Source organism: Pseudomonas sp. SDO5271_S396, from assembly GCF_054071795.1.
In genome coordinates this window covers 1-41,230 of sequence record NZ_JBSVWB010000054.1, presented here as the reverse complement: position 1 = coordinate 41,230, position 41,230 = coordinate 1, and the positions used below count along the sequence as shown (strand labels likewise).

The following is a 41,230-nucleotide window of genomic DNA, read 5'->3' as shown; positions in this document are numbered from 1 at the left end:
CGCCGGAAGTGGGGCGAATTATAGACAGATAAAATTCGCCGTCAACACTTAATTTGAGTTTTCTATCAGCCCGCCTGAATTCTCTAAACACCCCACCTCATATAAAGCCTCAGTGGAATAATTGAGCAGTATATTGCTCACACCTAAACAGTTAAGCATCATAGCGTCCTCTGCTTCTCTACTATGACCCCCGGACAAATACTCAATGACCACCCCACCCCGCAGCCTGGCCACGGTATTCTTTCCTGTAGGCCTGCTGTTGATCGCCATGGCCTCCATCCAGTCCGGCGCATCACTGGCAAAAAGCATGTTTCCTATCGCTGGTGCCCAAGGCACCACTGCACTACGCCTCATCTTCGCCAGTGTCATCATGCTGCTTCTATTGCGTCCATGGCGCGCCAGGCTCACCGCCAAGTCTCTGCGCACCGTGGTGGTCTACGGGTTAGCGCTCGGCGGCATGAACCTTCTCTTCTATATGTCACTGCGCAGCGTTCCGCTGGGTATTGCCGTTGCCTTGGAATTTACCGGCCCGTTGGCCGTAGCGATCTATTCGTCAAGGCGTGCGATAGACTTCCTATGGATCGGCCTCGCAATCATCGGCCTCCTTCTGCTCATCCCAATAGGACAAGCCAGCAATGGGATCGATCTGGTCGGCGCAGCCTACGCACTCGGCGCCGGCGTCTGCTGGGCGCTCTATATTCTGTTCGGCCAGAAGGCCGGGAATGACAACGGCGTACAAACCGCCGCCCTCGGCGTAATGATTGCTGCGCTATTTGTGGCGCCCATCGGCATCATTCATGCCGGTACCGCGCTATTGACCCCCGCCTTGATCCCCCTCGCGATCGGCGTCGCCATCCTGTCTACCGCATTGCCTTACACCCTGGAAATGGTCGCGCTCACCCGCCTCCCCGCCCGCACATTCGGCACACTTATGAGCATCGAGCCGGCATTCGGTGCGTTATCTGGATTGTTATTCCTTCACGAGCACTTGTCCCTCGCTCAATGGCTGGCCATCACCTGCATCATCCTGGCCTCTGTCGGTGCCACGCTGACGATGCGCAAGGACTCAACGCCGCCGGTTGCAGCCGATTGACCGATCTTTGCAGGTAGCTCTGGCATTTACCGCTCATTTAAGCCATGTTTAGGTCGTAAACGAATGCCATTCATGGAGAATTTCGACAAGGACAGCGCGAACGCTACACTCGAGAGCGAGTAGAGCCTGCTTCCAGCATGGTTGCGAAGCGGCTATTAAGGATAGGAATGAAGCGAATTTTGATACTGTTGATGGTCATGGCCATCGCTGGCTGCGCCGCGACCACCAAAACAGAAGTGAAACGGGGTAAAAAAGGGCTGCACATCAACTGTTCCGGCCTGTCTTCTTCCTGGGACCAGTGCTACACCAGTGCAACCAACTCATGCGGCGCCAAGGGTTATCGGGTCATCGCCAAGTCCGGTGACAATTCAGAAGAACCCGGGGACTACCCTTTCGGTCTCAACCCTGCCGGCTATACCAGCCGCAGTATGATCGTCATCTGCAAGTAACAGTCCGAGCAGCCACCAGGCTGCTCCCATTAAATTCCCGCGACAGACCCAACCCTTCACGACGCTGCGGCTAAACTCCTGCTCGACACATGAGCCCGTGGAGTTCCCATGACACCCAACAAGAAGGTCGTATTGGTCGTAGGCGCCGGAGACGCAACCGGCGGTGCCATTGCCAAGCGCTTCGCCCGCGAAGGTTATGTCGCCTGTGTAACCCGTCGCAGCGCCGAAAAACTGCAACCTCTGGTCGACAGTATTCATGCGGCAGGCGGGGAAGCGCATGGCTTTGCCAGCGACGCGCGAAAAGAAGAAGACGTCATCGCCCTGATCGAACAGATTGAAACCGAACTTGGCCCCATTGAAGCCTTCGTTTTCAACATCGGGGCCAACGTGCCTTGCAGCATCCTTGAAGAGACCGCCCGCAAGTATTTCAAGATCTGGGAAATGGCCTGTTTTTCCGGTTTCCTGAATGCGCGCGAAGTGGCCAAGCGCATGGTCACCCGTAATCGCGGCACCATTCTTTTTACCGGTGCGACCGCAGGCTTGCGCGGAGGCGCCGGCTTCGCTGCATTCGCGGGCGCCAAACACGGTATTCGGGCGCTCGCTCAAAGCATGGCCCGTGAGCTCGGCCCCAGAAATATCCATGTCGCCCATATCGTGGTCGACGGGGCAATCGACACCGAATTCATTCGCGACAACTTCCCGCAGAAATATGCCCTCAAAGACCAGGACGGCATTCTCGACCCCATGCATATCGCCGAGAACTACTGGTACCTGCACAGCCAGCCACGGGACGCCTGGACCTTTGAACTGGACCTGCGCCCCTGGAATGAACCCTGGTAAGCCCTCCCATAACAATAAACAGCGAGCAGCGACCATGAGTAAAACCCTGGAGTTCTTCTTCGACCTTGGCAGCCCTGCCACTTATCTGGCCCACACCCAACTACCGTCTCTGTGCGCCGAAACCGGTGCCCGGCTGATATACCAGCCGATGCTGCTGGGCGGGGTCTTCAAAGCCACCGGCAACGCGTCCCCCATCACCATCCCCGCCAAGGGCCGTTACATGTTCGACGACCTGGCGCGCTACGCACAACGCTACAACGTCCCCCTCAAGTTCAGCCCGCACTTCCCCATCAATACGCTGATGCTGATGCGCGCCGTTACCGGCATGCAATTGCACCGGCCCGAACGTTTCCACGAGTTTGTCGACTGCCTGTTCCACGCCCTCTGGGTCGCAGGCCGCGACCTGGGGGACCTGACCGTCGTGGCGGCAGTGCTGACCGCGCATGGTTTTGATCCCGAAGAAATCCTCGCCCTGGCCAACGATGAGGCCGTCAAGACCGCCCTCAAGGACAAGACCGAACAAGCCGTACAACGCGGCGTATTCGGCGCGCCCAGCCTGTTTGTAGGCGATCGGCTGTTCTTTGGTCAGGACCGTCTGGAGTTTGTGCGCGAAGCACTGCGTTAAATCTCGATCGCCAAACGCCCCTGCGCGCCACTTGCCAGTAAGTCGTAGGCGGCATTTACCGTGTGCAGGTCGAAACGGCGGGGGTCCAGGATGGGCTTGAGCTTGCCGGCATCGATCAAACCGGCGGCCTTGGCAAGAATCTCGCCGTGGTGCTCACGCCCCTTGCCCGTCAACAGCGGCAACAACGTAAAGACGCCCGAGTAAGTCGCACCACGGAACGACAACGGTGCCAAGCTGTGCTGGCCCCAACCCAGGCAACTCACGACATGGCCGACATACGTTCTGGCCGCGCGAAAAGACGCATCCAGGCTCTCCCCACCCACCGTGTCATACACGATGTCAAACCCTTCGCCAGCAGTGTATTGCTCCACGTAAGCCTCCACCGTCTGTTGCTGGTAATCGATAAACGTGGCTCCCAGGCCCTCGATAACAGCGCGGTGCCTGGCGGAACCTGTCGCAAAGACCTCTGCACCATGGGCAATCGCCAGTTGCACCGCAACATGTCCCACCCCGCCCGCGCCGCCCTGGATCAAGACCTTGTGCCCTGCGCCTACCCGGGCACGGTCCACCAGCCCTTCCCATGCGGTAATCAGCACCAACGGCAGCACCGCCGCTTCGCGCATGCTCAAGGTCTCCGGCTTTTTGGCCAGCAGACGCGCGTCGACCGCAGCGTATTCAGCCAGCGAGCCCTGTGCACCACCGATCCCTGTTGCCAGCGCGTAGACTTCATCACCCACACGCCATTCACCGACGCCATTCACCGACGCTACCGTGCCCGCCAGGTCCATGCCGATCACGGCCGGCAAGGGCTGTCGGGCATGGGCGGCCTGACCTGCGCGAATTTTCCCATCCAGCGGGTTAAGGCCGCTGGCACGAATCCTCACCAACACCTGCCCTTCGCCCGCCACCGGCTTGGCCATCGTCGTCAATCGGAACGGCGCATCGACCGTGTCCACTACCAGCGCCTGCATTTCAGTTGTATCAGTCATGTCGATGATCTCGGGTGTTTAGGGAATGTGGCCATCATCCCCGCGCTTCTCCATGCCGATAAGGCACTAAAAAGCTATAGTGCCCATGCGCATATGGCATGAATCGGACACCCCATGGACAAACTCAACGCAATGGCGATTTTCGTTCGAGTCATCGAACGCGGCAGTTTTTCCGCCGTCGCCCGGGAACTGCACACCACCCAGCCGACCATCAGCAAAATCCTGCGCGCCCTGGAAACCGAACTGGGTGGCAAGCTGATTTCCCGCAGCACACGCCAACTGTCTCTCACTGATGAGGGGCAGCGGTACTACAACCATTGCCGGAAAATCCTAGCCGCCGTAGACGCTGCCGAGCACAGCTTCCAGACCGGCAAAGAGACCATTGCGGGCCCTTTGCGTATCGGCTCTTCCGTCAGCTTCGGTCGCCTGCACATTGCAGCACGCCTTGCGGGCTTCCTGCAGCGCTACCCCGACGTACAGGTCGACCTTCAACTCAGCGATCAATTGCAAGATCTGGTCAGCGAAGGGCTGGACGTGACCCTGCGCATCGGCGAACTGCGCGACAGCAGCCTGATCGCCCGGCAAATCGGCACCACCCATCGCATCACCGTCGCCAGCCCGGCTTATCTCGCCAGGCACCCTGCCCCGCAAACCCCGCAGGACCTGACGCAGCACAATTGCCTGCTGTTCAGCCTGTTGAGCAGCCAGAACCAATGGATCTACCAGAAAGAAGGGATACAGCAAGCGGTGCGCATCACCGGCAACGCCCAGAGCAATAACTCCGAGGCGGTGCGAGAGATGGTGTTGACCGGGCTCGGCATTGCGCTGTCGCCCCTCTGGCTGTTCTACGATGATTTGAAGGCCGGCCGCGTGGTCGCGCTGCTGCCGGACTACACCCCATCGTCACTGCCGATCCACGCGGTGTTGGCAGCCAATCGGCGCCAGTCGGCCCGGGTCAAGGCGTTTGTCGACTACATGGCCGACGCCCTGGCCCTGGCCCCCGAGCTACAACCGATCAGATAGCTGCGGTACGCACCTGCAGCCACTCCAGCGCAGCACCACTCACCAACGGACTCAGGCGCTCACGCACCTCGGCGTGGTAGGCGTTGAACCACTCACGCTCATCCGCCGTCAGCAGCGACGGCACCAGGCAGCGGGTATCAATCGGGCAGAGCGTCAGGGTTTCGAACTTGAGAAACTCGCCGAACTCGGTCTTGCCCGCCTCACGGTTCAACACCAGGTTTTCGATACGCACGCCCCAGCGGCCCGGACGGTACGTACCGGGTTCAATCGAAGTGATCATGCCCGGCTGCATCGCGGTTTGCGGCGTGGTGGCCGCTTGGTAGGCGATGACCTGCGGCCCCTCATGCACATTGAGGAAATAACCGACACCGTGACCTGTACCGTGGCCGTAGTCCACGCCTTCAGCCCAGATCGGCGCACGCGCAATCGAGTCCAGCAGCGGCGACAGAATGCCCTTGGGAAACTGCGCGCGGGACAAGGCAATCACGCCTTTGAGCACCCGCGTGCAATCACGCTTCTGCTCATCGCTCGGCGTACCGATCGGCACCATGCGCGTGATGTCCGTGGTACCGCCCAGGTACTGACCACCCGAGTCGATCAGCAACAGGCCATCGCCTTCGATCAGCGCATGTTCTTCTTCGGTGGCGCGGTAATGCGGCATTGCTCCATTGGCGTTGAACCCGGCAATGGTATTGAAGCTCAACGACACATACCCCGGGCGACGCATCCGCGCGGCCGTCAGGTGTTCATCGATCGTCAGCTCGGTGATGCGCTCGCGCCCCAGCGCACTGTCCAGCCAGGCGAAAAATTCGCACAGTGCCGCGCCGTCCTGCTCCATGGCCAGACGGATATGCTCCGCATCGGCCAGGCTCTTGCGCGACTTGGCCAAGGTAGTCGGGTTCAACCCTTCGACCAGCTTGACGCCCGCATCGAGGTTTTCCAGCAACCCGGCGGTCACCCGCGCCGGGTCAACCTGCAGGCTGGCGCCCGCGGGTACCGCACGCAGCCCATCGGCCACTTCACTGTAGTCGCGCAGGGTCACGCCATCCTGCGCCAGCACGGCCCGCAATTCGGCGTCGACCTTACTCAGCGCCACGAACAGCGTGGCCTGCTGCTGGCTGATCAGGGCAAACGAGACAAACACCGGGTTGAACGAAACATCCCCGCCACGCAGGTTGAACAGCCAGGCGATGTCATCCAGGGTAGCGATGAAATGCCAGTCGGCACCCTTCTCTTTCAGGCTGGCGCGCAACGCGGCGAGTTTGTCGCCACGACTGAGCGTGGCCTGCGGCGGCAAATGTTGATAGATCGGCTGATCCGGCAGGCTCGGGCGGTCCTTCCAGACTTCATTCAACAGGTCGATGTCGGTACGCAAGCGCGCACCGCGCTCGGCCAGCTTGCTGCCCAAGGTACGCGCCGAGGCCACGGCCATGACCGCACCGTCCACCGCCACCACACCGCCTTCGGGGGTTTGCTCGGCCAGCCACTCCAGGGGCCCGGGTTGACCAGGCTGCAGTTTCACCAGTTCGATGCCACTGCCCTTGAGTTCCTTCGTCGCCTGCTCCCAGTAACGACTGTCGGCCCAGACACCGGCGAAATCCGCAGTGACAATCAACGTGCCGACCGAGCCATGAAAACCCGACAACCATTGACGGCCCTGCCAGTAACCCGGCAGGTATTCAGACAAATGCGGGTCAGCCGACGGCACCAGCAGGGCGTGAATGCCCTCGCGGCTCATCAGCTCACGGGTATGCGCCAGGCGCTGGGGGACCGTTCCATGGGTCAAAGGCTGCGTACTCATTGTTTCTCCTGCTAACCACGAATAATTGTTATGTGTTCGCCCAAAACGCCGGCGCACTGGCGAGAGCGGCCTTGATCAGGCCAACGGCCTGGTCAATATCCTGCTCGGTGGTAAACCGGCCCAGACTCAGCCGAATGGTGCGACCGGCACTGCGCGCATCATGCCCCAGTGCCAGAAGCACGTGGGACGGCGCATTACTGGCCGAGTTGCAGGCCGAGGTGGCCGAAAACGCGATGCCCGCGCTCAGCGCTGCGGCATTGAACTCGCCTTCATCGAAGGTCAGGCTCAGGGTATGGGGAATGCGCTGGGACGGGCTGCCGTTGAGCCGTATCCCCGCGACCGAGGCGAGTTGGTCCAGCAGGCGCTGGCGCAAGGCGACAATCGTGGCCTTCTCTTCGGCAAACGCCTGCGCAGCCAGGGCAAACGCGGTGCCCATGCCGGCAATCTGATGCGTCGCCAGGGTACCGGAACGCAAGCCGCCCTCATGGCCGCCGCCGTGAATCTGCGCCAACACCTTCTGTTGCGCACGCGGGCCGACATACAACGCGCCGATGCCTTTGGGGCCATACAGCTTGTGGGCAGAAAACGACATCAGGTCCACCGGCCACTGGGCCAGATCGATGGCCACCTTGCCCGCGCCCTGTGCCGCATCCACATGCAGCAACGCGCCATGCTCACGCACCCGCGCGCCAATGGCCGGGATGTCATTCAGGGTGCCCAACTCGTTGTTCACCAGCATCAGCGACACCAGAAAAGTGTCATCACGCAACGCTTCGCTAACCGCCTCGGCACTGATCAAACCGTTGGCATCCGGTACCAGGAAGGTCACGGCCACGCCGGCTTCCTGCAATTGCCGGGCGGTGTCCAGCGTGGCCTTGTGTTCGATCTGGCTGGTGATGATATGCCCACCCGCCACGCCCCGCGCCTGGGCCACGCCCTTGATCGCCAGGTTGTTGGATTCCGTGGCGCCGGACGTCCACACGATCTGCCCGGGCTGGGCACCGACCAGTTCCGCCACCTGGCGACGCGCCTGCTCAACCGTTTGCCGGGCCGCCTGACCGAACGCATGGGAACTGGACGCAGGGTTGCCGAAATTGGCGTTGAAGCCCAGGCATTCAACCATCACCTGGATGACCCGCTCATCCACCGGCGTGGTGGCGGCGTAGTCGAAATACAACGGACGTTTATTCATGACAGTCAAGACTCGCAGAGCAGGTTCCCGAGAGCAGGGCCTCAGGGGCATCGACCGGGACAGGGCCGTCAGGTTTAACCGATCGAATGCCGTTGAAGAAAGACCACTTTATTGCAAATGTGCGTAGGAACGCTCCTGATTTCAGCTTAACAGCCTGAATGGCCGGGCCGTTAGAACGATTGGGCCTAAATGCAAAAAGCCGAAAAGTCTCTCCCCGCAGACTTTTCGGCTTTTTTCTTCGTGTGCACCGCCGTTCAAACGTTGGTGAATATCCCCGTCACCGGATCCACATTCCCAGCGTATGGCACACGGGTTCCCGCCGCCATGGCGATAGTGGCCCAGATGCGCTGCATATCGACCAAGGTATTACCAATCACAGGGTTGCCCTCCTGATGCCGGTCACCCTGCGCAGTGATATTGAAATAACGTCCTGCGCCATCACCGCTTCTAAGCAAACCGCCAGCCCCGCCCATCAACACCAGCGGCATATCCTTTGTATGCTCCGGGGCCCCATCGGCCATTTCACTGGTGAGCACCACCAGCGTGTGCTTGAGCAAATTGTCACCGGGCACATCAGGGTCAGCATGACGCGCCAACTCATCCAGAAACAGCTTGGCCCTCTGGGTGTACCACTGTCGGGATTTCTTCCACACTTCCAGCCCGGCGTAACGGTGGGCACAGTCATGGGGGTTGGTCACATCACTCACGTCCAGAATATTGAGCGACTCCGCCGAACGCCCGATCTGCACCGTGGCAACACGCGTGATACCACACGCCAGCGCCGTCGCAACCACCTGATGATGGCTGTTTTGTACCTGGTTACGAAACTGCGCGGATTTGAACGGCACCTCCTCCAGCGCCAACGGCGAACACTCACCTATCGGCGGCAGCGTTTCCTCCATGTCCTTCATGGCTTGCTCCACCGAATCGAGTTGCGTATCGAGCTTCTGTTTTTGCGCTCCGGCGAGCCGGCCCCTGAGTTCATTGATATCGGCCAGCACCGGGTCGAACACATGTTTGTTGCGCGTTTGTTGCTCACGCACCTCTCGACTGACCGAGCCGAAGATCTTTTCGTACATCAACACCGGGTCCTGCTCGGGCCTGCGCATTGCACCGCCATTTTCCGGCCCCTCCCACGATACGTGCCAGGCAGTGCCATCGATCCCCGAGTGCGGCCCGGAAAAAAGACTGCGTTGAGACGGATCCGTACCGGGCATATGCCGCCCCAGCAACACATCGATCGAGGCCATCTTTTTCTCGCGGTCGCGCAGGGCCCAGGTCCAGCCGTTGTGGCCTTCGTTACCCGGTCCCAGAATTGTGCCGCGCAGGTAAAGGGACTGGTTCTTGTACGCGGCAAGCTCCTGGCTGACCTCATTGAGTTGAAAGTCCGACGTATCCAGCGCACTGGCACTCGGATGCCAGAGACCTCGTCCATCGCTGGAGTAAGCCGACGCGGAGTCCACGGCCAAACCATCCGGCACCACAAAAAACACAACCTTGAGCTTGGCTTGCTGGGTTTGACCCGCCAACGCCATGCGAGCAAGGCCGCATTGTGTCAGTGGTGCAAATACGCCCAGTGCGGCCAACCCGGTCAGGAAACGACGACGGCTTTTCAAGATATCCATGATCAATCCCTCTGCGTCTTGAATTGGAACGCGTTGGAGGTACCCAGCGTGCGCAGCATCGCCGGCAATGAACCGGTGTCCCTCAGCCCGTCGGTAATTGCCTTGACCGTCGCGGAAGTGGACTCGTCGGATTTATTACCCGACGCAAAACGGAAGTAGCTGTCCGCCATGCAGAACAACGACGCCGAGTTATGCGCGATCAATTTGGAGATGTCCCGCACATCTTCGATAGGCACCGTGCCGTCGACGCCAATAAAGGGCCCCGACGACTTGATCGGCAACTGCACCGGGAACTGTGCGTAGTTGTAGGCTGGCTCCTGCTGGCGATAGCGCCCGGTAGCGTCGTAGTGTTCCATCGACGCGCCGGTGTCGTTCATATACTGATGGCACTGCCAGCAGCGTCCCCCCGACGCCTGCTCACCGTTGATCAGGTCCCAGCGCTCACGGGTCGTGATTGCACGCGGCGGGTAGGCAGGCTCCGTCGGTTCAGCCTCCACCGGCGCGCCGAACTCTCGGCAGAACAGATTCTCGCGAATCGCGATACCGCGCTTGACCAGCGAAGTGACCTTGTAGTCGGAGGTCGCGGCCTGGAACAGCCCAAGGTGCAGCAAACCACCGCGCTTTTCATCCACCGCCACCTTCTGCATCGCATCGCCGGTCACTCCACCAATACCGTAATGCTCGGCCAACGCCTTATTGAGGAAGGTCACGCCAGGATTGAACAACTCGTCCAGCGTGCCCCTGCCCTCAAGCATCACATGGCGGGTCAGCAGAGATTGCTCCTGGGCCATCAGCTGGATCATCGGCGCGTCCAATCCCGGCTTTTCCTGCACACCGCGCTGGGTCTTGATGTAATAACCGATGAACCGATTGAAGTGCTCCAGGCCACGCTCGGTGCGCATCATCCGATCGATTTCAGCGGTGATTTGCTGCGGGGTCTGCAACTCATTGCGCTCGGCCTTGTCCAGCAAGTGCGCATCCGGGGTAGTCCCCTGGTACGTATAGGACAAGGCCGCCGCCATCTCGTAAGGCGTCAGTTGGTAGACATCAGCCTGCCCCGCCACCGCCTGCCCCAGTTCCGAGCGATACAGGAAATTGGGCGACAGCAGCAATGCCGTCACCAGCGCCGGTTGGCCCTGCGCATCCAGTACCGCCTGATAACGTGCCCGTTCTGCCTCAGTCAGATGACGACGGAACAGAGAGTAACCCAACGCCTCCACCGTCTTTAGACCGCTGGCTGTTTCAAGACGGCTGATTTGCTCGGACGCTACCCGCTCTGCGATGGATACGGCCATGTCGTACAGTTGCTTGATGTCTTCGGCCTGCAAAAAGCCCGTGCTGGCCTCGCCCGGGTACTTGAAGTCTTTTTCCGATTTATCCGCAGGCAGTTTCTCGACATTGACCGCTACCGCCAGGACATCCCAAACGCTGTTTGCGTATTCGTCACGGGTCAACAGGCGAACCTGCCGCAAGCCATGGGCACCCGTCGGATTCAGGTACGGTGCCCAGACCACATCAAGCAAGTGCTTGCTGACCTCGGTGGCGCAGGCGGTATCGCAATGCCCGGCCACCGGCATGCTCTGCACCTGCCGCACCAGTGCATCCTGGCCGGCGGCGCTCCACGCCACCGCCATACGCAGGTTCTTGAAAAACTCGACCGCGTGGCATTTGGTACAGGCTTCAGCCAACACCGCTTCGCCCAGCTTCGGTTCATGGCGATAGGCGATCGGCGACAATTGTTCGTCCTGGCTTTCTTCGTTGATACGCAGGGGCACCCGCTCCGGCTGCGGTTTCTCTTGCGCAAAGAACGGATAGATGAGGTCGTACTCTCCGTAATCGAAGAGCCGGGTAATGCTCTCCCCCCAAGGCACCTCGACCACCTCTGGCGCAGCATCTGCCGGCTCTTTTTTCTGCACCGTGAAGTGCCACTTCGCCGCCGCTACCGACGCTGGCCTGGGAGGGGCCAGCAGCGTGATCTTGATATCCAGCTTGATCGGCCGCTCACGGTATTGCAGGTTTACCGCCTGTTTGCTGTTCTCGGCTGACAACACGACCTGCGTGTTACGGGTTTGGGGGATCCAGTTCTTTACATCATTGAGCCGCACCTGATAGGTACCGTACGGCAACCCCTTGAGAATCAACGCGGCCTCACTGTCTGCAGGGTTGAACGAGGTATGGAACTGGCGTGTATTGCCTCCCGGCGAGACCAGCGTGCCACTGATCATTTCATCTTCCAGCTCCGGAGCCGGTGCCAGCATCGGCCGCAGGCTGAGTTGCGTCTCTGGCAAGCCCGCCGGATCATAGCTGACGCGGTAGATCACCCCCGCGACGTCATCGGATATCAACAGGCTTTTGTCCGCCAGCTCGAGGATATCGGTCGGCCGTCCAATGCAGGAATCGTCCAGGCAATACACATCAAAACGTTGCGGATCCTGAATGAACCCGTTGATCAACGGGATCTGATTAACCACCCGCGTGCCGTTCTGGATCGAGACGACCCGCACGTCCATGCCCGGCCGCTCCGCCGTGCCGGCACCGTGCACGGCCACCAGCAGGTTCTGGATCCCCGCACGTGCCGGAAAGCCCTCCCAGAACTTGAGCCCCAGAGGGGCCGTATTGGTCCCCAGTTCAAAGGCTGCAGGTACATAGTCTTTCGGATCGATCTGTTGCAAGGACTTGTCGGAAACGATCGCACCCTGCACCAGAGGAGGTTGGATGACATCCGGGTTGCTGAACTCTTCTTCGGTAAACCCCGGCGTACCTTTGCCAAACCGGTAAGGCACACCGAAATGCTGATTCGCGCCGCCGATGCGATTGATCTCATCGGGGTTGGGGTAACCCTGGCGATTGTTGTCGGTAAACCAGATTTCACCGGTCCTGGGGTTCCAGTCAAACCCCACGGAATTACGCACGCCTTTTGCGAGTATCTGCGCCTGACCGGTCACCGTGTCGTAACGCAACAACGTGCCATAGCGCGGGTCGGCCGGGATCATGCACAGGTTGCAGGGTATGCCGACTGCGGTGTACAGCCCAATGTCGGTTGGGTCCAGGGGGTTGAAATGCAGAGGGTGCTTCATGTGCCAGAAACGCGTGCTCGAACCGGAGGAGACAGGCGGCAGCGGAAAGACCGAATCATCAGCCGGAAACTTGAATACCAGCTCGGGCGAAGGGTCCTTGTAGTGCGCATCAACGTCGCGCACGCGATAGAGGCCGCCCGTGGTGGAGTAGTACAGATCACCGTCGCGATACACCACGCCGTGGGGCTCCTCCAAACCACTGGCAAGCACATGGATGGTGGTCTGTTTGCCCGCGCTGTCCAGCGGCAAGGCGTAGATCATATCGGCAATTTTTCCGTCATAGACGTACGAGGGAATCGCACTGGAGCCGACGTACAGCACGTTTTTGCCCATGGCCATCTGCCGAGGCTGAATCAGCCCCTGGGCAAACAGCTCGATCTTGATACCGGGCAGGCCACTGAGCTTGCCCACCTGTACCGGTGGCCGATACTTCAGCGTAACCGCCTGCTCCTCCCCCTCATCGCGTACAAACGAAACGATACGCGGCGTATTCAACGGCACAAACCCATCGACCCCGTTCATCACCAATTGGTAATCGCAGGCTTTCAGGTTATCGAGATGGACCGTTTCGCCAGATTTGGCACTGATGGGGATCTCTTCGGTTTTGCAGCGCAACACCCCAGTGACGATTTGGTCGGCGCGCGCCACTCCAGGTACCGGATTGCCAATAGGCCCCCGCCCACTCAAGGTAGCGAAACTCAAGGTGAGACGATTGCCCTGGAAACCGCCACATTCACCCAGGTCTTTCCAGGCGTCCGGCCAGATGATCGCGCCATTGCCCGCAGGCTTTCCAGGGTTGTAGTCAACCTGTTTGCACCATTGCCAACTGCCGATACCCAGCGGCGCCTCTTCATACTTCCAGCATTCGAACTGTCGACCGACGTTTTGCACCCGGTCGCCCTGTGCGTAGACCTTGCCGGGTTCATAAAGCGGCGCCGTACACACCTCATGCGGCCCATCAGGCAACGTCCCCCGAACGGGCATGTATAAGAAATAGAGCAGCACACCCAGTGCGGCCAATGCGATGAAGACACTTGGTATCAGAAGGCGCGCATTCGAAAATAGCTTCATGACTTGCAATCCAATGGCAAGCCAAGTGGTTCTCCCATCCAGGAAGGACTACCCATTTACGATCCGGCTGCGAAACACCTGGCAGGAAACCCATCCGAAACGCTTATGGGCTTCAGAGCTCCAGTTTTGAATGTCTTGCGAAGCTATTCCACTGCGTGACCACGACATGGCGCAAAGCCATAGAGACAGGAACCTACAGACACTCGACCCCACCCTTCACCTGCACCGTGCAGATGAATGGCTTGCTACCGCTAAGTTCTAGTTGGGGGATACCTCGCCGTCAAACCCCGACGCTACCTGCCGTCGGATAGCGCTCAGCTCGCCCGACCGCTGCGCTGGGCCGCACGCTGGGCATTCATCTCGGCCTGCTGATCGAAACCGAACGTTTTCTGCGGCTGCCCCATCAACGCAGCGCGCTGCTGCTGGTATTCATCGAACGACAACCCCCGCCGGCTCAACGCTTCCAGCGCCAATTGTTTCGTCTCATCCGCCGTGTAGGGCCGCAGTTCGGGTGAAGGGTGGGTCGCACATCCAGCCAAGACAGCGGTGACAAGCAATAACGAAACAGCGAGAAATCGGTTCATGGCGAGGGCCCTGCAAAGGAGGTTTCGAGTCAATGAACACAGGCTACTCCCGCCCCCTGACGCTGAAAAATCAACGTCCGTGATAGTCGCTATCAACCGTAGAAGCACCTTCGATAGTTGCACGCACATATATCTTTACGATCTATAAATATGGAAATACGTTCGTTTACGGAATAAAAACACCCCTCTATAAATGACCTCAACACCCGCCACTGTTGGCCACGCAACTGTTGCCCCGGCAACAGCCATTCAACAAAACACCAGTCAGACAACAGCCGCACTTTTCAGCAGGAAGCTTGCAGCCCACGTTCCCCAAGGGTTGCAGCCATTGGTACAGCTCTTGCTCAAGCCGTCCTACTTCTTTTGCTGTGAACCACTGTTGAAAAAGGAACTGTTCATGACCCGTCCCCTGAATGTCGTTGCCCTCTCCGGCGGAACCTGGCGCCCGTCCCGCACCCTCGTACTGACCCAAGCCGTGTTGGCCGAATTGGCCACCCAGCTGCCGATCCAGCCCACCGTGATCGAACTGGGCGACATTGCCCGGCCATTGGGCGGCGCACTGTCCCGCGATGAACTGCCCGCAGAGGTCGAAGCGCAACTGTTGGCCATCGAACAGGCGGACTTGCTGATCGTCGCAGCACCGATCTATCGCGGCTCCTACCCGGGCTTGCTCAAGCATCTGTTCGATCTGGTCGGCCTCAATGCGTTGATCAACACCCCGGTATTGTTGGCCGCCACCGGAGGCAGCGAGCGCCACGCCCTGGTCCTCGACCACCAACTGCGGCCGCTGTTCAGCTTCTTCCAGGCCTTGACCCTGCCGATTGGCGTGTACGCCACCGAGGCGGACTTCACCGACTATCAAATCACCAGCGAGCTGCTCAAGGCGCGCATTCAACTGGCGGCGGAACGTGCAGCCCCTTTGTTTGCGGCGCATGCCCCTTCTCTGCGCAAAATTGCCTAAGGATTTGTCATGGATGTTTTCTGGTTTCTGCCGACTCACGGCGACGGTCATTTCCTGGGCACCACCCAAGGCGCACGCCCCGTCACCCTCAACTACCTGAAACAAGTCGCGCAAGCGGCTGACAGCCTGGGTTACCACGGCGTATTGATTCCCACCGGACGCTCGTGCGAAGACTCCTGGGTCATCGCCTCGGCGCTGGTGCCGCTGACCGAACGCCTGCGCTACCTGGTCGCCATTCGCCCCGGCATCATCTCGCCCACCGTCTCCGCGCGCATGGCAGCAACCCTGGACCGCCTGTCCAACGGCCGCCTGCTGATCAACGTCGTGACCGGCGGCGACCCCGACGAAAATCGCGGTGACGGCAGCTTTCTCGACCACAGTGAACGCTACGAAGTCACCGACGAATTCCTCAGGATCTGGCGCCGCGTGTTGCAGGGCGAATCCGTGGATTTCGAAGGCAAACACCTGCGCGTACAGAATGCCAAGGCCCTTTATCCACCCGTGCAGAAGCCTTATCCACCGCTGTATTTCGGCGGTTCTTCCGACGCGGCCCATGACCTGGCCGCCGAACAGGTGGACGTGTACCTCACCTGGGGCGAGCCGCCCGCCGCCGTCGCGGAAAAACTCGCCGACGTGCGTGAACGCGCTGCCCGCCACGGTCGCACGGTGAAGTTCGGCATTCGTCTGCATGTGATCGTGCGCGAAACCGAAGAAGAGGCCTGGAAGGCCGCCAACAAACTGATCGAACACATCAGCGATGACACCATCGCCGCCGCGCAGAAGTCGTTCTCGCGCTTTGACTCCGAAGGCCAACGCCGCATGGCGGCCCTGCACGATGGGCGCCGCGACAACCTGGAAATCGCCCCCAACCTGTGGGCCGGTGTCGGCCTGGTACGCGGCGGTGCCGGCACCGCGCTGGTGGGCAACCCGCAGCAAGTGGCCGCGCGCATCAAGGAATATGCGGACCTGGGCATCGAAAGCTTCATCTTCTCGGGCTACCCGCACCTGGAAGAAGCCTATCGCTTCGCCGAGCTGGTGTTTCCGCTGCTGCCGGAGCCCTACGCCAGCCTGGCCGGACGCGGCATCACCAACCTCACCGGTCCGTTCGGCGAAATGATTGCCAACGATGTATTGCCAGCCAAAGCCTAGGAACGTTGGGATCTGCTTTGTGTGGGAGCCGGGCTTGCCCGCAATGCAGCCGACTCGGTTTTCCAGTGGTTGCCGGATGACGCCATCGCAGGCAAGCCAGCTCCCACATTTGGCCTCGATTACCCAAACAGACATTGAGGAACCCCCGCGTGACAGCCAAACCCCACAGCGTCCTGCCCTCCCCGTTGCAGACCGCCAAACTGCTGGCCGCCGAATTCGCCCTCACCGCCGTCGAACGTGACGAGCGTGGCGGCACCCCCAAGGCCGAACGTGACGCCCTGCGCCAAAGCGGCTTGCTGGCCCTGAGCATTCCCACTCAATACGGCGGCCTTGGCGCACGCTGGAGCGAGACCCTGGGCATCGTCCGCGAATTCGCCAAGGTCGACAGCTCCATCGCCCATGTCTTCGGCTTTCATCACTTGATGCTGGCCACGGTACGCCTGTTTGCGCGCCCGGACCAATGGCAACCCTGGTTCGAACAGACCGCGCGCAAAAACTGGTTCTGGGGCAACGCCCTCAACCCGCTGGACACACGCACCGTGGTCAAGGACTTCGGCGGCTGGCGCGAGTTCTCCGGCAAGAAGAGCTTCTGCTCCGGCGCCAGTGACTCGGAAATGCTCATTGCCTCGGCGGTGGACGAGACCGCCGGCGGCAAATTGCTGATTGCCGCGATCCCCAGTGGGCGCAGTGGCATTACCCTGCATAACGACTGGAACAATATTGGCCAGCGCCAGACCGACAGCGGCAGCGCCAGCTTCGAGCGCGTGCGCGTCGAAGAGTCGGAACTGCTGCTCGACCCAGGCCCGCTGAGCACACCGTTTGCCTGCCTGCGCCCGCTGATCGCCCAGTTGACCTTCACCCATATGTTCCTCGGCATTGCCGAAGGCGCCTTTGAAGAAGCGCGCAATTACACCCTCACCGAAACCCGCTCGTGGCATAAGTCCGCCGCCGAAGACGTGCGCCAGGACCCTTACGTGCTGCACCACTACGGCGAATTCTGGGTCGCCCTCGAAGGCGTGCGCCTGCTGGTGGAACACGCCGCCGAGCAACTCGATCAGGCCTGGGCCAAGGGGCCCAACCTCAGCGAAAGCGAGCGCGGCCAACTGGCCATCGCCATCGCCACCGCCAAAGTCGCCGCCACACGCCAGGGCCTGGACCTGTGCAGCCGTCTGTTCGACGTCACCGGTGCGCGCTCCACCCACGCCTCGCTGCGCCTGGATCGCCATTGGCGCAACCTGCGCACCCAGACCCTGCACGATCCGGTGGACTACAAACTCCACGAACTCGGCGACTGGGCCTTGAACCAGTCCCTGCCCATTCCCACGTTCTACTCCTGAGAGAGGTGCCCATGCAGCTTTTGACCCTACCGCCCTCGCCCGCCCTCGCGACCTCGATCCGCGCCACGGCCCAGGTCTTCGAAGACCCCAAGTCCCAGGCCTTGCTCGCGCACATCCAACAAGTGGCCCCCAGCGAAGCCAGCGTGCTGATCATCGGCGAAACCGGTACCGGTAAAGAGCTGGTGGCGCGGCATATCCACAACCTCAGCGCGCGGCGCAATCGACCGTTCGTGGCGGTGAACTGCGGCGCGTTCTCCGAATCCCTGGTAGAGGCCGAACTGTTCGGTCATGAAAAAGGCGCCTTCACCGGCGCCCTCAGCGCCAAGGCCGGCTGGTTCGAAGAGGCCAACGGCGGCACGCTGTTCCTGGACGAGATCGGCGATTTGCCGATGGCGATCCAGGTCAAGCTGCTGCGGGTCTTGCAGGAACGCGAAGTGGTGCGCCTGGGTTCACGCAAAAGCATTCCGATTGACGTGCGGGTACTGGCCGCGACCAACGTGCAACTGGAAAAAGCCATCAACGCCGGGCATTTCCGCGAAGACCTTTATTACCGCCTCGATGTGGTCAGCCTGGAACTCAGCCCGCTGCGCGAGCGACCCGGCGATATCCTGCCACTGACCCGGCATTTCATCGAAGCCTACAGCCAACGCCTGGGCTACGGCCCGATCACCATCAGCCGCGACGCCGAACACAAGCTCAAGAGTTACAGCTGGCCGGGCAATATCCGCGAGCTGGAAAACGTGATTCACCACACCCTGTTGATCTGCCGCAACGGCGTGATCGAGCGCGACGACCTGCGCCTGTCGAACATGCGCATCGAACGGCAGGACGACAGCCCACACGGCATCGACAACAGTGCCGAAGCACTGCTGGCCCGGGCGTTTCAAAAGTTGTTCGAGGAACAGGCCGGCGCCCTGCATGAAAAAGTCGAAGATGCCCTGTTGCGCGCCGCCTACCGCTTCAGCCATTACAACCAGGTGCACACCGCCAACCTGCTGGGCCTGAGCCGCAACGTCACGCGCACTCGCCTGATCAAGATCGGCGAGTTGGCGGTGAACAAGCGGCGGCCCGGGGAAAACGTGCAGGGCGAACGCATGCTGCATCTATCCATTTAGGCGGCAATGCAATGCGTCGTCATGGCTGCGCTCGAAACTGCGCAGCACCTGGAAGGAGCCGAACGACACCGCCTTGGCCTGGTGCGCGCGAATCAGGGTCCAGAAGTCTTCCTGGCCCTGCTCGAAACACTCGAACGCCGCCTCACCGTCCGCGCGGGTTTGCCATTGCAGGCTATTAAGCACCCGACGACCGTCTTCACTCACCTGCACGCTCGCACTCAGGAAACCACTGTGGCCCTGAGCCAGACGCTCGCTTTGAGTGGACAGCGCCGCCACCAGGGCATCGTGCTGGCCAGGCTCGATGTGGAATTCGATCAGCTGATAAAAACTACGATTCTTCTCTGATATCTGCATGAACATTCCCCTCTCTACTGTAGGCAGAATCTTGCGATTCGATGCAACGCAGGGTAAAACCTTGAGTTAACTCGAGGTCAAGCATTGTTTCGGAGTTTTTCCATGCTCAACAAGGAACTTACCGTCGGCCAACTGGCGGCCCGCAGCGGCGTGGCCGTGACGGCCCTGCACTTTTACGAAACCAAGGGGTTGATCAAGAGCAACCGCAACGCCGGCAACCAGCGGCGCTATCCACGGGATGTGCTGCGACGGGTGGTGGTGATCAAGATCGCCCAGCGCCTGGGCATTCCGTTGGCGACCATTGGCGAGACCTTGCAGACGCTGCCGAATGGACGCACACCGAATGTCCAGGATTGGGAGCGCTTGTCGGCGCTGTGGCGGGAAGATTTGGATGAGCGCATCAACAAACTGATGTTGCTGCGCGACAAACTCAACGGTTGCATTGGTTGCGGGTGTCTGTCGCTGGAAGCCTGCCCGTTGCGCAATCAGGACGACAAGCTGGGCGAATGCGGCCCGGGTGCCCAATTGCTTGAGCCCACCTCCGAGACCTGAAGGCTGGCCTCATCGCTCCCACGTAGCGTGGGAGCGATCAGTTATCAGAAACCCGGCGCGATCTGGCCCTTGTAGCGCGTCAGGATGAACTGGCGCACGTCATCGGAGTTCAGCGCCTTGGCCAGTTTCTGGATGCGCGGGTCGTTGATGTTGTCCGGGCGTGCCACCAGGAACTCGATATACAGGTCCTTGCCCTTCTCCACGATCAACGCACTGTTGGTGTCGATCCCCGCCTCCAGGGCGTAGTTGGCAAACACGAATGCCAGGTCCACCTGGCTCACCGAACGGGCCAGCAAAGCACCCTCCAGCTCGCGGATTTTCAGGTGCCTGGGGTTTTCGGCGATATCGCGCTGGGTGCTCAAGGTATTGCTCGGATCCTTGAGTTTGATCAGGCCCGCTTCGTGCAAAAGCACCAGGGCGCGGCCGGTATTGACCGGGTCATTGGGGATCGACACCGTGGCGCCGTCCTTCAGCTCGGCGATGCTTTTGATCTTGGTCGAATACGCGCCGAACGGTTCGATGTGCACCCCCACCACCGGCACCAGGTCGGTGTGGCGGGTCTTGTTGTAGTCGTCGAGAAACGGGCGGTACTGATAGTAGTTGGCATCGAGGTTCTTCAACGCCAGTTGCTGGTTGGGCTGGATGAAGTCTGTGAAAACCTTGATCTGCAGGTCGACACCTTCCTTGGCCAGCACCGGTTTGACGAACTCCAGGATTTCCGCGTGGGGCACGGGCGTTGCGCCCACTACCAGCTTTTCATTGGCGAAGGCATTGAATGACAGCACAGCGGCCAGTACGGCCAACGTTTTTTTCATGATTGCTCCAAAGGCAGACGTTATAAAAATCAACGGCGGCTGTATCGCGCCACCAAACGATCACCGGTCATCTGCAGGGCCTGGACCAGCACCAGCAACAGCACCACGGTGACGACCATCACATCGGTCTGGAACCGCTGATAACCGTAGCGAATGGCCAGGTCACCCAAGCCTCCGCCACCGATCACCCCGGCCATGGCGGTGTAATCCACCAACACGATCGCCGTGACAGTCACCGCCGCCAGCAACCCTCCCCGGGCTTCCGGCAACAGGGTGTGGCGGATCACTTGCCACGTACTGGCGCCCATGGACTGGGTCGCCTCCACCACACCGCGATCGACCTCCCGCAGCGCGGTTTCCACCAGCCGCGCAAAGAACGGCGTACACCCCACCACCAGCGGCGGGATAGTGCCGGGCACGCCGAGGGAAGTGCCCACCAGCAAGGTGGTCAGCGGGATCAACACAATCAGCAGGATGATGAACGGCAGCGAACGCAGCACGTTGACCACCACCGACAGCAACCGGTACACCACCAGGGCTTCGTGCAATTGGCGCTTGCCGGTCAGAAACAGCAGCACGCCCAGGGGCAACCCCAGCAGCACGGTAAAACCCAGGGCCGCGGCGAGCATGCTCAGGGTCTCCAGGCACGCCTGGCCGATGTCGGCCCAATAGATGTTCTTGAACAGTTCAGCCATGGCTCACGACCAGTCATGGCGCGGCGGTTTGACGCCGTTGAGCAGCCAGTTGCCCACCACGTGGTACTTCCAGCGCACCGGGTCGTGCAGGGTGTGCACCCGCGCGTTGCGCCAGTGCCGGTCGAAGTTGTGCTTTTTCAAGGTGGAGCGGGTGCCGCCGAGTTCGAACAGTTTGTTGCTGGCCTCGATGGCGATCTCGGTAGTCAGCACCTTGGCCCGGGCCACGGCCAGGGACGCCTGGGCGACGCTGTGTTCATCCGGCGCCGGGCGCGCGGCATCCAGCGCAAGACCGGCGCGTTCCAACAGCGCTTCGGCAGCTTCCAGCCGAATATCCAGGGCGCCGACCTGAATAATAGTGAGTGGGTCTTCACTGGCTTTTTCCACGCCGGCATCGATCCAGGGCCGCGCAAACTGCTGCACGAACTGTACTGTGTCACGCAGCGCCGCGCGGGCAATGCCGGCGTCGATGGCGGCGGTGGTCAGTTGCGCGAACGGTCCGGCGAGGGTGGGCGAATCGTAGGATTTATGGGTAGGGAACAAATTGAATGCCGGTACCCGCAGGTTTTGCGCCAGTACCGTGCCGCTGGACGTGGTGCGCTGGCCCATGCTGTCCCAGTCGTCGACCACCACCAGCCCTTCGGTACCGCGCGGTACGAAGGCCAATTGGGCGTTCTGTTGGTCGTCCAGCGCCAGCACCGCCAGCCAATGGGCATACAGCGAACCGGTGCAATAGCCCTTGCGTCCGTTGATCACATAGCCATCGCCTTCGCGGCGAATCGTCGCCTGGATGTCCTGCACGTTCTTGCCGCCGGTTTCCGACAGCGCATTGGCGAAACGATGGCCTTGCAGCGCCAGACCGAAGAAGTGCGCCTGCTGCTCGGGAGTGCCTTGCAGGCGAATGTCTTCCAGCAGGCAATAGTGGTTCTGCGGGATCTGCCCCAGGGAAGGGTCCGCTGCCGAAATGATCGCGATCACCTGCGCCAGTACCGCGTACGACACCTGGGCCCCGCCGAACTCACGCGGCACGCTGATGCCCCACAGGCCACTGTTGGAATACAGGTCCACCACGTCGGCGGGCACCTGGCGGGTGCGGTCACGTTCGGCGTCCTGCTCCAGCAGCGCAGCGGCCACACGGTGCGCCACGGCAATGGCCTGGGCTTCGTCGCGGATCAGCTCGGCACGAGGGGAATGGATCGGGTAATCGGCAGATACAGGCAGTACAGACATACAACGCTCTCGGGCGAATGGTTTGCCTGGGCTATTGCAGCTTCTGTGCCCGCGGCCCCGGGCCCGTCAATACGGGCATTCATGGGGCTCAGCGGATCCAATCACGCACGTTGCGCAGCAAACTGCCCGTTCACTGTTGCATGGCCGACACCTCGTCGGCTCTCACAACACCGCGGGTTCCTGCATCACACTTCATGAACAACCCTTCCACGCTTTCCCCCTTGCCCCGAACGGCGGGTGATTCCACGATGCAGGCAATCATCACAAGGAGTCATTCCATGTTCGCCGGTTTCCAAAAAGACCAGTGCCACGTCAACGGCGTGGACATCAGCTACCGCAAAGGCGGTACAGGTCCCGGTCTGCTCCTGCTGCACGGGCACCCGCAAACCCATGTCATCTGGCACAAGGTGGCTGAACAACTGGCCGAGCACTTCACCGTGGTCGCCGCTGACTTGCGGGGTTATGGCGACAGCAGCAAGCCACCGGCCGATGAGCGGCACGTCAACTATTCGAAACGGGAAATGGCGCGGGACGGCGTCGAACTGATGGGCGCCCTGGGCTTCGACACGTTCTCGGTGCTGGCCCACGACCGGGGCGCCCGGGTCGCCCACCGGCTGGCCCTGGACCACCCTCAGACCGTGCAACGCATGGTGTTGCTGGACATCGCGCCCACCCTGTCGATGTACGCCCAGACCAACGAAGCCTTTGCCCGCGCCTACTGGCACTGGTTCTTCCTGATCCGCCCGGCGCCGTTGCCCGAAGCCCTGATCGAAAGCAACCCCGAGCAGTACCTGCGCAGCGTGATGGGCAGCCGCAGCGCCGGGCTCAAGCCGTTCACCGACGAAGCCTTCGCCGAATACGCGCGCTGCCTGAAGCTGCCGGGCGCCGCCACCGGTATCTGCGAAGACTACCGCGCGGCCGCCGGCATCGACCTTGAGCACGACCAGGCGGATATCGACGCCGGCCATCACCTCAACCTGCCGTTGCTGGTGATGTGGGGCGCCGAAGGCACCGTGGGCCGCTGTTTCGAGCCGCTCGAGGAGTGGCAGAAAGTCGCCACCGACGTGCGTGGCAAAGCCCTGCCGGCCGGCCATTACATTGCTGAAGAAATCCCTGAAATATTGCTGGGCGAAGTCCTGACCTTCCTTCGCTGAGCCCGATCAACCACTGACCTGATGGCCCCGCCTCGCAGGCTTGAAAAAGCCTGCGACGGGGTTTGCTTGCCCCAAAAAACACCGCGAGATAATAACAATGACAATCAGAAAACTGCTGGGAACCCTGTATGTCCAGGTGCTCATCGCCATCGCGCTGGGTGTGTTGATCGGCCATCAGTGGCCCCAGGTCGGCATCGACCTCAAGCCGCTCGGCGACGGCTTCATCAAATTGATCAAGATGATCATCGGCCCGATCATCTTCTGTACGGTGGTGTCCGGCATCACCAGCATGCACGACGTGAAACAGGTGGGCCGGGTCGGTGGCAAGGCGCTGTTGTACTTCGAAATCGTCTCTACCATCGCCCTGCTGATCGGCATTCTCGCCGCGCACCTGTTGCACCCGGGCGTCGGCTTCAACATCGACGTGAAGACCCTCGACAGCTCAGCCATCGCCGGCTTCGTCGGCCAGGCGCAGCACAGCGAAGGCCTTACCGGCTTCTTGTTGAACGTGATTCCGGGCACCTTTTTCGACGCGTTCGCCAAGGGCGAGATTCTGCCGGTGCTGTTCATTTCCCTGCTGTTCGGCCTGGGCCTGGTGATGGTCGGTGAAAAGGCGCGGCCACTGGTGACGGTGATCAACCAGGCCAGCGAAGTGTTCTTCCGCATCGTCGGCATGATCAGCCGCGTGGCACCGATCGGCGCGTTCGGGGCCATTGCCTTCACCATCGGCAAATACGGCGTGGGCTCGTTGCTGCCACTGCTGAAACTGGTGGGTACGTTCTATCTCACTGCGTTTTTCTTTGTCACGGTGATCCTGGGCAGCGTCGCCCGCTATGCCGGGTTCAGCATTTTCAAACTGCTGGGTTACATCAAGTCGGAACTGCTGATTGTGCTGGGCACCAGCTCGTCGGAATCGGCATTGCCGCAACTGATCCAGAAACTCGAAAGCCTTGGCGCCTCCAAGGGCGTGGTGGGCATCGTGGTGCCGACCGGCTACACCTTCAATCTGGACGGCACCAACATCTATATGACCCTTGCGGTGCTGTTCCTGGCCCAGGCCACCAACATCCACCTGCCGCTGGAACAGCAACTGACCTTGCTGGCGGTGGCCATGCTCACCTCCAAGGGCGCCGGCGCCGTGGTGGGTGCGGGCTTCGTGGCGCTGGCCGCGAGCCTGGCGGTGGTGCCGACGGTGCCGGTGGCAGCGATGGTGCTGATCCTGGGCGTCGACCGCTTCATGGCCGAATGCCGTTCGCTGACCAATATCATCGGCAACGCCGTGGCCGCCCTGGTGGTGGCTGCGTGGGAAGGTGAACTGGACCGTGAAAAAATGGCCCCCATCGCCCTCAAGCGCGGCCGCCATGCCCGCGCTGCCCAGGCGAAGATCGCCACCGATTGAAGAATGACGGCCAGGCGCGCCGGAAGGCGCGCCCATCCGGTGCTATTCTGGCGGCTCATGCCGCCACGCCTGTTTCTGATGACCAACAAGAAAGATACCGTGCCCCTACCCGAAGACCTGCGGGTGTTTTTGACCGTGATCCGCAAGGCTGGCTTCGCCGCGGCCGCCGATGAACTGGGGCTGTCGCCCGCGTACGTCAGCAAGCGCATCCAGATCCTCGAAACCACCCTGGCCACCCGCCTGCTGCACCGCACCAGCCGCCGCATCGCCCTGACCGAAGACGGCGAGCGGGTCCAACGCTGGGCCGTGCGCATCCTCGAAGACTTCCAGCAACTGTCCGATGAACTGTCCGACGCCCACGACAGCCCCCGTGGCCACCTGCACCTGTGCAGCAGCTTCGGTTTCGGGCGCAACCACGTGGCCCCGGCCCTGTCATTGCTGGCCGAACAGTACCCGGACCTGGAAATCCGTCTGGACCTGTTCGACCGCGTGGTGGACATCGTCAGCGAAGGCTTCGACCTGGAGATCCGCGTGGGCGATGACATCCCCGGCCAGCACATCGGCCGCCGTCTGGTGAGCAATCGCCGGGTGCTGTGCGCCGCCCCGGCTTACCTGCAGCGCCGGGGCACGCCACACCAGTTGAGCGACCTGGAGCAGCACGATTGCCTGGTGCTCAAGGAGCGTGACAACGCCTTCGGCATCTGGAACCTGGAACACGAAGGCGCGCCGCACAGCGTGCGAGTGCGCGGACCGCTGTCATCGAACAATGGCGAGATCGTGCTGCAATGGGCATTGGACGGGCGCGGGGTGCTGCTGCGATCGATGTGGGATGTGAAGCCGTTGCTGGAGCAAGGCAAGCTGGTGCAGGTTCTGCACAGCTATACCCAAAGCGCCAACGTGTGGGCGGTGTACCCGACACGCTTGGCGCATTCCGGAAAGCTGAGGGCTTGCGTGGAGTTTCTGCAGGAGCACTTCAAGGGGTTGTCAATATAGAGATATAAACCCGATCAACTGTGGGAGCTGGCTTGCCAGCTCCCACAGTTGATTATTGTTGTGTCAGTTGAGCCAGGGGTTGGCTTGCAGGTGGCGGCGTTCGAAGGCCTTGATCGCGTCGCTGCGCTGCAAGGTGCTGCCGATGGCATCCAGGCCCAGCAGCAGCGCAGTCTTGCGCAAGGTGTCGATCTGGAACGGGATCACCTGGCCATCGGCCAAATGAATGTCCTGGGCTTCCAGGTCCACGCTGATCTGCGCTTGCTCGGGCTGGCTGACGGTCTGGCCGAGCGACTGCAACACCGCCTCGTCCAGGGTGATCAACAACACCCCGTTACGCTGGCAGTTGTCGTAGAAAATCCCGGCAAAGCTGCTGCCGATCAACGCGCGGATACCCATCTGTTTCAGGCCCCACACCGCGTGTTCACGGCTCGAACCGCAACCGAAGTTGGGGCCCACCACCATAAAGCTCGCGCCCTGCCAGGCCGGCTGGTTCAGCACGAACTCCGGGTTGGGTTCGCCGGATGCCAAAAAGCGCAGGTCAAAGAACAACCCGCGGTCCAGACCACTGCGGTCGATGCCCTTGAGGAACTGCTTGGGCATGATCACGTCGGTGTCAATGTTCGCCGCCAGCATCGGCGCGGCCTTGCCGGTCACGCGGGTAAAGGGTTGCAGGCTCATGGACGGTCTCCAAAGTGGCGGATATCGGTGAGGCGGCCGGTAATCGCCGCCGCGGCAACCATCGCCGGGCTCATCAGGTGGGTACGTGCACCCGCGCCCTGGCGGCCTTCGAAGTTGCGGTTGGTGCTGGACGCGCAGCGATCACCCGGGGCCAGCACATCGTCGTTCATCGCCAGGCACATCGAGCAGCCCGACTGGCGCCATTCAAAACCGGCGTCGATAAAGATCGCCGCCAACCCTTCGGCCTCGGCCTGGTCACGCACTTCGGTGGAGCCGGGCACGATCATCGCCCGCACGTGGTCGGCCACACGCTTGCCACGCACCACACTGGCCGCGTCGCGCAGGTCTTCGATGCGCGCGTTGGTGCACGAGCCGATAAAGGCATGGCTGATGACGATTTCGCTCAGCGGCATGCCGGCTTCCAGGCCCATGTAATTGAGGGCGCGGCGCATGTCCTGACGCAGGATCAGGTCGCTGACGTCCTGCGGGTCGGGCACACGAGCACCGATGGGCGCGGCCTGGTCGGGGCTGGTACCCCAGGTGACCATGGGTTCCAGGGCGGAGGCATCCAGCGTCACCTCCTGGTCGAACACCGCATCGGCGTCCGAATGCAGTTGGCGCCAGCCCACCAGCGCCTGCTCCCACAACTCACCCTTCGGCGCCCGAGGCTTGCCCTTGAGGTAGGCGAAGACTTTTTCGTCCGGCGCCATGAAAGCACCACGTGCGCCGGCTTCCACCGCCATGTTGCAGATGGTCATGCGCGCCTCGACGCTCAGGGCATCAATGGTGGAACCGCGAAACTCGATCGCATAGCCGGTGGCACCCGAAGCACCGATCTTGCCGATCAGCGCCATGATCACGTCTTTGGAGGTCAGGCCCTTGGCCAGCGCGCCGTCGACGCTCACGCGCATGGTTTTCAGGCGCTTGTAGACCAGGGTCTGCGACGCCAGCAGGTGTTCGATCTCCGACGTGCCGATGCCGAAACCGAACGCGCCCAGCGCGCCATACGTGGTGGTGTGGCTGTCACCGGCGGCAATCACCATGCCCGGCAGGATAAAACCCTGCTCGGGCGCGATCACGTGTTCGATGCCCTGGCGTTTGTCGAGGATATCCAGCAGCTCGATGCCGAAGTCCCGGCAGTTTTCCGCCAGGTACGACACCTGCCGCGCGCCGCCCGCGTCCGGCATGGCCGCGATGCGCTTGGGCGTGGTGGGGTTCACATGGTCGACCACCGCCAGCGCGGTGCCGGGGCGCCAGACGCCACGGCCAGCTTCGCGCAGGCCACTGAACGCCTGGGGGCTGGTGTATTCGTTGATCACTTGGCGGTCTATATAAAGCAGGACATGGCCCTGGTCATCCAGGGGGCACACCGTGTGGGAATCGATGTGCTTGTCGTAGAGGGTTCTGGCAGTCATTTATTGTGGGGCTCGCTCAACGGTATAGGCCCCATCCTACGCAGCCTCCCGCCCCCATCAATGCCACCTCGGTGATGGCTTGGAACATGTTTCGTGTTCAATCCGGGCTCTGAAACATTTTCTTTCATGTTTCGCTTAGGGATTTCCCATTCTCATCCGTCTTAACTTAGATACAGCCTGTCGCGTCAGCAAAAGCTACGACCGGCCTTTTCCGGGCCTGCATTGCCCCCTCCGATCAAGACCCTCATCCACATGTCGAAGAAGTCACGCTCAAAACTCTGGTTTCTCGTACACAGCTGGCTGGCCCTGCCCATCTGGTTCTTTGTACTGATCGTCTGCGTCACCGGCACCCTGGCGGTGGTCAGCCAGGAAATCGTCTGGCTGGCCAACCCGGATATCCGCGCGAGCAAACCGTCGGACGATGCCGAACCGCTGAGCTACGACCAGGTGATCGCCGCGATCAAGCGCGAAGAACCCCAGGTGTTCGTCCAGTCGATCGACCGCCCCGACGAATCCCATTTCGCGCTCAGCGTCGACCTCAGCTACCCCGACGGGCGCTCCGTGGAGGTCTACGTCAACCCCTACACCGGGGCGATTCAGGGCATCAGCCCGTCGTTCAACTTCAAGGCCTTTACCCGTGCCCTGCACGGCTGGTGGCTGGTGCCATTCACCAACGGCTACAGCTGGGGCTGGTACCTGGTCTCGGCATTGGGTATTCCGCTGCTGGCGTCGCTGGTTACCGGACTGGTGGTGTACAAGCGCTTCTGGAAGGGTTTTCTGCGCCCGACCCTGCGCATCCGCCACGGCGCGCGGATCTTCTGGGGGGACTTCCACCGCCTGAGCGGTATCTGGTCGATCTGGTTCATCGCAGTGATTTCCGTCACCGGCATCTGGTTCCTGATCCGGGCGATCCTGGGAGACAACCAGATCTCGATTTCCACCGAGCCGGTGATCCCGGTGATCGCGCGTGAAAAGGTGCCGATGTCGGCGCCCGGCGTGCCGGCACCGATGATTCCCGTCGACGACGCGATCAAGATCGCCACCCAGCGCATCCCGGGCCTGGAGGCGAGTTTCATCAGCCTGCCGCTCAATGCCTACAGCCACCTGCAGATCGGCGGGCGCGGCTGGTATCCGTTGATGTTCCAGACCGCGCAGATCAACCCCTATGACGGCGAAGTCGCGGCCGCGCACTTGCTGTCCGACCGTTCGAAACTGGAGTTCGTCACCGAATCCATGCGCCCGCTGCACACCGGCGACTTTGGTGGCCTGTGGGTCAAGCTGATCTGGGCATTCTTCGGCCTGATCATGAGCATGATGGTGTTGAGCGGCCTGCTGATCTGGACCAAACGCACCGCCCTGGCCACCCTCAATGCGCTCAAGCGCGAAACCAAGGCACAACGCAAGCCGGCGGCCATCCCCGTCAGGCAGGCTGAAACCTCGGAGGCCCACCCATGAGCAAGGTCGCTGCTGCAACACCTTCGCCGCTGCGGACCTTCTGGCTGAAATGGCGCTTCCACATCAATGTGCTGTTGTTGCTGATCCCGTTGGGTTTCATGCCCAAGTACTTCGCCGACGCGGCGCTGTTTCGCGGCGACACCGGCATCGGCGAGCGAGTGGCCGGCGAAGTGCAGGTCGGGCCGTGGAGCCTGACCCTCGCGGAGTTCCGCAATGAAGGCCCGCGCCCCGACCCGGCGGGCCCGATGAAACTCTTCAATGCCGCCCTGTGCGACACCTGCGCCGAACAGGTCAAGGCCACTTACCTGCGCATCGGCAAACCCCGCAGCCTGCGCGCCGCCGGGGTGATTTTCTTCGGCACGCCCTACCGCATGGGTGCCGCCCTGCCCGTGCCTGAACGCACGCCGGCCGACGCTGAACTGTGGGTCACCATGGAAGGCTGGGACGGCACGATGCATCAGGGTTTCATCCCGCTGAGTCAGGCCTCGCCTGCCACCATTGCCTGGCTGAACAAGCAAGGAGTCAAACCATGATCGTCACGCACCTGACCCGTGCCGGTGTACTGCTGTTGCTGTGCGCCGGTTTCAGCAATACCGCCCTGGCCCACAACCCGATGTGCGAGTGCAAGGAAATCCCCGGCGAGCAGATCAAATGCACTGGCGGATTCTCCGATGGCAGCGGTGCCCCCGGCGTGACCCTGGACGTGATCGGCTACGACGAAACCATCCTGCTGCCCGGCAAGCTTGGCCAGGACTCGACCCTGACCTTCAAGAAACCCTCCGCCGAGTTCTATGTGCTGTTCGACGCGGGCCCCGGCCACGTGGTGGAAATCGACCAAGCGGATATCCAGCCCCAATGAGTACCACCCAGGTTGTACGCCCCGCCGGCGCCGGGCATGAAACCCTCTACGTCCTGCTGCTGTGCCTGATCATCCTCGCGGTGGCCGGTACGGTGGTGGCGCTGCACGGAGAATCCCGGACAGCGGTGGCCGTGCCCAGCCATCAACTGGATGCGCGCCGCGACCTGAGCGCGGCGGAACAAGGTCTCTATGCCGACCTGCGGGTTACCCTGGATGAAATCCAGCTGTTGCAGCAAGAACAGAATGGCCTGCCGACACCCGAGCAATTGGCCGAAGAAGGCTTTGCGCCTTTCGCCCACGACGCCAGTTCGGTCAGCCGTGGCGACCATCGCTGGCAATTGCTGGCGCCGTCGGCCTACCTGGGCCTGAGCCAGACGCCCGCCAGCAGCGGCTCGCTGCTGATGCGCGTGCACGGTGCCGAACCGGACATCTGGCTCAACCGTGAGGCCGATCTCGGCGCCCCTTCCGACCTGACTGACCCGGCATTGATCGCCGCCGGCTGGCAACAGGTGGTCACGCAATTCGATGCCGGCGTGACCCGCCAGCACCGCCACTGAACGAGAAGACCGAGTGCCCATGTCCATTTCATCTCCCCTGCTGCGCCTGTTGCTGGTCAGCCTGTTCAGCCTGCTGCTCGCTCCCCTGGCCAATGCCGAGGCCGCCAAGCGCCTGCGAATCGGTATCACCCTGCACCCTTATTACAGCTATGTAGCGAATATCGTCGGCGACAAGGCCGAGGTGGTGCCGCTGATACCGGCGGGCTTCAATCCCCACGCCTACGAGCCGCGCGCCGAAGACATCAAGCGCATTGGCACCCTCGACGTGATCGTGCTCAACGGCGTCGGCCATGACGACTTCGCCGACCGCATGATCGCCACCAGCGAGCGCCCGGACATCCCGGTGATCGAAGCCAACGCCAACGTGCCGCTGCTGGCCGCCACCGGCAACGCGGCCCGCGGTGCAGGCAAGGTGGTCAACCCGCATACCTTCCTATCGATCAGCGCCTCGATTGCCCAGGTCAACAACATCGCCCGTGAGCTGGGCAAACTCGACCCGGACAACGCCAGGATCTACACCCAGAACGCCCGCGCCTATGGCAAACGCCTGCGCCAGATGCGCGCCGATGCACTGGCCAAGTTGACCAGCGCACCGAACCCGGACCTGCGCGTAGCCACCGTGCATGCAGCCTATGACTACCTGCTGCGTGAGTTCGGCCTGGAAGTGACCGCCGTGGTCGAACCGGCCCACGGCATCGAACCGAGCCCCAGCCAGTTGAAAAAGACCATCGATGAACTGCGTGCACTGGACGTGAAGGTCATCTTCTCGGAGATGGACTTCCCGTCCACCTATGTCGACACCATCCAGCGCGAGTCCGGGGTCAAGCTGTACCCGCTGTCGCATATTTCCTACGGTGAATACAGCGCCGAGAAGTACGAAGTGGAAATGACGGGCAACCTCAATACGGTGGTGCGGGCCATTCAGGAGTCCGGCTCATGACCGCGGCGCAGCGATTGAGTGTGGCCAGCATCGGCCCCACCCTTGAATTCGATCAGGTGTCACTGACTCTGGGCCGTACCGTCATCCTCGACAACGTGACGTTCCAGGTATCCCCCGGCAGCGTCCATGCACTGGTCGGCCCCAACGGTGGTGGCAAAAGCTCGTTGATCAAGACCCTGTTGGGGCAAACCCCGCATCAGGGCCAACTGCGCCTGCAATGGCCGACCACCCCCGGCACCATTGGCTATGTGCCCCAGGCCCTGGAGTTCGACCGGGGTTTGCCGATGACCGTCGACGACTTCATGGCTGCCATGTGCCAGCGACGCCCTGCCTTTCTGGGCCTGTCCAGGCATTGCGCCGGGGCGATTGGCGAAGCGCTTGAACGCGTAGGCATGCAGGACAAACGCAAGCGGCGCATGGGCGCGTTGTCCGGCGGTGAACGTCAGCGCGTGCTGCTGGCTCAAGGGCTGATTCCGGCGCCCCAATTGCTGGTGCTGGATGAACCGATGTCGGCGCTCGACGAGGCCGGGATCCAGGTTTTCGAGCGCCTGCTGAATGACTGGCGCCTGGCTGGAATCACCGTGCTGTGGATCGAGCACGACCTGGAAGCCGTGGGCCGCCTGGCCGATCGTGTCACCGGGCTGAACCGCCGCGTGCTGTTCGATGCCGCACCCCAAGAGGCGCTGACCCCAGATCGCCTGCTGAGCCTGTTTTCCACCCATCCTCGGAGCCCGGCGCAATGAGTTACGAAGCGTTTCGCCTGATGGTCCAGGGCTGGGCCTCTTCCGGGTATCTGCCGGAAGCGCTGGCCTATGGTTTTGTGGTCAACGCGCTGCTCGCCGGCCTGTTGATCGGCCCGGTGCTGGGGGGGCTCGGCACGTTGGTAGTGGTCAAGCGCTTTGCGTTTTTCTCCGAAGCGGTCGGGCATGCCGCACTGACCGGCGTGGCCGTGGGCATCCTGCTGGGCGAACCCTATACCGGCCCCTACGGCAGCCTGTTCGGCTACTGCCTGTTGTTCGGCATCCTGCTCAACTACCTGCGCAACCGCACCGGCCTGGCGCCGGACACCCTGATCGGCGTGTTCCTGTCGGTGTCTCTGGCCCTGGGCGCGAGCCTGCTGCTGATCCTGGCGGGCAAGATCAACGTGCACATCCTGGAGAACGTGCTGTTCGGCTCGGTGCTGACGGTCAACGGCAACGACCTGCTGGTGCTGGCAATTGTCGGTTCACTGGTGATGGCCCTGGCGCTGCCACTGTACAACCGCATCATGCTGGCCAGCTTCAACCCGCAACTGGCCGCGGTGCGTGGTGTGGCCGTGAAGACTTTGGATTACCTGTTCGTGATCCTGGTGACGCTGATCACAGTGGCGGCGGTCAAGGTGATCGGCGCGATTCTGGTGGGCGCGTTGCTGGTGATCCCGGCTGCTGCGGCACGCCTGTTGAGTCAGTCGCTCAAAGGCTTCTTCTGGGTCTCGGTGGCGATTGCCACGATCAGCACCCTGTGCGGGATCCTGCTGCCGATTGTCTTCGACCTGCCGATTCCATCCGGGGCCGCCATCATTCTGGTCGCCGGTATCGCTTTCGCCCTCGCCGCCATCGCCCGCGGCACCGTGCCCAGCCTCAAAGGGAATCTTGGATAATGCGCCCAGTCTTTCGCCCACTGGCCCTGGCCATCGCCTGCCTGATCAGCACCTCGGCGCTGGCCGTCGACGGCTTCGAGCCCAAGGACTTCAAGGTCAACCAGGGTCTTGGTCATGCGGCCCTGACCAAAAGCCACAAGCCGGTCAAAGTGCTGGCCTCGTTGCCGATCACCTACGGCCTGGCCGAGGTGCTGCTCAAGGGCACCGACGTTCAGCTTGAGCGCGCCGCGCCGGCCAACCTGCCGGGGTCGCGTCAAGTGTCCTACTTCACCGGGCGCGGCGCTCCCGCGCTGAACAGCCTGGCCCAGGACGCCGACGCCGCCATCGGCCTGCGCTCGCTGTGGGCTGATGACCCGCTGTACCCGGTGGCGCGGCGCAGCAATATCCGTATCGTCGAAGTGGATGCCGCGCGCCCGGTGGACGGCGGTCTGCCTGGCATCGCCGTGCAGCCAGGCGTCGCCGATGGCCTGAACAGCCAACCGTGGCAGTCGAGCAACAACCTGGGCCGCATGGCCGACGTGATGGCCGCCGATCTGAGCCGTCTGGCCCCAGGCGCCAAACCAAAGATCGACGCCAACCTCGCAGCCCTCAAGCAACGCCTGCTCAAACTCAGTGCTGACAGCGAAACACGATTGGCACAGGCAGATAACCTGAGTGTGTTCAGCCTGAGCGATCACTTTGCGTACCTGGTCAGCAGCCTGAACCTGGAAGTACTCGGCACCGATGCCCGACCCGATGCCGACTGGACACCCGAGGCCCTGCAGAAACTCAGCACTCAGTTGAAGGACAACGACGTGAGCGTAGCGCTGCACCATCGCCAGCCAAGCGAAGCGGTGAGCGCCGCGATCATGGCGGGCGGCGCCCAACTGCTGGTGCTGAATGTCGACGGTGCAGAACCGGTGGCGGAACTGGAGGGTAATGTGGATCGGCTCATCAAGGCACTCACGCCCGGTACGTGACACAAGCACACTGTTTGTGATGATGAGGCTTTCTGTGGTGAGCAGGCTTGTCCTGCGCTGGGGCGCGAAGCGGCCCTGACAAGGCACCCACGGTTTGTCAGATACACCCTGGTGGCAGGTTTTGGGACTGCTCCGCAGCCCGGCGCGGGACAAGCCCGAACCCGCATCACACCACATCCACACCGACATGAATGGCGTCGTGCCGCCAGAACTCCAGGTCGCAGTCGATCAACCGCTGGTGCTGGTCATAGTTGACCCGGGCGATCCGCAAACCGGGGCTGCCCGTCGACACGCGCAAGGCAGCGGCGGCGTCCAGCGGTAATGACGTCGGCACGATTTCGAAGCGCACCCGTCCGTAGTGCAGGTCGTATTTACGGGCATACAGCTCGGTCATCGACTGATTCAGGTCACAGTCCAGAATCCCGGGAAAATACTGCGGGTTGAGGTAGTGCTCCACATACAGCACCAGGCGCCCGTCAATACGTCGACCGCGACAGATCTGGATCACACTCGACAACGCCGGCAACTGCAACCACGCACACACCGCCGCCGACGCCGGTTGCAGGCGGGCAGAGATCACTTCGGTAGAGGCCACACGGCCCTGGTCACTGACCATTGCGTGAAAGTGACTGCGTTGCATCAGGTTGTAGGCCAGGCGGGGTGGCGAGACGAACCAGCCCCGGCGCTCCTCGCGGTAAATCTGCCCCTGGGCTTCGAGTTGTAACAAGGCTTCCCGCACCGTGATGCGGGTGGTACCAAACAACTCGCTGAGCTTGCGCTCGGCGGGCAATTTGCTGGCAGGCGGCAACAGACCATGGTCGATCTGCTCTTGCAGCGCCAGGCCGATGGATGTCACCGCCTTGATTGCCTCATCACGCATCAATGTTACCTATCTGGACTAGACCAGCACCGTTCAGGTGCACAAACCACGCTGTATTCGGGCCTCTGCTGCTGCGTGCCAGCCTAGGCATTGCAGATGACCGACAGATGACAGTCCGCGCCACCCACGCCCTCCACACCCTGCAATACATCGGCCAAGTCCCGCACCTGCGGGCACTTGGGCATGGTCTACGCTAACTCTGCGCCGAGCGACATCGGCGATTTAAAAACGACATCGACATGAAACTGTCATGCCTGGCGCCTAAATTGGCTCAGGTATTGCTCTGACCTAGACCAACACCACCGCTAACGTTCATAAAAAACGCCGCGTTGAAAACGCCCATAGGAGCTTCGGATGAAACAGCTTTTCCTGGCATCACTGTTAGGCTCGACCATCGCCATGTGCACCGCTGCCATGGCAGCTGATACCGACCTGAAAACCCTGGAAGCCGCCGCGAAAACGGAAGGCGCCGTCAACAGCGTCGGCATGCCCGATGACTGGGCCAACTGGAAAGGCACCTGGGAAGACCTGGCCAAGACCTATGGCCTCAAGCACATCGACACCGACATGAGCTCGGCCCAGGAAATCGCCAAGTTCAAGGCGGAAAAAGATAACGCCAGCGCCGATATCGGCGACGTGGGCGCGGCGTTCGGCCCGATCGCGGTGAAACAGGACGTGACCCAGCCGTACAAACCGACCACCTGGGACCAAGTGCCGGATTGGGCAAAAGACAAGGACGGCCACTGGGCCCTGGCCTACACCGGCACCATCGCGTTCATCGTCAACAAGAAGCTGCTGCACGGTTCCGAAGTGCCAACCAGCTGGGCTGACCTGCAAACCGGCAAGTACAAAGTCTCGGTAGGCGACGTGAGCACCGCGGCACAGGCATCCAACGCCGTACTGGCGGCCGCCATTGCCAACAAGGGCGACGAAAAGAATATCGCGCCCGGCCTGCAGTTTTTCACCAAGATCGCCCAGCAAGGCCGCCTGTCGCTGTCCAACCCGACCATCGCCACCATGGAAAAAGGCGAAGTCGAAGTGGGCCTCGTCTGGGACTTCAACGGCCTGAGCTACAAAGCCAAGATGGCCAACCCGGATGATTACGTGGTGCTGATCCCGTCGGATGGCTCGGTGAAATCCGGCTACACCACCATCATCAACAAATACGCCAAGCACCCGAACGCCGCCAAGCTGACCCGCGAATACATCTTCAGCGACGCCGGCCAGATCAACCTGGCCAAGGGCAACGCACGTCCGATCCGCGCCGAAACCGACCTGAAACTGCCAGCGGATATCGCCAAGAACCTGATCCCGGGCGAGCAGTACACCAAGGCCAACCCGCAGCCGATCAAGGATGCCGATGCCTGGGAAGCCACTTCCAAGAAGCTGCCTCAACTGTGGAACGAGCAGGTCATTGTTGAGATGAAGTAATAGGCTTCACTGCCTGAAATGCGGTCAGTGTGGGAGCAGGCAAGCCAGCTCCCACATTTGATCCCGTTCCAAGTTGAAATTGAGTCAAACCACCTGTTGCGGAGCTCCAGCCCCCATGAAGCACAATGTCATCCTTGTCGTGCTCGACGGCCTGAACTACGAGGTTGCGAGGCACGCCATGGGGCACTTGCAGGCCTATGTCGGCGCAGGACGCGCAGCCCTCTACAAACTGGAATGTGCACTGCCCGCCCTGTCCCGCCCGTTGTATGAATGCATCCTCACCGGCGTGCCACCGATCGACAGCGGCATCGTCCACAACAACGTCTCGCGCCTGTCCAACCAGCGCAGCATTTTTCATTACGCCACCGACGCGGGCCTGGTCACTGCGGCAGCGGCTTATCACTGGGTGAGCGAGTTGTATAACCGCACCCCGTTCATCGCCGCCCGTGATCGTCATACCGACGACAAGACACTGGCGATCCAGCACGGGCATTTCTACTGGAATGACCATTACCCGGACTCCCACCTGTTCGCCGACGCCGAAAACCTGCGTCTCAAACATGCACCGAACTTCCTGGTGGTACACCCGATGAACATCGACGATGCCGGCCACAAGCACGGCCTCGATACCCCGCAATACCGCAACAGCGCGCGCTCGGCCGACATCATCCTGGCCGACTACCTGCAAGGCTGGCTCGACGCCGGTTACCAGGTGCTGGTGACAGCCGACCACGGCATGAACAACGACCGCTCCCACAATGGCCTCTTGCCGGAAGAGCGTGAAGTGCCGCTGTTCGTCCTTGGCGATGCCTTCAGCCTGGATGCCAACGCAGCGCCCCGGCAAACCGAACTGTGCGGTACCGTCTGCGAACTGCTGGGCGTGCCCCACGACAAACCTGTCTGCCGGGAGCTGTTGAAATGACCCGTGGCAAATGGCTGGCGCTGCTGTGCCTGGTGCCCTTCGCGCTGTTCTTTATCGTGTTCGAAATCGCCCCGCTGGTCTGGGTGCTGATCAACAGCCTGCAAACCGAAGACGCCGGCTGGAGCCTGGAAAACTTCACGCGCATCTTCAGCTCGAAGTTCTACCTGCAAGCCATCCAGTTCAGCCTGGAGATCAGCTTCTATTCCAGTGTCTTCGGCATCATCATCGCCACCCTGGGCAGCTACTCCCTGCGCCGGGTGGATTCGCCGCTGCGCAATTTCGTCACCGCGTTCGCCAACATGACCAGCAACTTTGCCGGTGTGCCTCTGGCGTTCGCGTTCATCATCCTGCTGGGTTTCAACGGCAGTATTACCCTCATGCTCAAGCAATCGGGGATCATTCAGGATTTCAACCTGTACTCCAAGTCCGGGCTGATCATTCTCTACACCTACTTCCAGATTCCCCTGGGCGTGCTGCTGCTCTACCCGGCGTTCGATGCACTGCGCGAAGACTGGCGCGAGTCGGCAGCCCTGCTGGGCGCCAACGGCTGGCAGTTCTGGCGGCATATCGGCCTGCCGGTGCTCACGCCCGCTCTGCTGGGCACCTTCGTGATCCTGCTGGCCAATGCCCTGGGCGCCTATGCCACGGTCTACGCCTTGACCACCGGTAACTTCAACGTGCTGCCGATCCGCATCGCGGGCCTGGTCTCGGGGGATGTGTCCCTCGACCCGTACATGGCCAGCGCCCTGGCCGTGGTGCTGGTGGCGCTGATGACCCTGGTGACCGTAGTCCATCAACTGCTGCTCAAGAGGAGCTACCATGTCTCGCGCTGAAGCCGGTCCTGTCTCCCTCTACCATCGGGTAGTGGTGTACCTGTTGTTTGCGATCCTGGTGTTGCCGCTGTTGGGCACCTTTGTCTATTCCATCGCGAGCAGTTGGTCGGCCACCGTGCTGCCGGCCGGGTTCACCCTCAAATGGTACGTGCAGCTGTGGAGCGACCCGCGCTTCCTGATGGCCTTCGGACAGTCGCTGCTGGTGTGCGTCGGCGCGCTGATCCTGTCGGTGGTACTGATCCTGCCGCTGCTGTTCGTGGTGCACTACCACTTTCCCAAGCTCGACGCGCTGATGAACATTCTGATCCTGCTGCCCTTTGCGGTGCCGCCGGTGGTGTCGTCGGTGGGCCTGCTGCAACTCTACGGTTCCGGGCCGCTGGCGATGGTGGGCACGCCGTGGATTTTGATCGGCTGCTACTTCACTGTGGCCCTGCCGTTCATGTACCGCGCGATCACCAACAACCTGCAAGCCATCAATCTGCGCGACCTGATGGACGCCTCTCAACTGCTCGGCGCCAGCACCTGGCAGGCGGCGATCCTGGTGGTGCTGCCCAATCTGCGCAAGGGCCTGATGGTGGCGCTGTTGCTGTCGTTCTCGTTCCTGTTCGGGGAGTTCGTGTTCGCCAATATCCTGGTGGGCACGCGCTACGAAACCCTGCAGGTGTACCTCAATAACATGCGCAACAGCAGCGGCCATTTCACCAGCGCCGTGGTCATTTCCTATTTCTTCTTTGTGCTGGTGCTGACCTGGGCCGCCAATATTCTGAACAAGGACAAAAGCCAATGAGCTTCGTCAACGTCCAACACCTGCAAAAAGGCTACGCCGGCACGCCAGTGTTCAGCGACATCAACTGCGAGATCGCCAAGGGTGAATTCGTTACCCTGCTCGGCCCGTCCGGTTGCGGCAAATCCACCCTGCTGCGTTGCATCGCCGGGCTGACGCCGGTGGACAGCGGCAAGATTCTGCTCGACGGCCAGGACATCGTTCCCCTGAGCCCGCAGAAGCGCAATATCGGCATGGTGTTCCAGAGCTACGCGCTGTTTCCCAACATGACTGTGGAGCAGAACGTCGCCTTCGGCCTGCGCATGCAGAAGGTCAACGCCGATGACAGCCACAAACGCGTGCAGGAAGTGCTGCAACTGGTAGAACTCAAGGACCTGGCAAGCCGCTATCCGCACCAGATGTCCGGCGGCCAGTGCCAGCGCGTGGCCCTCGCCCGCTCCCTGGTGACCCGCCCGCGCCTGCTGCTGCTGGATGAGCCGCTGTCGGCACTGGATGCACGGATACGCAAGCACCTGCGCGAGCAGATCCGCCAGATCCAGCGCGAACTGGGGCTGACCACCATCTTCGTGACCCACGATCAGGAAGAAGCCTTGACCATGTCCGACCGGATCTTCCTGATGAACCAGGGCAAGATCGTGCAGAGCGGCGACGCCGAAACCCTCTACACCGCGCCCGTTGACGCGTTCGCCGCCGGGTTCATCGGCAACTACAACCTGCTGGATGCCGACAAGGCCAGCCAACTGCTGCAACGGCCCATCAGCGGACGCATCGCCATTCGCCCCGAGGCCATCGAGCTGAGCCGCGAGGGCGTGCTGGATGCACGGGTGCGCAGCCACAGCCTGCTGGGCAACGTGATCCGCTACCGCATCGAAGCACGCGGCGTGGAGCTGGTGGTGGACGTGCTCAACCGTTCGGCTGACGACCTGTATCCAGAGGGTCAACGCCTGGCACTTTCCATCGACCCGAGCGCCCTGTGTGAAGTAGCCTGATGCAACGTTTTATTGAGAGAGCATGACCGATGGCATTGGTAATTTTTGATCTGGACGACACCCTGATCCATGGCGACTGCGCCACGTTGTGGAGCGAGCAGATGGGTCGCCTGGGCTGGGTGGACCCGGCGTCGTTCATGCGCAGGAACAACGAACTGATGGACGCCTACAGCCAGGGCAAACTGGCCATGGAAGACTTCATGGATTTCAGCCTGGAACCGATGATCGGCCGCACACCGGAGGAAATCGAGCATTTGGTCGAGCCTTGGGTCGAGGACATCATCGAGCCGCTGATCTACAGCGATGCCACCAAGACCATCGCTCGCCACCGTGCGAACGGTGACCGGATCCTGGTTATTTCGGCCTCGGGCACTCATCTGGTCACACCGATTGCGGCGCGGATCGGTATCGATGAGGTACTGGGGATCGATCTTGAGGTCAGCCATGGCGTATACAGCGGGCGTACCGTGGGTGTGCTCACGTACCGTGAAGGCAAGATTACCCGGTTGCTGGAATGGCTGGAGCAGGAAGGCGAAACGTTGGACGGCGCATATTTCTATTCGGATTCGCGCAATGATTTGCCGTTGCTGAGCAAGGTTGAATTCCCACAGGCGGTGAACCCGGATCCGGTATTGCGCGAACACGCAGAAAGGGCCGGTTGGCCGATCCACCACTGGGTCTGACACCTCGGTCATGAATTGAAAACCCAATCAAATGTGAGAGCTGGCTTGCCTGCGATAGCGGTAGTTCAGATGAAACATTCTTCACT

At 61.5% G+C, this 41,230-nt stretch carries 40 protein-coding genes; 27 read left to right on the top strand and 13 right to left on the bottom strand.

Annotated features, from left to right (window positions below):
* Positions 1-205: 205 nt before the first annotated feature.
* The 4 genes from rhtA (at position 206) to ACW9IN_RS26010 (ending at position 3,007) form a co-directional block, all read left to right on the top strand.
* Positions 206-1,093: a threonine/homoserine exporter RhtA gene (gene rhtA, locus ACW9IN_RS26025; protein ID WP_457368535.1), complete on the top strand. Its 888-nt coding sequence runs from the start codon at positions 206-208 to the stop codon at positions 1,091-1,093.
* A 167-nt stretch (positions 1,094-1,260) separates the two neighbouring features.
* Entirely contained in the window at positions 1,261-1,542 is a 282-nt protein-coding gene (locus ACW9IN_RS26020; protein ID WP_016980214.1) for a hypothetical protein, read from the top strand.
* A gap of 108 nt (positions 1,543-1,650) precedes the next feature.
* Positions 1,651-2,382 (top strand): SDR family oxidoreductase, encoded by a 732-nt coding sequence (locus ACW9IN_RS26015; RefSeq protein ID WP_457368534.1) that lies wholly within the window; start codon positions 1,651-1,653, stop codon positions 2,380-2,382.
* A gap of 34 nt (positions 2,383-2,416) precedes the next feature.
* Complete coding sequence (locus tag ACW9IN_RS26010) at positions 2,417-3,007, top strand: 2-hydroxychromene-2-carboxylate isomerase (RefSeq protein WP_457368533.1); 591 nt, start codon at positions 2,417-2,419, stop codon at positions 3,005-3,007.
* Here the strand turns inward: ACW9IN_RS26010 and ACW9IN_RS26005 are convergent.
* Positions 3,004-3,996, bottom strand: a complete 993-nt coding sequence (locus tag ACW9IN_RS26005; RefSeq protein ID WP_457368532.1) for a zinc-dependent alcohol dehydrogenase family protein — start codon at positions 3,994-3,996, stop codon at positions 3,004-3,006. The genes ACW9IN_RS26010 and ACW9IN_RS26005 overlap by 4 nt on opposite strands.
* Positions 3,997-4,110: 114 nt before the next feature.
* Between ACW9IN_RS26005 and ACW9IN_RS26000 the strand changes: the two genes are divergently transcribed.
* Complete coding sequence (locus ACW9IN_RS26000; RefSeq protein ID WP_457368531.1) at positions 4,111-5,019, top strand: LysR family transcriptional regulator; 909 nt, start codon at positions 4,111-4,113, stop codon at positions 5,017-5,019.
* On the opposite strand, the gene ACW9IN_RS25995 is transcribed toward ACW9IN_RS26000, so the two are convergent.
* From ACW9IN_RS25995 to ACW9IN_RS25975, 5 genes are all read right to left on the bottom strand, one after another.
* Complete coding sequence (locus ACW9IN_RS25995; protein ID WP_457368530.1) at positions 5,012-6,820, bottom strand: aminopeptidase P family protein; 1,809 nt, start codon at positions 6,818-6,820, stop codon at positions 5,012-5,014. The genes ACW9IN_RS26000 and ACW9IN_RS25995 overlap by 8 nt on opposite strands.
* A 28-nt stretch (positions 6,821-6,848) precedes the next feature.
* A complete protein-coding gene (locus ACW9IN_RS25990; protein WP_457368529.1) occupies positions 6,849-8,012 on the bottom strand; it encodes a cysteine desulfurase family protein in 1,164 nt (387 codons plus the stop codon).
* A 254-nt stretch (positions 8,013-8,266) separates the two neighbouring features.
* The gene (locus ACW9IN_RS25985; RefSeq protein ID WP_457368537.1) at positions 8,267-9,637 is read right to left on the bottom strand and encodes a DUF1552 domain-containing protein; all 1,371 of its coding nucleotides are present in this window, start codon (positions 9,635-9,637) and stop codon (positions 8,267-8,269) included.
* Between the two features lie 2 nt (positions 9,638-9,639).
* Positions 9,640-13,680: a DUF1592 domain-containing protein gene (locus tag ACW9IN_RS25980; protein WP_457368528.1), complete on the bottom strand. Its 4,041-nt coding sequence runs from the start codon at positions 13,678-13,680 to the stop codon at positions 9,640-9,642.
* Positions 13,681-14,099: 419 nt separating this feature from the next.
* Positions 14,100-14,369 carry a hypothetical protein gene (locus ACW9IN_RS25975; protein ID WP_457368527.1) on the bottom strand — a complete coding sequence of 90 codons (270 nt, stop codon included), beginning with the start codon at positions 14,367-14,369 and terminating at the stop codon, positions 14,100-14,102.
* Between the two features lie 397 nt (positions 14,370-14,766).
* Between ACW9IN_RS25975 and msuE the strand changes: the two genes are divergently transcribed.
* The 4 genes from msuE to ACW9IN_RS25955 all read left to right on the top strand — a co-directional run bounded on the left by msuE (position 14,767) and on the right by ACW9IN_RS25955 (position 18,931).
* Positions 14,767-15,330 carry an FMN reductase gene (gene msuE, locus ACW9IN_RS25970; protein WP_457368526.1) on the top strand — a complete coding sequence of 188 codons (564 nt, stop codon included), beginning with the start codon at positions 14,767-14,769 and terminating at the stop codon, positions 15,328-15,330.
* A 9-nt stretch (positions 15,331-15,339) separates the two neighbouring features.
* Entirely contained in the window at positions 15,340-16,479 is a 1,140-nt protein-coding gene (gene ssuD / locus ACW9IN_RS25965) for an FMNH2-dependent alkanesulfonate monooxygenase (protein ID WP_457368525.1), read from the top strand.
* A gap of 149 nt (positions 16,480-16,628) precedes the next feature.
* Positions 16,629-17,816, top strand: coding sequence for an acyl-CoA dehydrogenase family protein (locus ACW9IN_RS25960; RefSeq protein WP_457368524.1), 1,188 nt, complete (start codon positions 16,629-16,631; stop codon positions 17,814-17,816).
* A gap of 11 nt (positions 17,817-17,827) precedes the next feature.
* Positions 17,828-18,931 carry a sigma-54 interaction domain-containing protein gene (locus ACW9IN_RS25955; protein WP_457368523.1) on the top strand — a complete coding sequence of 368 codons (1,104 nt, stop codon included), beginning with the start codon at positions 17,828-17,830 and terminating at the stop codon, positions 18,929-18,931.
* Here ACW9IN_RS25955 and ACW9IN_RS25950 read toward each other — a convergent pair.
* Positions 18,920-19,285 (bottom strand): antibiotic biosynthesis monooxygenase, encoded by a 366-nt coding sequence (locus ACW9IN_RS25950; protein ID WP_457368522.1) that lies wholly within the window; start codon positions 19,283-19,285, stop codon positions 18,920-18,922. The two genes, ACW9IN_RS25955 and ACW9IN_RS25950, sit on opposite strands and share 12 nt — an antisense overlap.
* A 102-nt stretch (positions 19,286-19,387) precedes the next feature.
* Here ACW9IN_RS25950 and soxR point away from each other — a divergent pair, with 102 nt between their 5' ends.
* Positions 19,388-19,837, top strand: coding sequence for a redox-sensitive transcriptional activator SoxR (gene soxR, locus ACW9IN_RS25945; RefSeq protein WP_457368521.1), 450 nt, complete (start codon positions 19,388-19,390; stop codon positions 19,835-19,837).
* Positions 19,838-19,881: 44 nt separating this feature from the next.
* On the opposite strand, the gene ACW9IN_RS25940 is transcribed toward soxR, so the two are convergent.
* From ACW9IN_RS25940 to ACW9IN_RS25930, 3 genes are read right to left on the bottom strand one after another with little or no spacing between them, the layout of a single operon-like run.
* Positions 19,882-20,652 (bottom strand): MetQ/NlpA family ABC transporter substrate-binding protein, encoded by a 771-nt coding sequence (locus tag ACW9IN_RS25940; protein ID WP_457368520.1) that lies wholly within the window; start codon positions 20,650-20,652, stop codon positions 19,882-19,884.
* A 29-nt stretch (positions 20,653-20,681) separates the two neighbouring features.
* Positions 20,682-21,347, bottom strand: a complete 666-nt coding sequence (locus ACW9IN_RS25935) for a methionine ABC transporter permease (protein ID WP_016980232.1) — start codon at positions 21,345-21,347, stop codon at positions 20,682-20,684.
* A gap of 3 nt (positions 21,348-21,350) precedes the next feature.
* Positions 21,351-22,574 carry an SfnB family sulfur acquisition oxidoreductase gene (locus ACW9IN_RS25930; RefSeq protein ID WP_457368519.1) on the bottom strand — a complete coding sequence of 408 codons (1,224 nt, stop codon included), beginning with the start codon at positions 22,572-22,574 and terminating at the stop codon, positions 21,351-21,353.
* Positions 22,575-22,852: 278 nt separating this feature from the next.
* Here ACW9IN_RS25930 and ACW9IN_RS25925 point away from each other — a divergent pair, with 278 nt between their 5' ends.
* The 3 genes from ACW9IN_RS25925 (at position 22,853) to ACW9IN_RS25915 (ending at position 26,120) form a co-directional block, all read left to right on the top strand.
* Positions 22,853-23,728 (top strand): alpha/beta fold hydrolase, encoded by an 876-nt coding sequence (locus ACW9IN_RS25925; protein ID WP_457368518.1) that lies wholly within the window; start codon positions 22,853-22,855, stop codon positions 23,726-23,728.
* A gap of 97 nt (positions 23,729-23,825) precedes the next feature.
* Entirely contained in the window at positions 23,826-25,127 is a 1,302-nt protein-coding gene (locus ACW9IN_RS25920; protein ID WP_457368517.1) for a dicarboxylate/amino acid:cation symporter, read from the top strand.
* Positions 25,128-25,205: 78 nt separating this feature from the next.
* A complete protein-coding gene (locus ACW9IN_RS25915) occupies positions 25,206-26,120 on the top strand; it encodes a LysR substrate-binding domain-containing protein (protein ID WP_457368536.1) in 915 nt (304 codons plus the stop codon).
* 63 nt (positions 26,121-26,183) lie between these two features.
* On the opposite strand, the gene leuD is transcribed toward ACW9IN_RS25915, so the two are convergent.
* Positions 26,184-26,798: a 3-isopropylmalate dehydratase small subunit gene (gene leuD, locus ACW9IN_RS25910; RefSeq protein ID WP_457368516.1), complete on the bottom strand. Its 615-nt coding sequence runs from the start codon at positions 26,796-26,798 to the stop codon at positions 26,184-26,186.
* Positions 26,795-28,213, bottom strand: coding sequence for a 3-isopropylmalate dehydratase large subunit (gene leuC / locus ACW9IN_RS25905; protein ID WP_457368515.1), 1,419 nt, complete (start codon positions 28,211-28,213; stop codon positions 26,795-26,797). Before leuC ends, leuD begins: the two co-directional genes overlap by 4 nt.
* A 252-nt stretch (positions 28,214-28,465) precedes the next feature.
* Here leuC and ACW9IN_RS25900 point away from each other — a divergent pair, with 252 nt between their 5' ends.
* From ACW9IN_RS25900 to ACW9IN_RS25865, 8 genes are read left to right on the top strand one after another with little or no spacing between them, the layout of a single operon-like run.
* Positions 28,466-29,668: a PepSY-associated TM helix domain-containing protein gene (locus ACW9IN_RS25900; RefSeq protein WP_457368514.1), complete on the top strand. Its 1,203-nt coding sequence runs from the start codon at positions 28,466-28,468 to the stop codon at positions 29,666-29,668.
* Complete coding sequence (locus ACW9IN_RS25895) at positions 29,665-30,201, top strand: thiamine pyrophosphate-binding protein (protein WP_457368513.1); 537 nt, start codon at positions 29,665-29,667, stop codon at positions 30,199-30,201. The genes ACW9IN_RS25900 and ACW9IN_RS25895 overlap by 4 nt, the downstream gene beginning before the upstream one ends.
* Positions 30,198-30,527 (top strand): hypothetical protein, encoded by a 330-nt coding sequence (locus ACW9IN_RS25890; RefSeq protein ID WP_457368512.1) that lies wholly within the window; start codon positions 30,198-30,200, stop codon positions 30,525-30,527. Before ACW9IN_RS25895 ends, ACW9IN_RS25890 begins: the two co-directional genes overlap by 4 nt.
* The gene (locus ACW9IN_RS25885) at positions 30,524-31,084 is read left to right on the top strand and encodes a DUF6162 family protein (RefSeq protein ID WP_457368511.1); all 561 of its coding nucleotides are present in this window, start codon (positions 30,524-30,526) and stop codon (positions 31,082-31,084) included. The genes ACW9IN_RS25890 and ACW9IN_RS25885 overlap by 4 nt, the downstream gene beginning before the upstream one ends.
* A 19-nt stretch (positions 31,085-31,103) precedes the next feature.
* Positions 31,104-32,024 carry a metal ABC transporter substrate-binding protein gene (locus ACW9IN_RS25880; RefSeq protein ID WP_457368510.1) on the top strand — a complete coding sequence of 307 codons (921 nt, stop codon included), beginning with the start codon at positions 31,104-31,106 and terminating at the stop codon, positions 32,022-32,024.
* A complete protein-coding gene (locus ACW9IN_RS25875; RefSeq protein WP_457368509.1) occupies positions 32,021-32,767 on the top strand; it encodes a metal ABC transporter ATP-binding protein in 747 nt (248 codons plus the stop codon). The genes ACW9IN_RS25880 and ACW9IN_RS25875 overlap by 4 nt, the downstream gene beginning before the upstream one ends.
* Positions 32,764-33,663, top strand: a complete 900-nt coding sequence (locus ACW9IN_RS25870) for a metal ABC transporter permease (protein WP_457368508.1) — start codon at positions 32,764-32,766, stop codon at positions 33,661-33,663. The genes ACW9IN_RS25875 and ACW9IN_RS25870 overlap by 4 nt, the downstream gene beginning before the upstream one ends.
* The gene (locus ACW9IN_RS25865) at positions 33,663-34,622 is read left to right on the top strand and encodes a metal ABC transporter solute-binding protein, Zn/Mn family (RefSeq protein WP_457368507.1); all 960 of its coding nucleotides are present in this window, start codon (positions 33,663-33,665) and stop codon (positions 34,620-34,622) included. The genes ACW9IN_RS25870 and ACW9IN_RS25865 overlap by 1 nt, the downstream gene beginning before the upstream one ends.
* Before the next feature lie 166 nt (positions 34,623-34,788).
* Here ACW9IN_RS25865 and ACW9IN_RS25860 read toward each other — a convergent pair whose 3' ends face one another.
* Positions 34,789-35,502 carry a UTRA domain-containing protein gene (locus tag ACW9IN_RS25860; protein ID WP_457368506.1) on the bottom strand — a complete coding sequence of 238 codons (714 nt, stop codon included), beginning with the start codon at positions 35,500-35,502 and terminating at the stop codon, positions 34,789-34,791.
* 354 nt (positions 35,503-35,856) lie between these two features.
* Between ACW9IN_RS25860 and ACW9IN_RS25855 the strand changes: the two genes are divergently transcribed.
* From ACW9IN_RS25855 to ACW9IN_RS25830, 6 genes are all read left to right on the top strand, one after another.
* Positions 35,857-36,933, top strand: a complete 1,077-nt coding sequence (locus ACW9IN_RS25855; protein WP_457368505.1) for an ABC transporter substrate-binding protein — start codon at positions 35,857-35,859, stop codon at positions 36,931-36,933.
* Positions 36,934-37,048: 115 nt separating this feature from the next.
* Entirely contained in the window at positions 37,049-37,855 is an 807-nt protein-coding gene (locus ACW9IN_RS25850; RefSeq protein WP_457368504.1) for an alkaline phosphatase family protein, read from the top strand.
* The gene (locus ACW9IN_RS25845) at positions 37,852-38,688 is read left to right on the top strand and encodes an ABC transporter permease (RefSeq protein ID WP_457368503.1); all 837 of its coding nucleotides are present in this window, start codon (positions 37,852-37,854) and stop codon (positions 38,686-38,688) included. The genes ACW9IN_RS25850 and ACW9IN_RS25845 overlap by 4 nt, the downstream gene beginning before the upstream one ends.
* The gene (locus ACW9IN_RS25840; RefSeq protein ID WP_457368502.1) at positions 38,675-39,475 is read left to right on the top strand and encodes an ABC transporter permease; all 801 of its coding nucleotides are present in this window, start codon (positions 38,675-38,677) and stop codon (positions 39,473-39,475) included. The genes ACW9IN_RS25845 and ACW9IN_RS25840 overlap by 14 nt, the downstream gene beginning before the upstream one ends.
* Positions 39,472-40,461 carry an ABC transporter ATP-binding protein gene (locus tag ACW9IN_RS25835; RefSeq protein ID WP_457368501.1) on the top strand — a complete coding sequence of 330 codons (990 nt, stop codon included), beginning with the start codon at positions 39,472-39,474 and terminating at the stop codon, positions 40,459-40,461. The genes ACW9IN_RS25840 and ACW9IN_RS25835 overlap by 4 nt, the downstream gene beginning before the upstream one ends.
* A 29-nt stretch (positions 40,462-40,490) precedes the next feature.
* Entirely contained in the window at positions 40,491-41,144 is a 654-nt protein-coding gene (locus ACW9IN_RS25830; protein WP_457368500.1) for an HAD family hydrolase, read from the top strand.
* Positions 41,145-41,230 lie beyond the last annotated feature (86 nt).

Coding starts and splice junctions, on each gene's coding strand:
- ACW9IN_RS25995 (WP_457368530.1), bottom strand. CDS start 6,820: ATGAGTACGCAGCCTTTGACCCATGGAACGGTCCCCCAGCGCCTGGCG.
- ACW9IN_RS25830 (WP_457368500.1), top strand. CDS start 40,491: ATGGCATTGGTAATTTTTGATCTGGACGACACCCTGATCCATGGCGAC.
- ACW9IN_RS25890 (WP_457368512.1), top strand. CDS start 30,198: ATGATCGTCACGCACCTGACCCGTGCCGGTGTACTGCTGTTGCTGTGC.
- ACW9IN_RS26005 (WP_457368532.1), bottom strand. CDS start 3,996: ATGACTGATACAACTGAAATGCAGGCGCTGGTAGTGGACACGGTCGAT.
- ACW9IN_RS25955 (WP_457368523.1), top strand. CDS start 17,828: ATGCAGCTTTTGACCCTACCGCCCTCGCCCGCCCTCGCGACCTCGATC.
- msuE (WP_457368526.1), top strand. CDS start 14,767: ATGACCCGTCCCCTGAATGTCGTTGCCCTCTCCGGCGGAACCTGGCGC.
- ACW9IN_RS26010 (WP_457368533.1), top strand. CDS start 2,417: ATGAGTAAAACCCTGGAGTTCTTCTTCGACCTTGGCAGCCCTGCCACT.
- rhtA (WP_457368535.1), top strand. CDS start 206: ATGACCACCCCACCCCGCAGCCTGGCCACGGTATTCTTTCCTGTAGGC.
- ACW9IN_RS25880 (WP_457368510.1), top strand. CDS start 31,104: ATGTCCATTTCATCTCCCCTGCTGCGCCTGTTGCTGGTCAGCCTGTTC.
- ACW9IN_RS25870 (WP_457368508.1), top strand. CDS start 32,764: ATGAGTTACGAAGCGTTTCGCCTGATGGTCCAGGGCTGGGCCTCTTCC.
- ACW9IN_RS25850 (WP_457368504.1), top strand. CDS start 37,049: ATGAAGCACAATGTCATCCTTGTCGTGCTCGACGGCCTGAACTACGAG.
- ACW9IN_RS25975 (WP_457368527.1), bottom strand. CDS start 14,369: ATGAACCGATTTCTCGCTGTTTCGTTATTGCTTGTCACCGCTGTCTTG.
- leuD (WP_457368516.1), bottom strand. CDS start 26,798: ATGAGCCTGCAACCCTTTACCCGCGTGACCGGCAAGGCCGCGCCGATG.
- ACW9IN_RS25865 (WP_457368507.1), top strand. CDS start 33,663: ATGCGCCCAGTCTTTCGCCCACTGGCCCTGGCCATCGCCTGCCTGATC.
- ACW9IN_RS25990 (WP_457368529.1), bottom strand. CDS start 8,012: ATGAATAAACGTCCGTTGTATTTCGACTACGCCGCCACCACGCCGGTG.
- ACW9IN_RS25900 (WP_457368514.1), top strand. CDS start 28,466: ATGTCGAAGAAGTCACGCTCAAAACTCTGGTTTCTCGTACACAGCTGG.
- ACW9IN_RS25875 (WP_457368509.1), top strand. CDS start 32,021: ATGACCGCGGCGCAGCGATTGAGTGTGGCCAGCATCGGCCCCACCCTT.
- ACW9IN_RS25845 (WP_457368503.1), top strand. CDS start 37,852: ATGACCCGTGGCAAATGGCTGGCGCTGCTGTGCCTGGTGCCCTTCGCG.
- ACW9IN_RS25915 (WP_457368536.1), top strand. CDS start 25,206: ATGACCAACAAGAAAGATACCGTGCCCCTACCCGAAGACCTGCGGGTG.
- ACW9IN_RS25985 (WP_457368537.1), bottom strand. CDS start 9,637: ATGGATATCTTGAAAAGCCGTCGTCGTTTCCTGACCGGGTTGGCCGCA.
- ACW9IN_RS26015 (WP_457368534.1), top strand. CDS start 1,651: ATGACACCCAACAAGAAGGTCGTATTGGTCGTAGGCGCCGGAGACGCA.
- ACW9IN_RS25920 (WP_457368517.1), top strand. CDS start 23,826: ATGACAATCAGAAAACTGCTGGGAACCCTGTATGTCCAGGTGCTCATC.
- ACW9IN_RS25935 (WP_016980232.1), bottom strand. CDS start 21,347: ATGGCTGAACTGTTCAAGAACATCTATTGGGCCGACATCGGCCAGGCG.
- ACW9IN_RS26020 (WP_016980214.1), top strand. CDS start 1,261: ATGAAGCGAATTTTGATACTGTTGATGGTCATGGCCATCGCTGGCTGC.
- ACW9IN_RS25860 (WP_457368506.1), bottom strand. CDS start 35,502: ATGCGTGATGAGGCAATCAAGGCGGTGACATCCATCGGCCTGGCGCTG.
- ACW9IN_RS25950 (WP_457368522.1), bottom strand. CDS start 19,285: ATGCAGATATCAGAGAAGAATCGTAGTTTTTATCAGCTGATCGAATTC.
- ACW9IN_RS25835 (WP_457368501.1), top strand. CDS start 39,472: ATGAGCTTCGTCAACGTCCAACACCTGCAAAAAGGCTACGCCGGCACG.
- ACW9IN_RS26000 (WP_457368531.1), top strand. CDS start 4,111: ATGGACAAACTCAACGCAATGGCGATTTTCGTTCGAGTCATCGAACGC.
- ACW9IN_RS25895 (WP_457368513.1), top strand. CDS start 29,665: ATGAGCAAGGTCGCTGCTGCAACACCTTCGCCGCTGCGGACCTTCTGG.
- ssuD (WP_457368525.1), top strand. CDS start 15,340: ATGGATGTTTTCTGGTTTCTGCCGACTCACGGCGACGGTCATTTCCTG.
- ACW9IN_RS25925 (WP_457368518.1), top strand. CDS start 22,853: ATGTTCGCCGGTTTCCAAAAAGACCAGTGCCACGTCAACGGCGTGGAC.
- ACW9IN_RS25840 (WP_457368502.1), top strand. CDS start 38,675: ATGTCTCGCGCTGAAGCCGGTCCTGTCTCCCTCTACCATCGGGTAGTG.
- leuC (WP_457368515.1), bottom strand. CDS start 28,213: ATGACTGCCAGAACCCTCTACGACAAGCACATCGATTCCCACACGGTG.
- ACW9IN_RS25940 (WP_457368520.1), bottom strand. CDS start 20,652: ATGAAAAAAACGTTGGCCGTACTGGCCGCTGTGCTGTCATTCAATGCC.
- ACW9IN_RS25885 (WP_457368511.1), top strand. CDS start 30,524: ATGAGTACCACCCAGGTTGTACGCCCCGCCGGCGCCGGGCATGAAACC.
- ACW9IN_RS25855 (WP_457368505.1), top strand. CDS start 35,857: ATGAAACAGCTTTTCCTGGCATCACTGTTAGGCTCGACCATCGCCATG.
- soxR (WP_457368521.1), top strand. CDS start 19,388: ATGCTCAACAAGGAACTTACCGTCGGCCAACTGGCGGCCCGCAGCGGC.
- ACW9IN_RS25930 (WP_457368519.1), bottom strand. CDS start 22,574: ATGTCTGTACTGCCTGTATCTGCCGATTACCCGATCCATTCCCCTCGT.